At 52.2% G+C, this 51274-nt stretch carries 45 protein-coding genes; 41 read left to right on the forward strand and 4 right to left on the reverse strand.

Annotation, left to right across the window (positions count from 1 at the left end; translation table 11 throughout):
* From WC515_08095 to WC515_08160, 14 genes are all read left to right on the forward strand, one after another.
* Positions 1–2097 (forward strand): hypothetical protein (locus WC515_08095; GenBank protein ID MFA5147321.1); only part of this gene is annotated, 2097 nt, incomplete at its 5' end.
* 127 nt (positions 2098–2224) lie between these two features.
* The gene (locus WC515_08100; protein MFA5147322.1) at positions 2225–3142 is read left to right on the forward strand and encodes a hypothetical protein; all 918 of its coding nucleotides are present in this window, start codon (positions 2225–2227) and stop codon (positions 3140–3142) included.
* Between the two features lie 20 nt (positions 3143–3162).
* Positions 3163–4125, forward strand: coding sequence for a zinc metalloprotease HtpX (locus tag WC515_08105; GenBank protein ID MFA5147323.1), 963 nt, complete (start codon positions 3163–3165; stop codon positions 4123–4125).
* A 22-nt stretch (positions 4126–4147) separates the two neighbouring features.
* A complete protein-coding gene (locus tag WC515_08110) occupies positions 4148–5164 on the forward strand; it encodes a hypothetical protein (GenBank protein MFA5147324.1) in 1017 nt (338 codons plus the stop codon).
* Between the two features lie 6 nt (positions 5165–5170).
* On the forward strand, positions 5171–6088 hold the full coding sequence (gene speB / locus WC515_08115) for an agmatinase (protein MFA5147325.1): 918 nt from the start codon (positions 5171–5173) through the stop codon (positions 6086–6088).
* 13 nt (positions 6089–6101) lie between these two features.
* The gene (locus WC515_08120) at positions 6102–6671 is read left to right on the forward strand and encodes an arginine decarboxylase, pyruvoyl-dependent (GenBank protein MFA5147326.1); all 570 of its coding nucleotides are present in this window, start codon (positions 6102–6104) and stop codon (positions 6669–6671) included.
* 55 nt (positions 6672–6726) lie between these two features.
* Positions 6727–7857 (forward strand): hypothetical protein, encoded by a 1131-nt coding sequence (locus WC515_08125; GenBank protein ID MFA5147327.1) that lies wholly within the window; start codon positions 6727–6729, stop codon positions 7855–7857.
* On the forward strand, positions 7848–8054 hold the full coding sequence (locus WC515_08130; protein MFA5147328.1) for a HypC/HybG/HupF family hydrogenase formation chaperone: 207 nt from the start codon (positions 7848–7850) through the stop codon (positions 8052–8054). Before WC515_08125 ends, WC515_08130 begins: the two co-directional genes overlap by 10 nt.
* A complete protein-coding gene (gene hypD / locus WC515_08135) occupies positions 8051–9130 on the forward strand; it encodes a hydrogenase formation protein HypD (protein ID MFA5147329.1) in 1080 nt (359 codons plus the stop codon). Before WC515_08130 ends, hypD begins: the two co-directional genes overlap by 4 nt.
* Positions 9131–9158: 28 nt before the next feature.
* The gene (hypE, locus tag WC515_08140) at positions 9159–10175 is read left to right on the forward strand and encodes a hydrogenase expression/formation protein HypE (protein ID MFA5147330.1); all 1017 of its coding nucleotides are present in this window, start codon (positions 9159–9161) and stop codon (positions 10173–10175) included.
* Between the two features lies 1 nt (position 10176).
* The gene (locus WC515_08145) at positions 10177–10896 is read left to right on the forward strand and encodes a UPF0280 family protein (GenBank protein MFA5147331.1); all 720 of its coding nucleotides are present in this window, start codon (positions 10177–10179) and stop codon (positions 10894–10896) included.
* A 19-nt stretch (positions 10897–10915) separates the two neighbouring features.
* Complete coding sequence (locus WC515_08150) at positions 10916–11323, forward strand: NIL domain-containing protein (protein ID MFA5147332.1); 408 nt, start codon at positions 10916–10918, stop codon at positions 11321–11323.
* Between the two features lie 15 nt (positions 11324–11338).
* Positions 11339–12667 (forward strand): O-antigen ligase family protein, encoded by a 1329-nt coding sequence (locus WC515_08155; protein ID MFA5147333.1) that lies wholly within the window; start codon positions 11339–11341, stop codon positions 12665–12667.
* 13 nt (positions 12668–12680) lie between these two features.
* Positions 12681–14009, forward strand: coding sequence for an O-antigen ligase family protein (locus WC515_08160; protein MFA5147334.1), 1329 nt, complete (start codon positions 12681–12683; stop codon positions 14007–14009).
* Here WC515_08160 and WC515_08165 read toward each other — a convergent pair.
* The 3 genes from WC515_08165 to WC515_08175 are packed head-to-tail and all read right to left on the reverse strand — an operon-like array spanning position 14004 to position 17224.
* Positions 14004–14795: an FkbM family methyltransferase gene (locus WC515_08165; GenBank protein MFA5147335.1), complete on the reverse strand. Its 792-nt coding sequence runs from the start codon at positions 14793–14795 to the stop codon at positions 14004–14006. The genes WC515_08160 and WC515_08165 overlap by 6 nt on opposite strands.
* Positions 14761–15540, reverse strand: coding sequence for a glycosyltransferase family 2 protein (locus WC515_08170; protein MFA5147336.1), 780 nt, complete (start codon positions 15538–15540; stop codon positions 14761–14763). The genes WC515_08165 and WC515_08170 overlap by 35 nt, the downstream gene beginning before the upstream one ends.
* Before the next feature lie 13 nt (positions 15541–15553).
* Entirely contained in the window at positions 15554–17224 is a 1671-nt protein-coding gene (locus WC515_08175; GenBank protein ID MFA5147337.1) for a glycosyltransferase family 39 protein, read from the reverse strand.
* A 181-nt stretch (positions 17225–17405) separates the two neighbouring features.
* Between WC515_08175 and WC515_08180 the strand changes: the two genes are divergently transcribed.
* The 24 genes from WC515_08180 to WC515_08295 are packed head-to-tail and all read left to right on the forward strand — an operon-like array spanning position 17406 to position 45918.
* On the forward strand, positions 17406–18923 hold the full coding sequence (locus tag WC515_08180; GenBank protein ID MFA5147338.1) for a hypothetical protein: 1518 nt from the start codon (positions 17406–17408) through the stop codon (positions 18921–18923).
* The gene (locus tag WC515_08185; protein ID MFA5147339.1) at positions 18920–20104 is read left to right on the forward strand and encodes an aminotransferase class I/II-fold pyridoxal phosphate-dependent enzyme; all 1185 of its coding nucleotides are present in this window, start codon (positions 18920–18922) and stop codon (positions 20102–20104) included. The genes WC515_08180 and WC515_08185 overlap by 4 nt, the downstream gene beginning before the upstream one ends.
* Positions 20085–21248 carry a 2-isopropylmalate synthase gene (locus tag WC515_08190; GenBank protein ID MFA5147340.1) on the forward strand — a complete coding sequence of 388 codons (1164 nt, stop codon included), beginning with the start codon at positions 20085–20087 and terminating at the stop codon, positions 21246–21248. Before WC515_08185 ends, WC515_08190 begins: the two co-directional genes overlap by 20 nt.
* A 55-nt stretch (positions 21249–21303) precedes the next feature.
* Positions 21304–22116 (forward strand): thiamine pyrophosphate-dependent enzyme, encoded by an 813-nt coding sequence (locus WC515_08195; GenBank protein MFA5147341.1) that lies wholly within the window; start codon positions 21304–21306, stop codon positions 22114–22116.
* Entirely contained in the window at positions 22089–23003 is a 915-nt protein-coding gene (locus tag WC515_08200) for a transketolase C-terminal domain-containing protein (GenBank protein ID MFA5147342.1), read from the forward strand. The genes WC515_08195 and WC515_08200 overlap by 28 nt, the downstream gene beginning before the upstream one ends.
* 4 nt (positions 23004–23007) lie before the next feature.
* Positions 23008–24390, forward strand: a complete 1383-nt coding sequence (locus tag WC515_08205; protein ID MFA5147343.1) for a radical SAM protein — start codon at positions 23008–23010, stop codon at positions 24388–24390.
* Between the two features lie 3 nt (positions 24391–24393).
* Positions 24394–25104 carry a glycosyltransferase family 2 protein gene (locus WC515_08210; protein MFA5147344.1) on the forward strand — a complete coding sequence of 237 codons (711 nt, stop codon included), beginning with the start codon at positions 24394–24396 and terminating at the stop codon, positions 25102–25104.
* A 22-nt stretch (positions 25105–25126) separates the two neighbouring features.
* The gene (locus WC515_08215; protein MFA5147345.1) at positions 25127–26581 is read left to right on the forward strand and encodes a radical SAM protein; all 1455 of its coding nucleotides are present in this window, start codon (positions 25127–25129) and stop codon (positions 26579–26581) included.
* Positions 26569–28041, forward strand: coding sequence for a radical SAM protein (locus WC515_08220; GenBank protein ID MFA5147346.1), 1473 nt, complete (start codon positions 26569–26571; stop codon positions 28039–28041). Before WC515_08215 ends, WC515_08220 begins: the two co-directional genes overlap by 13 nt.
* A gap of 16 nt (positions 28042–28057) precedes the next feature.
* Positions 28058–30301: a methyltransferase domain-containing protein gene (locus WC515_08225; protein MFA5147347.1), complete on the forward strand. Its 2244-nt coding sequence runs from the start codon at positions 28058–28060 to the stop codon at positions 30299–30301.
* Complete coding sequence (locus WC515_08230; GenBank protein ID MFA5147348.1) at positions 30291–31238, forward strand: glycosyltransferase family 2 protein; 948 nt, start codon at positions 30291–30293, stop codon at positions 31236–31238. Before WC515_08225 ends, WC515_08230 begins: the two co-directional genes overlap by 11 nt.
* Positions 31231–32514, forward strand: a complete 1284-nt coding sequence (locus WC515_08235) for a radical SAM protein (protein MFA5147349.1) — start codon at positions 31231–31233, stop codon at positions 32512–32514. Before WC515_08230 ends, WC515_08235 begins: the two co-directional genes overlap by 8 nt.
* A 13-nt stretch (positions 32515–32527) precedes the next feature.
* Positions 32528–33976 carry an oligosaccharide flippase family protein gene (locus WC515_08240; protein MFA5147350.1) on the forward strand — a complete coding sequence of 483 codons (1449 nt, stop codon included), beginning with the start codon at positions 32528–32530 and terminating at the stop codon, positions 33974–33976.
* A gap of 14 nt (positions 33977–33990) precedes the next feature.
* Positions 33991–34683, forward strand: coding sequence for a class I SAM-dependent methyltransferase (locus tag WC515_08245; GenBank protein ID MFA5147351.1), 693 nt, complete (start codon positions 33991–33993; stop codon positions 34681–34683).
* A 13-nt stretch (positions 34684–34696) separates the two neighbouring features.
* A complete protein-coding gene (locus tag WC515_08250; GenBank protein MFA5147352.1) occupies positions 34697–35554 on the forward strand; it encodes a glycosyltransferase in 858 nt (285 codons plus the stop codon).
* Positions 35551–36687, forward strand: a complete 1137-nt coding sequence (locus WC515_08255) for a glycosyltransferase family 4 protein (protein MFA5147353.1) — start codon at positions 35551–35553, stop codon at positions 36685–36687. Before WC515_08250 ends, WC515_08255 begins: the two co-directional genes overlap by 4 nt.
* Positions 36680–38173, forward strand: a complete 1494-nt coding sequence (locus WC515_08260; protein ID MFA5147354.1) for a radical SAM protein — start codon at positions 36680–36682, stop codon at positions 38171–38173. The genes WC515_08255 and WC515_08260 overlap by 8 nt, the downstream gene beginning before the upstream one ends.
* Positions 38174–38184: 11 nt before the next feature.
* Positions 38185–39564, forward strand: coding sequence for a polysaccharide deacetylase family protein (locus tag WC515_08265; protein MFA5147355.1), 1380 nt, complete (start codon positions 38185–38187; stop codon positions 39562–39564).
* Positions 39565–39570: 6 nt separating this feature from the next.
* Positions 39571–40374: a class I SAM-dependent methyltransferase gene (locus tag WC515_08270; GenBank protein ID MFA5147356.1), complete on the forward strand. Its 804-nt coding sequence runs from the start codon at positions 39571–39573 to the stop codon at positions 40372–40374.
* Between the two features lie 31 nt (positions 40375–40405).
* Entirely contained in the window at positions 40406–41548 is a 1143-nt protein-coding gene (locus WC515_08275) for a glycosyltransferase family 1 protein (protein MFA5147357.1), read from the forward strand.
* Complete coding sequence (locus WC515_08280) at positions 41545–42699, forward strand: glycosyltransferase family 4 protein (GenBank protein MFA5147358.1); 1155 nt, start codon at positions 41545–41547, stop codon at positions 42697–42699. Before WC515_08275 ends, WC515_08280 begins: the two co-directional genes overlap by 4 nt.
* Positions 42696–43793: a glycosyltransferase family 9 protein gene (locus WC515_08285; protein MFA5147359.1), complete on the forward strand. Its 1098-nt coding sequence runs from the start codon at positions 42696–42698 to the stop codon at positions 43791–43793. The genes WC515_08280 and WC515_08285 overlap by 4 nt, the downstream gene beginning before the upstream one ends.
* Positions 43790–44926, forward strand: a complete 1137-nt coding sequence (locus WC515_08290) for a glycosyltransferase family 2 protein (GenBank protein ID MFA5147360.1) — start codon at positions 43790–43792, stop codon at positions 44924–44926. The genes WC515_08285 and WC515_08290 overlap by 4 nt, the downstream gene beginning before the upstream one ends.
* A complete protein-coding gene (locus WC515_08295; GenBank protein ID MFA5147361.1) occupies positions 44914–45918 on the forward strand; it encodes a hypothetical protein in 1005 nt (334 codons plus the stop codon). Before WC515_08290 ends, WC515_08295 begins: the two co-directional genes overlap by 13 nt.
* Before the next feature lie 6 nt (positions 45919–45924).
* Here WC515_08295 and WC515_08300 read toward each other — a convergent pair whose 3' ends face one another.
* Positions 45925–47247, reverse strand: coding sequence for a diguanylate cyclase (locus WC515_08300; GenBank protein MFA5147362.1), 1323 nt, complete (start codon positions 47245–47247; stop codon positions 45925–45927).
* Between the two features lie 196 nt (positions 47248–47443).
* Here WC515_08300 and WC515_08305 point away from each other — a divergent pair, with 196 nt between their 5' ends.
* From WC515_08305 to WC515_08315, 3 genes are all read left to right on the forward strand, one after another.
* Entirely contained in the window at positions 47444–49393 is a 1950-nt protein-coding gene (locus tag WC515_08305) for a tetratricopeptide repeat protein (GenBank protein ID MFA5147363.1), read from the forward strand.
* Positions 49393–50118: a hypothetical protein gene (locus WC515_08310; protein ID MFA5147364.1), complete on the forward strand. Its 726-nt coding sequence runs from the start codon at positions 49393–49395 to the stop codon at positions 50116–50118. The genes WC515_08305 and WC515_08310 overlap by 1 nt, the downstream gene beginning before the upstream one ends.
* Before the next feature lie 35 nt (positions 50119–50153).
* A partial coding sequence (locus tag WC515_08315) for a molecular chaperone DnaJ (GenBank protein MFA5147365.1) occupies positions 50154–51274 on the forward strand: 1121 nt, incomplete at its 3' end.

The following is a 51274-nucleotide window of genomic DNA, read 5'->3' on the forward strand; positions in this document are numbered from 1 at the left end:
ATCTATAGCACCATAACCGACCTTGAGGCAGGCACCAACCTCGTAGTCCATATCGTATACACCTATGACGGGGCAGGGAACACCCTGACGAAGACGATCTATGACAACTCCGGCACGACGAAGAACACCAAGTACGAAAAGTACACCTTCAATGCCGCAGGCGTGTTGCAGGAGAAGATATTCTACTTCGACGGTGTAACTATCGCCCCCGGCATCACAGAGACCGGCACCCCTGACTCGAAATGGCATAAGTCGAGTAACTTTAACGGTCTTGGCCAGCCGCAGGACGACCTGATCTATAGCTCGATCACAGACCTCGAGGGTAATCTTAACCTCGTAGCCCACATCGTCTACACCTATGACGGATCGGGTAACATCCTGACGAAGTCGATCTACGATAACTCCGGCACGACCAAGAACAATAAGTACGAAAAGTACACCTTTAACGCCGCAGGGACGCTCCTTGAGAAGATATTCTACTTCGACGGTCTCACCATAGCCCCCGGAGTGACCGAGACCGGCACCTCAGACAATAAGTGGCACAAGTCGAGCTCCTTCATAACCACGACAGGCGGCCTCAAGAACCAGGACGACCTGATCTATAGCACCATAACCGACCTTGAGGCAGGCACCAACCTCGTAGTCCATATCGTATACACCTATGACGGGGCAGGGAACACCCTGACGAAGACGATCTATGACAACTCCGGCACGACGAAGAACACCAAGTACGAAAAGTACACCTTCAATGCCGCAGGCGTGTTGCAGGAGAAGATATTCTACTTCGACGGTGTAACTATCGCCCCCGGCATCACAGAGACCGGCACCCCTGACTCGAAATGGCATAAGTCCAGTAACTTCACTGCCGCATGGCAGCCGCAGGACGACCTGATATATAACACCCTTGCGGACCTTGAGGCCGGCACCAACCTGGTAAACCACATAACGTATACCTACTATGCGTCAGAAATGATGGAATCAAAGACGCTCGCCACGCAGGATTCCGGCGGTAATATCTACTATCACTATCTTAACGAGGATTGGAACTCCCAGGGGTTAGGGAGGACAGACAGGACGAAACGCCAGAGCGCGGATTCGGACGGATGCCTCTCTTATGCTTATACATATTGGGACGATGCGGACGGACGGTTGCAGACCAAATCGGGCTATACCGACAATAACTGGTCTACCCTGAAGGCCGCGTATACATATTACAATAACGGCACGAACCGCATGGCGGAAAAGGAACTCACCTCGGCGGATGGCTCCGGTAATATCGACTACAAATATTACGATGAGGCATACTACGGTACGGATGATCCCGCGACGACCGCTGATGAACGTTACGGCCGGCTGAGGGAGAAGACGCTTAATACGGCGGAGTCGAACGGTACGAAGAAATATGTGTATCTGTCATACTGGTCCGGAAGCGATAGAGCCGCCGTGACAGAGGCCTATAACGCCTCCGACGCGCTCATCGAAAAATACGAGCAGTGGTTCGAGACATCCGGCTCATACCGCATCGAGGGTTTTAAAAAGTATAACAGCAGCGATACACAGGTGCAGACCGTATGGTGGTTCTACCAGTACTTTGATAATGATAACAACCCGGATAACGGCCGCGGCGACGGTATCTATCTGAAGATCGGAGTTAATATATTCCACGTGTACAATCCGCGTATGACTCATGATATAGCCAGCGGGAAATGGTTCGTGAGCCAGCTCGCAGATATTAATAACCCCTGGGGCAGCCCCATCGTTGAATATCAATATACGACCTCAGCGCCGGTCCTGTACCTGGATGCGGCGTGTACCCAGGTGCTGTCGTATTCCGAGACGACGGGGGTCTTCGGGACGCCGCTCCCTGCGGAACTGCCTTATGCAGAGCCGCTTGCCATGACGATGGCATTGACCATGTCAGCGCCGCTTGGGGAGACGGAGACGACGACAATTACGGATCCGGAAGTCGACGCCCGCCTCGGCATAGAGGGCCAGCTGGCGCAGACGTATACGGGATCGCAGGATGCGGGGTATACCATGAGCCCGGCAATGGTCGATACCACCAAGACCAAGGATCTCACGACACAGCTGAATTAAAAAAGAGCTTTGCACGATAGGGTATATTATATGAGCATATAATATACCCTATCTTTTTAATATTTTGACAATCCGTCGATAAAGAGGTATACTTTTTACGACATAACAGAGGGAGGGGTAAATAGTTATGAAAAATCGCAGCATCATGATAGCGGCAACGGCCATATTTATCTCTTTATCGTTCGTCGATAAGGTCTTCGCCGGAGCATGGACGGTCCCTAAACATAAGGTGTGGGGGGAATACTACATGAAATGGGACTACGCGAAACGCGAGTTTACGCATGAAGGGAAGCTGAAGCCCCTCACCGCCAACGCCAGGACGTGGGAGTTCGTTCAGGAACCGAAATTGGAGTTCGGCGTCACCGATTGGCTGACGGCGCTCACTTACATGGAATATAAGGAGTCGCATTATAAACAGGATAGTAAGGACAGGCCATGGGCGGGGCTTACCGATTTCGCCCGGAAGAACCATGGTATAACCAGTATAAAAGTGGGCGGTCGTCTCCGTTTTATAGATAAACCTCTTGTTGTCAGCACGCAGACGAAGGTCTTTATCTACCCGGGGTACGGCAATTATCACGGTGACGATCCGGCATTCACGAACCAGCCCTCGATCGGCCGCGGTGATGATGCGGTGGAACAGCGTATCCTTATAGGGAAGTCGTTCGACCTGCCTTTGCCTCTTCCGTGGAACGCAGAGCCAAAGGTCCCATGCTACCTCGGCGCGGAGACCGGCTACCGCTGGAGGACGCGCCATGTCTGTAACGATATACCGTATTTTGTAGAGGGAGGCCTCCATCCTGTGCAATGGCTTCTTCTGAAGGGGGAAGTGGACGGTTACCAGTGTCATCCCGGCACAGGCAGTATCAAGGAGAGTTACGGCATAGTCAGGGTCGGCGGTGTATGGAAGGTATTCGGCGGTGACAGCATAAAGCGCGAAGGCGGTAAACTCTTCAACATCGAATTCCAGTACGGTATGACGCTCTGGGGCAAGAATACGACCGTCTTCCAGGAGTGGATACTGAAGGTCGACACGCAGTTCTAAAGAGGAGAGGTGTTATTTTTATGTGGACGTTAAAGATAAGGATGTATCTCTTGGTCGCGGTCCTATTCGCAATAGTATACGCCGTCGTGTCGATGGTGGGTTATCACCTGGGTGTTACCAATTTTTACTTCTACCTGGTCCTGTCGCTGGTCATGATGCTGGTCCAGTATATGATAGGGCCGAAGATCGTCGAATGGTCTATGCGCGTGAAGTATGTAAAAGAGAGCGAATACCCGGAACTTCACAGTATGGTGAGGGGGCTCGCCGGCGCGGCCGGTATCCCGGCACCGAGGATCGGCATAGCCCAGATGGCGCTTCCGAACGCATTCGCTTTCGGTAGGTCTCTGAAGGACGGCAGGATATGCGTTACGGAAGGCATAATAGGGCTCCTGAACAAAGAAGAGCTGAGGGCTGTCCTGGGCCACGAGATGAGCCATCTCAAGAACAGGGATGTCCTGACGATAACCATCCTGTCGGTCATCCCGATGATACTGTACAGGATAGCCTGGCAGTTCCTTTTCTACGGCGACAGGCGCGACCGCGGCCAGTCCTCGGCGGCCGTCGTGGGGCTCATAGCGTTCGCGTTCTATTTCCTTACCAATCTTCTGGTGCTATATGCCTCCAGGATACGTGAATATTTCGCGGATAAGGGATCGGTCGACCTGGGGAACAGCCCTTCATGGCTTGCCTCCGCTCTATATAAGCTCGTCTACGGCTCCGCCAGGATGCCGAGAGAGGCGATAAAGGACGCGGAGGGGCTGAAGGCGTTCTTCGCAAACGACCCTTCGCGGGCGCTCAAGGAGTTCAAGGACCTGCGCGAGCTGGACCTGGATAAGAGCGGCACCATATCCGTCAACGAGCTGGAGATGCTGCGGTCAAAGAACGTAAAGATGCACTTCGGCGATACTCTCTTCGAACTCCTGAGCACTCATCCGAATATGCTTAAGAGGATAAAGCGTCTCAGCGAACTCCAGGGCTCTTAGAGCAAAAATACGGGATAGATAATTGAAATTCGATTTTGACGCAACGGGTGCAGGAAGCCTTCCATTCAAAGACGCGCAGGAAGCTTGCCGGGTCGTATTCGATAATTTTAAGACCATCCCTTTCTGGCCGCAGCTCCCAAGGAGGACCTTTCTGGAGCATATGTATGTCCAGTTCTCCGAGCGCCTTCCCGGGGCTGTGGTGGACGAAGCCGCAAAGACGATCCATATAGATACGAACAAGGTCGCGGGGGAGATCGAGCAGGTATATGAGAAGTATCTCGACGGGGATATTGATTTCTTCAGGATATCGGAAGACCGTGCGCAGGGCCTGTACCGTTTCCTGGAATCGTTAGACGGCGGCAAGAACGATATAAAATTCGTAAAGGGACACGTAACCGGCCCCATAAGCTTCGCCCTTTTTTTGACAGACCAGAATAAGAAATCGGTGATATACGATAAGGACCTGTTCGAGGTGCTCTCCAAGCTCCTCGTGATGAAGACGCGGTGGCAGATAAAGAAGCTTAAAGAAAAATTCCCGCGCGTCATCATATTCATTGATGAACCGTATCTGGTCTCCATAGGGTCGAGTTTTGTAAACGTCAATATGGAAGACGCCGGCAGGAAACTCGACGAGCTGATAGGGGCGGTAAAAGAGGCGGGGGCGTTATGCGGCGTACATTGCTGCGGGAATACCGACTGGTCATATCTCCTCAAGAGGGGGATTGACATATTGAATTTCGACACGTATAATTTCATGAAAGAATTTTTATTGTACACCTCCGATATAAAAAATTTCTTAGCGGGCGGAGGGACGATCGCCTGGGGTATAATACCGACTTCGGACGGTATCGACAGGGAGACGAAGAAGAGCCTTGTGGATAGGCTGAAAGATGATATGGCGCTGCTTGCCGCAAAGGGAGTGGAGAGAGACGCCTTAAGCTCTATCGTCACTCCCAGTTGCGGTCTCGGAGTCCTGGATGAAGACCGGGCCAGGAGGATAGTGGAGCTGGTGAGGAAGGTATCGAACGAATTGGGGTGAGCGGTCATGGATGATAAAGATATAATGATGACACCGTCTGAGACAAAGCCGGCCGGGAACTTCGCAGGGATCGACGGAGAGTACGGCAGTTTCAAGAAGGCCAAGGCGGTTATCGTACAGGTGCCGTACGACAGGACGGTTACTTACATCAAGGGCACGAAAGACGGGCCCGCCGCCATAATAAGCGCCTCTCAATATATGGAACTCTTCGACGATGAACTTAATCAGGAGACGTTCAGGATCGGTATAAATACAATGAGCCCGCTGGAGGTGGAGAGCCTTGCCCCGGAGGCCGTGATAGAAAAGGTATATCTGACGACCCAGGAGCTTCTGAAGGCCGGCAAATTTCCGGTGATATTGGGGGGAGAGCATTCGATATCCAGCGGAGCCGTAAAGGCGATGAAAGAGGCATATCCCAATATTTCGGTCCTTCATCTCGACGCGCATTATGATATGAGGGACGAATTAAAAGGCTCTAAGTTCAACCACGGCTGTATCGCACGCAGGATCTCCGAGATATGTCCTATCGTGCAGGCGGGGGTGCGCAGCCTATCCAAGGAAGAGAAGGATTTCCTGACCGGCCAGACGGCCAGCGGCAGGGTGAAGACGTTCGATGTATATGACATACTCGATACGCCGATGTGGAAAGACAGGGTGTCCGGCAGCCTCACCGAGAACGTCTATATCACCATAGACCTGGACGTCTTCGATCCCTCGCTCATGCCGGCCGTGGGGACGCCGGAGCCGGGCGGTATAGGTTGGTATGAGATGCTTGATCTTTTACGCGAGATATCGAAAGACAAGAAGATAGCCGGTTTCGATGTGGTGGAGCTTTGCCCGATAAGCGGTCAGGTCGCGTCCGATTTCCTCGCGGCGAAGCTCATCTACAGGATCCTGGGCTACATATTCTCCAATAAGAAATGAACGAAGGATATATATGATACTCGTCCCGCGAAAAAACCTGCTCGTCCCGAAGAAGATGTTCTTCACAAAAGGGGTGGGTACGCATAAGATGGAGTTGAGGAGTTTCGAGGCGGCGTTGCGCGATGCCGGCATAGAGAAATGTAACCTCGTCCATGTCTCCAGCATATTCCCCCCGGAATGCAGGATGATATCGAAGAACGAGGGGCTGAAGGAACTCTACCCCGGCATGATCACCTTTACGGTATTGTCACGGTGTTCTTCCAATGAGCCGCACCGTCTCATCGCGGCGAGCATCGGGTGCGCCGTCCCGGCCGACGCCCACGCTTACGGATATCTCAGCGAGCATCATGCCTTCGGACAGAACGAAAAAGTGGCCGGGGACTTCGCGGAAGACCTGGCCGTTGAAATGCTCGCGTCCACCCTCGGCCTTGAATTCGACGAAGACAAGTCGTGGGATGAGAACAAGGAGATATACCACCTGAGCGATAAGATAGTCCGCACATCCAACACGACGCAGTCGGCCGTCATAGGGCCGGAAGGGAATTACTCCACCGTCGTCGCCGCCGCCGTCCTCATCTTTTAACCCGTCCTTATTTTACATTTAAAAATAGCCCTATCTCTGTTATAATATCTGTTATATGAGAACGATCCGCCTGCCTTTTGCCGTCGGAAGACCTATCCTTGCCTGCGGCGCTGACCTCAAGGGGGCATTTGCCCTGGCGAAGGGAAGGGAGGCGTTTCTGTATGAGGGTTTCGGCGACCTTGGAGATGCGGACAACCTGGCTCGATACGAAAAGTCGATCAAAAAGGCGGTAAAGGATGCTAAAATAAGACCTGTTATTATAGCATGTGATCTGCATCCGGGTTATTATTCTACCCGTTTTGCTGAGGACTCCCAGCTCCAAGCTCCCAACTCCATGCTCTGTAAGATACAGCACCACGAAGCGCATATCGCAAGCGCCATAGTCGACAACGGAATAAAAGGTAAGGTCATAGGCGTAGCGTTAGACGGCACGGGGTTCGGCACCGACGGGAAGATATGGGGAGGGGAGTTCTTCACCGGCGATCCGGAAAAGTTTGAAAGGGCTGCTCATTTTGCGTATCTACCCATGCCGGGCGGAGAGCTTGCGATACGGGAGCCGTGGCGCATGGCGGCCGTTTATCTGTACCGCGCATTCGGGGATGCCTTTCTGGATATTAAGATCGACCTGGTTGAAAAGATAGATAAGAAGCGATGGGGCGCGCTTGCCGCCGCCGTAAAGAGAGGCATAAACGCGCCTTTGACCTCAAGCGCCGGGCGCCTCTTTGACGCAGCAGCGAGTATAACGCTGGGGAAGAAAGAGGCACATTACGAGGCAGAGCTGCCGGTAAAGTTCGAGATGCTTGCGGATGGGGCCTGCTCCGACCGGTATGATCTTGAGGTCGGTAAAGGAGACGGTATCCCGGAAGTCGATTTTCGCCTTACCATCCGCGGGATCGTAAAGGATCTGGCGAAGAAGAGAGACAGCGGGACGATATCGGCAAAATTTCATAATACGGTTGCGGCGGCTATAACCGATATATGCGCGAGGTTACGCAAGAAGACAGGTATAAGAGAGGCAGTCCTGAGCGGCGGTGTATTCCAGAATAAGTATCTTATTGGCCGCGTCTCCGCGTCTCTTAAGGGCAAAGGTTTTAAAGTCCATACCCATTCGAATTTTCTTACCAACGATACGGGTATCGCGATAGGGCAACTGGCTATAGCAAATGCGAGAGTACTATGTGTTTAGGCATCCCGATGAAAGTGGTCAGGATAGACGGCGATGACGGTGTGGTCGAAACCGGCGGGCTCAGGCGTAAAGCTAATCTCTCCCTGATAAAAGGCCTGAAGGCGGGGGATTACGTCATACTGCATGCCGGTTTTGCGATCGAGAAGCTCAAGACCGGTGAGGCCAAAAAGACGCTCAAGCTGCTCCGGAGCATATGAAATACGTCGATGAGTTCAGGGACGGAAAGCTGATATACGCCATCGCACGGAAGATACGCGGTACGGTGGACCGCAACCGGACATACAGGTTCATGGACGTATGCGGGACGCATACCATGAATATCTTCAGGTTCGGTCTAAGAGAGATCCTGCCCAGTAATATAGAGCTCATATCAGGGCCCGGTTGCCCCGTGTGTGTTACACCTAACTCTTTTTTAGACAGTGCGATCGCTCTTGCGAAGATGAAGGGCGCTGTCGTAACGACGTTCGGTGATATGTTAAGGGTCCCCGGGTCATATTCCACGCTGGAAAAGGAGAGGGCAAAAGGATGCTCTGTCAGGGTGGTCTATTCCAGCACCGATTCCCTCGATATCGCCAGACGGAATCCGGGAAAAGAGATCATCTTTTTAGGAGTGGGTTTTGAGACGACCATCCCGACGGTAGCGGTATCGATACTGGACGCGAAGAGATACGGGGTGAAGAATTACTCCGTCCTTTGCGGGCACAAGACGATGCCGGAGGCCTTACGTGAGCTCGTCAGCGATCCGTCCGTAGCGATAGACGGGTTCATCCTGCCGGGGCATGTGAGCGCCATAATAGGGCCGTCGCCGTACGGTTTTCTGCACCGGAAGTACAAGAAGCGGTGTGTTATAACCGGATTTGAGCCGCTCGATATACTGCAGGCGATACTTATGCTGGTATCGCAAAGGACCCCAGGTTTGGATATACAGTACACCAGGGCCATCGGCAGGGACGGGAACAGGGTCGCCAGAAAAATGATCGCGGAGGTCTTTAAGAAGACAGATTCGGCATGGCGCGGTATCGGGACCGTAAGGAATAGCGGGCTTGCGATACGGGAACGTTTTGCCGGGTGGGATGCGGGGAAAAAGTTCGACATAAAGATAAGGCCGGTAAGAGAGAATAAGGCCTGTTTATGCGGAGATGTCCTTAAAGGAACAAAGACGCCTCACGAGTGTCGATTGTTCGGCAGGGTCTGCACCCCCGAGACGCCGGTAGGCTCTTGCATGGTCTCGAGCGAAGGAACATGCGCGGCGTATTTTAAATACAGGGTATAGGGTTTAGGGTATTGGGTATAGGGAAAAGATGAAAAAAGAAAAAAGCGAAAAGATAATGCTGGCGCATGGGAGCGGGGGAAAACTGATGCATCAGCTGATAGATTCTCTCTTCATCAAAGAGCTCGATAATGATATCCTGCGGGAGAAGATGGATTCCGCGGTAGTTGCTATCGGCGGTAAAGAGATCGCTTTCACCACCGATTCATATGTAGTGGACCCTATCTTCTTTCCCGGAGGAGATATAGGCAGCCTGGCAGTCTACGGCACGGTGAACGACCTCTCCGTATGCGGCGCGCGGCCGCTCTTCATCTCTCTTTCTCTTATTATCGAAGAGGGGTTGGACAGATGCGCGCTGGAAAACGTAACACATTCCATAAAGACCGCTGCCCGGATCGCGGGCGTCCGGATAGTGACGGGAGATACGAAAGTGGTGGAGAGGGGGTCATGTGACAGACTTTTTATCAATACCAGCGGTATAGGAGAAATATATTATAAAGGACTGTCGGCCGGCTCCATAAGGCCCGGAGATCTCGTGCTTGTGACCGGCCCTGTAGGGGATCACGCCATAGCTATCCTGTCGAAGAGGGAAGGGATGGAATTCGGCTCGAGCGTAAAAAGCGACTCGGCCCCGCTGAACGGCCTTATACGAAAATTGTTGAAGGTATCATCAAATGTCAGGTTTATGAGGGATCCCACGCGGGGCGGTCTTGCCACCACGTTGAATGAAATATCAAACGGGCGCCCGTTCGGTATCGTGCTGGATGAAAAGGCCCTGCCTGTACGCGAAGCGACGAGAGAAGCATGCGAACTTCTGGGATTTGACCCCCTGTACCTGGCCTGCGAAGGGCGCGCGGTTTTGGTGATCTCCGGGACCGACGCAGCGGGGGCATTGAGCGTGATCAGGAGAGATACCCTGGGAAGGGGTGCCGCGATCATAGGCAGGATCGTCGGAGAGCATAAAGGCAAGGTTGTCCTGAAGACCGCCGCCGGCGGGACCCGTATAGTCGGCATGCTTTCCGGCGAACAGCTGCCGAGGATCTGTTGAAATGTATAAACCGAGAGCATACAGAAAGTGGGTTAAGAGCGATGACCTCGTATCTTTTGAGGTGATAGAGAAAGAGACGGACCTCCTGATCTCTGCCGACAGGGACCTGGCATCCCAGGCTCGGGAGTCGGTGCTTAACTATCGAGGCGATATCGAAGAGTATATAGAAAGCGATCCGTCGTTTTACGCTTCACTGGAACCGGTCGATGTAAAGAACGGCGCGTGCGGGATAATCAGGACGATGGCCGATGCGGCCCGCAGGGCGGGCGTCGGCCCCATGGCAGCGATAGCAGGCGCCATAGCTGAATTTGTCGGAAAGGACTTGCTTAGATATTCGGGACAGGTTATAGTAGAGAACGGCGGCGATATATTTATCAGGACAGACAGGCCGCGAATAGCGGGCATATATGCCGGCGAAGATTCGCCGTTTACCGGGAAGCTGGCAGTCGAGATACGGACCGGTGAAAAAGGGCTGGGTGTCTGCACGTCAAGCGGGACCGTAAGCCATTCCTTAAGCTTCGGCAGGGCCGATGCCGCGCTTATAATATCGGAGAATACCGCGCTTGCCGACGCGGTAGCTACGGCCGCGGGCAACGCGGTGAAGAGCGAAGAGGATATCGGAAGAGGGGTAGAATTGGCCAGGTCGATAGAAGGGGTGCGCGGTGTCCTGATCCTGGCAGGAAGCAAAATGGGAAGCTGGGGAGAGATAAAACTCGTATAATATTGCGGGGAGGTATATCATGGTATCGAAGAGAATAGTCCTGACGTTTCCTCATGATCTCTTGGATAAACCTATAGTGTACAAGCTGGTCAAGGAATATGACCTGGTCTTCAATATACTCCAGGCCAGGATAACCCCCAAGGAAGAGGGGCTCATGGTCCTTGAACTTACCGGCAAGAAAGAGAATTACGCCGAAGGTGTGAAGTATCTTACCGGGCTCGGCGTGAAGATCCAGCCGCTGAGCCAGGATGTGACGAGGAATGACTCTAGGTGCACACATTGCGGCGCATGTATCACCGTATGTCCTACAGCCGCTCTATACGTTGACAAGAAGACGATGAAGGTCATCTTTGACAGCGAGAAGTGCATCGCCTGCGAATTGTGCGTGAGGGCGTGCCCCCCGCGCGCAATGACCGTAAAATTTTGACCATGGGCTGACGGGATGGCAGAGACCAGATTAGACATTGTTTTTCTGTCGCTTTTTTTCATAGCAGGGATCGTATTCCTGTCGAAGCCGCTCTTCTCCGTCGTCTCTATACTCATACTGGTATTCCTCGCACCGCGGGCAGGTTTCCTCGTCTCCACCAACTGGAAGTATCCTCTCCCCCTGGGGTACATATTCGTCGTATTCCTGATGGCCAAATGGTTCCTGCATCTCCTCTTTGTAAAGAAGAAAAGATCGGAAGGAAGCCCTATAGATAAGGTATTCCCTTTCTATGTGATAGTATCGGTCGTTGCTATAATCGTCGGCGTGATCAATAACGGCGATATCAACACAATGGTCCTCGAGACATTCATATATTTCCTGGCATTCTTCATCTTCTTCATGGTCCTGGATCTATTCGACAATGAACGGTGCGTAAAGGTATTCATCACAGGCAGCCTGATATGCGGTGCGATGATCTCCCTGTACGGGATACTCTTATTGATATTCGGCCAGTCCATCCTTATAGAGTATCTGACTTATACGTCGAGCAACTACAAGGCGCTCCTGGGGCAATTTATCATGAACAGGCGGACCATATCGAGCTACGGAGACCCCAATACCCTGAGCGCGCAGCTCATGGTCTTCGCAAGCATATTCGCCAGCCTGCTCCTCATGGGTAAATACAGGTCAACGGGTAAGATCCTCCTCTTCGCAGGGCTCATCCTGACGGTCCTCTGCATCTATTTTGCCAGTTCCAGGGCATCGCTCATGGGGTTGTTCGTCCTCTCTATGATACTGGCCATGACGAGGGTGAAGAAGCTGTGGTTCTATGTCCCCATACTCACCATAAGCTACTTCATATTCCTGGAACCGATACGGAAATATTACGAGCACCGCATATATACGACCGGCATAACGTCGGATATGCGTATCACCTATTTAAAGCTTTTTCTGGACCTCTTCGTGCGTTATCCTTTCGGCGTGGGCTTCGGATGCAACATAGACGAGAAGTGGAACATAATCCCGGCCGGTAACGTATGGCTGGGCTTCAATAGCTTCTATATACACATATTTTCGAGGATAGGGATACAGGGGGTGGTCCTCTTCTGCCTGATGCTGTTTCTTATCATAAAATATCTCTTCACCGGCCTCAGGTACATAAAAGATGTCAATACGAGATACTACGTCTTCGGCGCCGCGTGCGGCATCATAGTGCAGCAGTTCAACTTCATCGCCAATAATGTCTATCACGTGCCGGGCGGTATGCTCAATTTCTGGATAATGTGCGGCATGCTGACGATCATCATAAACAGGTCTAGATCCCGGGACAATACGGCATCGTAAAGAGATATACGATATGGCAGAGACCAGGCTCGATATAGTTTTGCTCGCCTTTTTTCTCGTAGGCGGGATCGTCTTTTTTACGAAGCCGTGGTTTTCGATGATATTTTTGCTCATCTTTGTATTCCTAGCACCGCGGGCAGGTTTCCTCGTATCCATGAACTGGAAATACCCTCTTCCCCTGGGGTACATGTTCGTCTTATTCCTTATGGCCAGATGGTCGTTGTCTTTGTTATTTGTAAAGAGAAGACGATCGGCCGGAAGCCCCATCGGCGGCGTATTTCCCTTTTATATCATCGCATCGGTCCTGGCAATAGCGATAGGCGTAATAAACGGCGGCGATCTGAATACGATGGCTCTCGAGACATTCATATATTTCCTGGCATTCTTCATCTTCTTCATGGTCCTGGACCTGTTTGACAATGAACGGTGCGTAAAGGTATTCATCACAGGCAGCCTGATATGCGGGGCCCTCATCTCCCTGTACGGGATACTGTTACTGGTATTCGGGCAGTCCATCCTGGTAGAGTATGTGACGTATAATTCAAGCAGCTATAAAGCGTTATTGGGGCAGTTTATAGCTAACAGGCGGACCATATCGAGCTACGGAGACCCCAATACCCTGGGCGCGCAGCTCATGGTCTTCGCAAGCATATTCGCCAGCCTGCTCCTGATGGGTAAATACCGGCCCGCCAGCAGGATACTCATATTCATAGGGCTGGTCCTGACGGTCCTCTGCATCTATTTTGCCAGTTCCAGGGCATCGCTTCTGGGGCTCTTCGTGCTTTCGGTCATACTGGCCATGACGAGGGTAAAAAAATTATGGTTCTACGTTCCCATATTTGCGGTAAGCTACTTCATATTCCTGGAACCGATACGGAAATATTACGAACACCGTATATATACGACCGGCATAACGTCGGATATGCGTATCACCTATTTAAAGCTTTTTCTGGACCTCTTCGTGCGTTATCCTTTCGGCGTGGGCTTCGGATGCAACATAGACCCGGAGTGGAGAATAATCCCGGCAAATAACATATGGGTGGGTTTCAACAGCTTCTACATCCATCTATTGTCCAGGGTGGGGATACAGGGCCTGGCCATATTCTGCTTTATGCTGTTCCTTATCATAAAATATCTCTTCACCGGCCTCAGGTACATAGAAGATAACAATACCAGGTACTACGTCTTCGGCGCCGCGTGCGGCATCATAGTGCAGCAGTTCAACTTCCTCGCAAATAACGTCTATCACGTGCCGGGCGGTATGCTCAATTTCTGGATAATGTGCGGCATGCTGACGGTTATGGTCAACAGGTGCAGGTATAAAGAGGAGCGTATATCATGATCTGCGCGGCGGCATATCCTTATGCGCGTGCAGTAATGCGGTCTCTGCCCGTCTGGGGCCGATGATAAACCCGTTACGTTCCAGGAATTTTATAAGATCTCCGATATCTCCGTTGTCGTGGTATTCCATGGATATGGCCCCTATCCTGTCAAGATATTCTCCCGGCGTGTTGTAGAGCGTTTCGTACTCCGCCCCTTCACAGTCCATCTTTAAAAAGTCGCACCGCTCAATGCCGTTCTCATCGAATATATCTTTCAGGGAGACCGTATCTATGATGACAGAGAGATCCTTCCTTTCAATGATGGAATGCGCACCGTCGTTGACCGGATCGAGAAAAAGTTCCCTCCGTCCTCCCGTGCCGCTCAGGCCCGCGTTGAATACCCTGATGCTGTCACACAACCCGTTCAACCGCACGTTCTTCTCGAGCAGGTCGAAATTTTCACGGCACGGTTCGTAGCTGTAAACTGTGACGCCTTTAGCCGATCTCTCTATGAAGACAGAGAAGACCCCGATATGCGCCCCGATATCTATCACCACTCCGCGGTCCCGGACATATTTCAGGCACTCACTATATTCTTTTTCTATATATATGGAATTTATCTTCCCGGTGTCGTCTTTTTTTGCTTTGGTGAGGTAACGTGTGCCGTCCCTCAGCGTGTGCGTGATGATACCGTTCAGGCAGTTGAATCTATCCAGGATGACAAGGTGCCAGGTCCTGTACAGGGCCATGATATTGGCCAGCGTCGCTATCTTATGCAGGATCTTTATCACCGTCAGATGCCTCATATGCCTCCCAGAGCTTGGCGTATTTGAGAAAATTTTCAAGCGCCCTCAGGGCACACCATACAAAACCGGGGAAACCGTCCCGGAACCCCTGCCTGATCAGGAAATTCCCGAAAAGACTCCTGGCGGCAGCGTACATGGCAGTATATGCCGACGGCGGGCGCGTTTTCCATTCCGCCCTCTCCTCGGCCCAGAACGTCGACCACCTGTCGGTCTTGACAACGCGTTCCGCTATCGTGTTTGCCGTATAATGGCGTATCCTGCCTTTCAGGAAACCTGTCCTGCCGTGCACCAGATATCCCTCATGGCCGCGCCTCCCCGGCTTATTCAGTACGAAACCCGCCTCTCTCCTGAAGAGGCGCAGGACAGCGTGCGGCAGTTGAGCATAGTAGAGAGGCCTCCCCATGAAATAGATGAAACTTGTGAGATAGTAACCCTCGAGTGTATCCCGGGAGTTTATTATCCTCTTCACCTCATTGCACGCTTCGGGGTCAAGCGTCTCGTCGGCATCTATGATGAGGACGAATTCACATGTTGCCTTGAGCAGCGAGAAGACACGCTGGTCATAAAATCCTTTCCAGGGCCGCGAGATGACCTTGTCGGTGTAGCGCCCGGCTATCTCCGGCGTCCTGTCTTTGCTCAGCGCGTCGACCACTATGATCTCATCGACCCATCGCACCGACTCCAGGCACGCCTCTATGGTAGATTCGTTATTCTGGGTGATAAGTAATGCCGATACCTTTGCCATAGTATTCCCGGGGTTATCGTTTTCTCCTGTATACCCTTATCTCCGACTCATCGTTCGAGTAAGGGAACGTCTTTGCAAGATAATAGTTGTCACGTATGTATTTTTCCGCCTCCGGCCCTATCCCCGAAGACGACGGTCCGACAGGCGGGGCGCCGTAGACATACTTTTTCATGACGAAATCCAGGGCAAAGAGCGGCTTATCTCTTTCCATCCTTTCGAGTATAAGCCCTCCGACGCTCAGCGCAGGCCCTTCGTAATGAGGCATCCGCGCAGGATCGATCATCACGCGATATGGCGTCAGCCCCATGTACACATCCTCCGGGAATAAAGGAGGCCTCTCCGACAATACACAATAAGCAGGGTCATAGAACATGACGAAGACCTTGTCATCCGGCGCGGAGCTGTTTTTAATGTATTCGGAAGGCAATATATATCTGTTGTAATGGTCCCCGTTGAACATGATGCCCTTTACGAACGGCGCCCGCATGGTGTACCATCTTTTCAGGAAGAAATTCGATATCCGGTAACCGTGATACAGGACGGCAAAAGACAATCCCGCGATGATGCAAGACGATATTATTACAGTACGAATGGTTTTATTCTGTTTTATATTCTCATCTGAAAGGAGAGAGCGGACCAGGAATACCAGGAGTATGACAGCGGGATAGAGATAGTACCTGCCGAGAAAGGTGAGGTAAGGCCCGCTGTATAAAAAATATATGACTTTTGACAGGGCCAGGATGGAAAGGAAGAATATGCCGCAGGCGATGATGCGGCGGGACCCGTCCCTAAGCCACTTGAATGACAGGACCAGCGCTATAGAAGAAGTTATTATGGCCAACAGATAAAAGAGCGAAGGGTTTGCTATGTCCCTGAACAGGATATAGCGAAAGGACCGCAGGGCGTATAAGATGTCCCAGGGCATGTCGGGGCGTGGGAGGCTGATCTGGATAAGCGGTAGTCCGGCAAATTTGCGCTCATGGGACCAGTAGAGTTCGAAGACCCTCTCGAAAGGCGCCCGGCTTAATATGGATAAGTATACCGGCAGCGCCGCAAGTGATACCCCGCACAGATATATGAATACGTCCCTGAAAAAGGGTCTATTCCACTGCCTTTCCGCAAACCCGATAAAACCAAGCAGCGCTATGATGCTGAAAGATATCTCTATACCGAATGTCAGGGGATTTACCAGATATGATACCCCTGAAAAGATACCCGCAATGAACAGATCGCCCCTTTTTGAAGATTCGATGAAGCGGAATACCATCAAGGAAGCTGCCAGATTTGACAGCATCCCCAGGTAGTGGTTATATGTATGGGCAGGGAAGGTAAAGAAGGCGGATATGGCCAGAAAACCGGCAAAGGCCGCCGTCTTACGGGGCAGGAGAAATTTACTTATAGAGTATGCCAGTAATATGCCGAGGCAGCCGAAGATCACGGCCGTTATGCGCAATACTAAAAGTTCCGATCCGAATACCCGGAAGATCAGGGCGTAAAAGAAAGGTCCTATGGGCCCGTACACCCATCGGTAATCCACATAAGGCAGTTTCCCATGCAGTATGGAATGGTATGCCTCGTAGTCGCGGAATTCTTCAAAACACGGTTCGTAATTGAGGCCGATAAGCTGTATCAGTATGAAGAGCAGTATATACCAGAATATTATATGTTTGGATGGAGGCATCATCACTCTATATTTTAATATTTGCCTAAAATAATATAGTACATTATCATATAGAAATCTTCAATATAAATGTATAGAAAAGGTAGTAATATAACTTATTGAATATAGTGATATTTAGTGTTATAATGCTAACCGCGAAGTTGTCTCTGGCAGGAGGAGATGCATAGAAAGGGAATTTTTAATAATGAGTAACGGCCGTATCGATTTGCATATCTCCGGAGCCCTGGCATTTTTTATGATAGTAACCGGGATCACCGTCATAGCTTATCACTATTCGTTCTATTCGTTCTTCGTAGGCCCGAAAGGCGATATATCCAGGTATTTCCTCCAGACGCAGAATTGCGGTATCATCGATCTTATAAAGGGCCAGTACTCCCAGAATATAATATTGCTGGGCGATACCCTTCTTTACAGGCCCCTTACTATCGCGATATTGGGATTACAGAAATGGTCCTTCGGAGCCAACTATACCCTTTGGGTGGTGACAGGGGTGGCCCTTCACATAGGCGTGGCCTTATCGATGTATCGGTTCCTCACGGCCGCAGGGGGCGGTATCTTTGCATGGCTTCTGCCGGTCCTCTTTGCCGTAAACCGCATGTATGCCCTTCTCGTATTGTGGACGCACGTCAACGGTTACCCTATATTTATGATCCTTGTCATCACCTCTCTCTTTTCGCTATATGATTTTACGGTACGCGGAAGGCGGGACAGGCGTAATCTATTGGCGGCCGGTCTGGCCATGTGCTTTGCCTCCTTCTTTTATGAAAGCGGTGTCGTATTCTCTGCGCTATTTTTCATCTATCTCCTGGTCATGGAAGGCCGTGCCGCGGGGAGACCTTTTAAATTCAGGGCAGATCATCTTATATTGCTCGTTCCCGTATTGCTGTATCTGTCGGCTTACTGCGCGCATATATTCTGCAACTATGACTGGGTCATGCAGTTTGAGTCGGAAAAGACGCTGGGGATCGCCAATATATCGGAATCGGTCGTCGCCATACCGCGGATATTCTTCCTGTGGTCATTGAGAAGTTTTTTCGGTACGTTGACCCCGCTCACCGGAACTATCCTCTTCGTCTCCGCGCTATACCTTGGCGCCGTGTCTTTGATGACGGCGCGCGATAACAGGGAGAACCTGCCGTTTGCCGCACTGATAGCTTTTATGATGCTCGGCCACGTTTCCATAAACTGCCTCGGGAGGGGAGGGACTCACGGGATAGCGTATCTTTACTCCGGCCTCGGAGGGCCTTATCTTTTCGGCTCACTCCTGATGATATTTATTTATATGGCATCCGGTCTTGGGGTATTCGAAAAGACCGGCAGAATATTCCGCCGGGCCGGCATACTGGCCCTTGCTCTCTTTTTGATATTCAATGTATACGGTACGGTAAAGGTCAACAAAAAGGCGCTGGAAGAACGCAGGCCGGCGCGGCTGTACTTCGATGCCATGCAGGACTTCGTAAAGAGGCACATCCATGAGAAGGACTTCTCCTTTGCCGTCACGACGCCTACCCCGTGGCTTTTAACGGTCACAGAAGGATACTATCATCCGAAAGATTACTTCATGAAAGACGAAGCGGCGAAGACGCGCGCAAGCAAAGACGTCAATTTCGCCGAGATCTTTTTCGGCGAATATTACGATAAGGCGCATCCCAAGTATTCGATCGCTTATGACGAAGAACGGGATAAATTCATAATATCATGAAACGATTATCGAAGATAACGGGCGGTCTGACAGGGCAGCCGATGTTCAAGCTTCTGGCAAGGCTGGCTGCTATGGAGAAGGCCGGCAGGGAGATATTCCATTTCGAGATAGGCGATTCCGATTTCCGGGCCCACGCTCATATAGTCGAGGCGACGAAGTCCGCCCTGGACCGTGACAGGACCCACTATGTGGACTCTTCCGGCATCATGGAATTGCGGAATGCCGTGTGCGATTACACCGGGGAACGCCTGGGGTTCAGGCCGATGCCGGAACAGGTGCTCATCATGCCGGCAAATGCGATCATCGATTTTGTGATGCGCTGCGTGGCGGATCCCGGAGAGGAGGTCATCTATCCGGACCCGGGTTTTCCGACCTATATCGCCGTGACCAATTATACCGGGATAAGAAAGGTCGGCATCCTTCTCAAAGAGGAGAGAGCATTCCATATCGAACCGGGAGAGATCCGGGAAAGGATAACCGACAGGTCCCGTCTCATCGTCATCAATTCGCCGCAGAACCCCACGGGGGCCGTCCTCGATAAGAAAGAGATCGATGAGATAGCGTCGATAGCCGAAAGGGAGGGCCTGTATCTCCTGAGCGACGAGATATATTCACGGGTCATCTACGGCAAGAAGCACCATTCGGCGGGGTTGGCCGACAGGTGCCGCGAGAGGACCGTCATACTTGACGGCTTCGCCAAGAATTTTTCGATGCCGGGATGGCGGCTCGGATATGCGATAGGGCCGGTCGAGCTCATAAAGAGGATGGGCCTTCTCTTTGAGACGACATATTCATGCACACCGCCCTTCATACAGTACGGCGGGATAGCCGCCCTGACAGGAGACCAGGGTGTAATAGATAAAAGGATCGGTGAATACAGACGCCTGAGGGACCTGATCGTAACGAAACTGAATGAGATACCGGGCATATCCTGTATACTGCCCGACGGGGCCTGTTATGTATTCGCGAACATAAACGGGACGGGCATGACGAGCGCCCAATTTGCCGATTTCGTCCTGGAAAAGGCAGGCGTGGCCCTTCTGCCCGGCACATGTTTCGGCGCCGGAGGAGAAGGTTACGTGCGGCTCTGTTACACAAGAAGCCGGGAGACCATAGAAGAAGGTTGCGCGAAGATGAAGGATGCCCTAAAGGATAAGGTATATGCAGCGTCTCCTGATTAACGACATAACGCTCAGGGACGGAGAGCAGGCAGCCGGGGTAAATTTTTTCCCCGAAGAGAAGGTGCGCCTCGCCGGACAGCTTGTAAAGCTCGGCCTCCCGATAATAGAGGCAGGTTTTCCGGCCGCATCGGAAGCCGATGCCAGGGGAGTTAAGCTTGTGGCGGAAGAGTTCGGTAAGCAGATAGTGGTGAGCGCGATGTGCAGGGCACACCGCAGGGATATAGAGATCGCCGCCGACTCTCTGGGCAACGCCCCCAGGCGTCGTATACAGGTCGTCATGGGCACCTCCGATATCCATTTAAAGCATAAATTCAATATGGGCCGTAATGAGGCGCTCGACCTATCCGTGGATATGGTGAAGTATGCGAGGACTTTTGCGGACGATGTAGAATTCGCCGCGGAGGATTCTACAAGAAGCGAGCGAAAATATCTTCTGAAGGTATGCAGGGCCTGCGTAGAGGCGGGTGCCCGTACGGTAGAGTTGCCCGATACCGTTGGGTATGCTACCCCCGAAGGTTATGCTTCACTTGTGAAGGACGCAGTGGACGGGCTTCCCGGAGATGCCGTCGTCTCCACCCATTGTCACAATGACCTCGGCCTCGCGGTCGCCAATACTCTGGCAGGGATAAAGGCAGGGGCGCGGCAGGCAGAGGTCACGGTCAACGGTATAGGAGAGCGTGTCGGGAACGCCTCTGCCGAAGAGGTGATAATGGCGCTTATGGTCAGGAACGACGAGTTCGGCGTAGATATAGGGTATATAAAGACCAGGGAGATAATGAAGACCAGCCTGCTCGTTGAAGAGCTTTCGAAGATAAGGGTGGCTTTCAATAAAGCCATCGTCGGACGTAACGCATTCCTGCATGAGTCGGGTATACACCAGGACGGCATGCTGAAGTCGCCGCAGACGTACCAGCTGATAGACCCCAGAGAGATAGGCCTGGACGGCTACCGGCTCGTCCTCGGCAAACTCTCCGGAGCGCATGCCCTCAGGGAGAAATTGAAGGCGCTGGGTCTCGATGCCGGTACGGAGGAACTGAAAAGGTTTGCCGGATATTTCAAGGATAATTCAGCAAAGAAAAAGTTCATAACGGATGATGATGTCATCAATCTCTTCAAAAGGTTCAGATCCGAAAAGGTCGCCTGATCTGGGACTGATCCGGGGCTTAAGCGCGTCTTTCGACGCCGGGGGGTCTCTGGAGATGTTCCGGCGCATATGCCTGATACGGTATTTCGAGATCGAGGCCGCCAGGGCCTGGAAAGACGGGTTTATCAAGAGCCCGCTATATCTGTCGGCAGGGCAGGAGGCGATAGCCGCAGCCGTATCCGTTATGATCCCCGGTTACAATATATTCGGGCAACACAGGGCCCATTCCGTATATCTGGCGTTCGGCGGCGATCCGGTGAAGTTGATAGATGAGCTGCTGGGCCGCCCCACCGGATGCACCGGCGGGAAGGGCGGATCCGCGATGATACATGACCCGGCGATCAATATGGCGGGCCACCATGGGCTGATCGGGGAGAATGTGCCTCTCGCGGCAGGGTTTGCCCTGGGGAGCGGGCGCAAGACCGTCGCTTTCTTCGGGGATGCCGCGGCCGAAGAGGATTATGCGCTGGCCGCTATCGGGTTTTCGTCTACTCATAAACTGCCGGTCCTCTTCATATGCGAAGACAACGACCTTTCTATACTTACGCCTGTAAAGGTCAGGCGTAACTGGAATATGGTCGATACGGTGCGGGCTTTAAAGGTGCCGGCAGTAGATATCGCCGATGACCCCTGGCTGATCGCCCACCACACAAAAGAACTTATCAAAGATCTTCCCGCCTTCATCAACTGCCGGACATGCCGGCACTTCTGGCACGTGGGCGCAGGCGTAGACGGTCCCCCGGAATGGGACAGGTTTGCGCTGGTCAAAAAAGAGCTCGATGGATTGAAGATAGATCACGGAGATATAGAGGCAGACACGGAACGCCTGGTGAAAGGACTATGGCAAGAACGGTTGCGGAGACTATAAAAGAGATAACGCGCGGGCATCTCACAAAGAATAACGGGCTCCTGCTCGGCCAGGCGATAACCGCCGTAGGATGGGTGAATAATACCGTCCCGGACTGTAAAGGTATAATCGAACTCTCCATGGCCGACGTCTCAGGGAGCGGCATAGCCGTGGGGGCGGCGCTCGCAGGACGGCGACCCATATTCGTGATACGTTTTCAGGATTTTTTGATCCTGAACGGGAGCCCTCTGATATATTATGCGGCAAAGACGAAAGAGTTCTTCGGTAAAGGGACGCCCATATTCGTGCGCGCCATAGCGTCGGAGGGTAAAGGCGCCGGGCCGGTACACTCCGGGAAATTGCACAGTATATTCATGCACTTTCCCGGGTTCAGGGTCTCGGCTCCGGTCACCCCTAAAGAGTACGAGACGGCCTGGAAAGATTTTCTTGAGCATGACGACCCCGCGATCGTATGCGAACACCGCGCAAGCTTTGATAATAAAGACGAGATAGCGGACAGGGTGACGGGAAGGTCCGATGTCACGATCTACGCGATATCCATAGCCAGGTTCAATGCGGTAAGGGCGGCGGAACTGCTGGAGAGAGACGGCATAAAGTGCGATGTTGTCAATATAGTGCGGTTGAAACCGTTCTTATTGAATGACAGGTTGCTCGGTCCCCTTAAGTCGAGCAAGATGGGGATCGTGGTAGATACGGGCTTTGAGCCGGCAGGCGCTTCACAGTCGATAGCTTACGAGCTGATGTTCGCCGCGGGGGTCCCGGTGAAGGCCCTGGGGCTGGCCGACAGGTCCGTGGGCGTCACCCCGGGAACGGAGAACTCTACGCCGGATGCCCGAAGGATAGCCGAGGCAGTAAGAACGGAATACGGGAAGAGGCGCGGAAGGTAGACGGATGAAGATAGTCCTGACGAGACCGAATTTTAAAGCCGATATGGTGATGCCTGTTATAGGGCTTGGTTACCTTTCGAGTTTTTTAAAACTTAACGGCATCGAGACCAGGGTGATAGACGGTCTGGCAGAGAGATGCGATATTCAGGAGCTGGTTGAGAGGATAGTTGCCGAAAGACCGGATGCGGTCGGGATACATTGCTTCACCTGTTTTTATAAAGAGGTCATAGCGTTATCAAAGGCGTTGAAGGGCCGGGGGATCCCCTGCATCATAGGCGGCCCGCATCCGACGTTCCTTCCTTACAGGACACTTATCGACTCCGGGGCCGACTACGTGGTGTGCGGCGAAGGCGAAAAGGCGCTTACGGCGCTCCTTAAGAACGGGCTCATCAACAACGGGATAAGGGGGGTCTATTCGCCGGGTGATCTGAAGAGCGAAGCCGATCCTTTCATGAAGGCAGAGGTCATAGAGAACCTGGATGATATCCCGTTCCCGGACTGGGAGGAGCTCGATCCGTGCCGTTATCCCCGGGTGCCGCACGGTTTCCTTACCAGAGATCATCCGGTAGGCCGGATAATGACGACCAGAGGATGTCCTTATCACTGCGTATTCTGCGGGAGCCCTAAATTTTATGACAGCCGCCTCAGATACAGGAGCGCCGAAAACGTCATCGGGGAGATCAGATATCTCATGGAGAGGTTCAAGGCGCGCGAGATACACTTCTTTGACGATAACCTCACCTTCGATAAAGAGCACATCATGGAGATATGCCGCCTTATCATAAAAAACGGTATAAAGATACGGTGGTGCGTACCAGACGGCATAAGGGCGGATAGGGTCGATGAAGAGATGCTGCGCGCGATGAAAGAGAGCGGTTGTTATTATGTGCTCCTGGGTATAGAGTCGGCAGACCCTGAAATGCTGAAGGATATGAAGAAGGGAGAGACGATCGAGCAGATGCGAAGAGCGATAAGGCTGTGCGACAAGGCGGGAATAAACGTAGGAGGCACATTCATATTCGGCCTCCCGGGAGAGACGAAGAACAGCATCGATATGACGATAAGGTTCGCCCGATCCGAGCCATTAATAAAAGCGGATTTTCTTATCCTCGACGTGCTCCCCGGCTCGGAGCTGTGGGACAGGTTTTCCGGCAAATTCGAACCGGACTGGGATAAAGGATCTTACAGGGAGCCGGAATTGATACCGGAGGGATTGTCACGCGAAGAATTATTGCGGGCAAGGAGCGAGGCCTTCAGGAGGTTCTACTTCAGGATAAGGCCCAGGATCTTCATCAAGATCCTCAGGATGTTGCGCCCGTATCATATAAAGTTCATATTTAAAAAAATCCTGGAGTATAGACCGGTCAGGGATCTAAAGAATGGATAACGGATGAAGACCTCGCTTATCATACCTACCCTGAACGAGATAGACGGTGTCAGGGCCATCATGCCCGGGATAAAAAGGGAATGGGTCGACGAGACGATCTTTATAGACGGCCATTCCGATGACGGGACTATAGAGTATATAAAAGAACACGGTTATACGCTCGTCCTGGAGCCGTCTAAAGGCGGCGGCGTGCGGAGCGTACTGACAGGCCTGGCAGATAAGATAGAGGGCGATATTATAATAACCTTCAGCCCTGACGGCAACTGTAAACCGGAGTTGATACCTGCGTTGATAGAAAAGATGAAGGAAGGGTATGATATGGTGATCGTATCCCGTTATACCGGAGGTGCCAGGAGTTACGATGATAATCATCTTACGGCATTCGGGAACTGGTTATTCACCACGTTGGTGAACATGCTGCATGGGGGCAGATATACCGATGTGATGAATATCTACAGGGCTTATAAGAAAGGCCTTATAAAGGACCTGGACCTGGATAAGGATATAAGCTACACGCTTCCCGAGAGGATCTTCTCGACAAAGATATCTTTAGAGCCGCTCCTCTCTGTGCGGGCGGCCAAGCGTAAGTTGAAGATAACGGAGATACCGGGTGATGAGCCGCCGCGCATAGGAGGCAAGGCGAAGCTGAAGGTCTTCAGATGGGGGGCGGCATACCTCTTTCAGGTTATAAGGGAGATATTTGTGTGGCGCTGAATATCAGAAAGGGTCGGGATATATGAAACGGCCGGATCTATTGCTGGTCAACCCGGCTAACAGGATCTCGCAGTTCGGCGGCATCTCGGAATACGCTACCGTCGCTCCGCCGCTCGGCATTGCCATGGTGGCTGCCTTTGCCAGGAGGGAAGGATATTCCGTCGACATCCTGGACGCGGAAGCCGAGGAATGGTCTGTGGAGAAGACGGTCGAAGAGATATGCAGGCGCGGACCTATGCTTGTGGGACTGACGGCGTTCACCACAAAGATGACCGCCGCAGGGGATATATTGAAAGCGCTGAAAAGAGAGGCCCCGTATATGAAGACGATGATCGGCGGCCATCACCCCTCGGCCCTCCCAGAGAGGACGTTGAGAGAAGAAGGCGCCGATTTCGTGATAGAGGGGGAAGGGTATCGGCCCGTTACGGGATTGTTGCGTGCCATGAAAGACGGCAAAAGGGCATTCCCGATAAACGGGGTATGGACGCGGGACGGAGGAAGGATAGTGTCCCGTCCGGCGGCGCCTCTGGCAGATATAGATGAATTACCTCTGCCCGCATGGGATCTCCTGCCTATGGGCAAATACAGGGCGCATCACTGGCAGTGCTGGGGCATGGGAAGACAGAGCTCGTTCGCGCTCGTCTTCACGAGCCTGGGATGCCCGTTCCAGTGCAGTTTCTGCAGCGTGAACGTTGTGTACGGCAGAAGACGCGTGCGTTATAAAACGGTGTCCCGCGTTATGGAGGATTTTGAGGTGCTGGCGGATAAGTTCCGTATAAAACACATCGAGATCATAGACGATACATTTACGCTCGACAGGGACAGGGTCATCGCCATCTGCGATTCCCTGATCGAACGCAGATATGATCTAAATATGTGGTGCTTTGCCAGGACGGATACTGTCGATCCCGGGATGCTCGAGAGGATGAAGAGGGCGGGGATCAACTGGGTCTTCCTCGGTATCGAGGCCGGCAATGAGAAGATACTGAACGGGGTCTTCAAAAAACAGAATCTGGCGCAGATAAAAGATGCCGTGGACGCGATACACGGGGCCGGTATATCCATAGGAGGCAATTATGTCTTCGGGTTGCCGGATGACGATCATGACACCATGAAAGAGACGCTTGACCTGGCACAGGAGCTGAACCTTGAATGGGCCAATTTTTTCATATCGATGGCCTATCCGGGTACGGCCATATATGAAGATGCGGTCAGGAATTCCTGTGTGCCGGAGAGGTGGGAGCAGTACGGTTTCTTCGCGCCGAACGCCAGGCCCACTCCCACAAAGCACCTGAGCGGCGAAGAGATCCTGCGTTTCAGGGATGAAGCATTCGAAAAGTATTTCAGCAATGCCCGGTACCTGGATATGATACGCGGTAAATTCGGTCCGGAGACCGCCGATTACGTAACGGATATGTTGAAGAGGAAGATAAAGAGGGACTATAAAAAGAGCGATTTGCCCGTATGTCGAAGATAGATCTGGTATTGATAAAACCCGGCAATCAGAAGAAGCTCTACGGCGATCTGAGCCGTTCGCTCTCCGGGATAGAGCCGCCGTTATGGGCCGCCCTGATAGGGGCATTTGTCAGAGATAACGGTCATTCCGTCAGGGTGATCGACTCCGAGGCCGAAAATTTCACCCCCGACGAAACGGCGGAGGCGGCCGTGATCGATGATCCGCGTCTCATCGCTATAGTAGCTTCGGGGGCGAACCCGTCCGCCTCCACGCCGGCAATGGCCGGGGCGAGATCGGTGCTGGAATCGCTCAGGAAGAGAGGTGCCAGGGCAAAGACGATATTGACCGGGCTCCATCCGTCAGCGCTGCCGGAACGTACGATGCGCGAGGAACCCGTAGATTTTGTATGCGAGGGCGAAGGATTTTACACGATCTCGGAGTTACTGGAAGCTATTATATATAATAAGGGTTATTCCGGGATCAGGGGATTATGGTATCGGCGAGGCTACGCCATACTTTCGAATCCGCGCGCCCCGCTCGTTAAGGACCTTGATATTCTCCCCGTGGCGGCATGGGATCTACTACCGATGGATAAGTACAGGGCCCACAACTGGCATTGCTTCGGGTCTCTCGACAGGAGACAGCCGTACGCGGTCATATATACAAGTTTAGGGTGTCCCTTTCAGTGCAGTTTTTGCTGTATCCACGCCCTCTTCGGGAAGAGGGGTATCCGTTACCGCAGCCCTGAAAAGGTCGTCGAGGAGATCGATCTCCTTGTCACAAAATACGGGATCAGGAACCTAAAAATACTGGACGAATGCTTCGTGCTTGACAGGAAACATGTCATGGCGATCTGTGATCTCCTGATCGAACGCGGCCACGATCTTAATATATGGGCGTACGCGCGTGTAGATACGATCGATAGCCGCATGTTGAAGAAGATGAGACTGGCAGGGATACGGTGGCTCGGATTCGGGATCGAATCGGCCAATAGCAGGATACGCGGTGAGGTCACAAAAGGTGCGTTCACCAGGGCGCGCATAAAGAGAGCGGTGAATATGGTGCGCGACGCCGGCATCTACGCAGGCGCGAACTATATTTTCGGGCTGCCCGGGGATACTCTTGAGACGATGAAAGAGACGCTCGATTTTGCCGGGGAGCTTAATACGGAGTACGCCAATTTTTACGTAGCCATGGCATATCCCGGCTCCGTTCTTTACCGGGAGTCGGTGCGAAGAGGCATAAAATTACCCGATAATTGGCTGGCTTACGCGCAGTTCGGTTATGAAACACATCCTCTCTCTGTAAGATATCTGGCCCCGGAGGAGATCCTGCGGTTCAGGGACCGCGCGTTCACGGACTATTTCGGGAACGGACGGTACCAGCGTATGATACGGCGCGAGTTTGGGGAGGATACGCTGAAGCACATAAAGAGAGAGATGCTTGCCCATACGTTAAAACGCAGATTATTGGGCGATTGAGGGAACGGAAGGAAAGATGAAAGTACTCTTCATACAGCGTAACGGCCTTGAGGAATCCCTGGGGGTGGCATCTCTGGCCGCCTCTCTGGAAAGGGCAGGGCATGATACGGACCTTATACTGCTCTCCCATTGCAGGGACCTCATGTCGGAACTCGAAAAGATGCGGCCTGGCCTGATAGGGTTTTCCGTGATCACGGGCGCGCATGCCGAGATAACGGAAGTGGCAAGATCCGTCAAAAGATATACCGGTATACCTACGGTAATGGGAGGACCGCACGCGACATATTACGCTAAAGAGATAAGCGACGATAATAGCGTGGACTACATATGCCGCGGAGAGAGCGAGGGCGCTCTGGTAGAGCTGGCGGACCGCCTGTCGAAAGAGGAAGATACAACGCATATAGAGAATATATGGAGCAATACACCCGGCGGATGGGTAAAGAACGAACTGAGGCCCATAATACATGACCTCGATTCGCTCCCCATGCCGAAACGGGACCTATATTATAAATACCGCTTCCTGCGGGACATGCCCATGAAACGGTTCATTGCCGGTATGTGGTGTCCCCATATCTGTACCTACTGCCACAATACTATGCTGATGCGGGAATACAGGGGAAAGGGGAGGTTCGTCCGTCTCAAATCAGTAAGCCGCGTGATAGATGAGGTCCTGAGCGTGAAGAAACGATCCGTCCTTAAAAGGATACACTTCTCCGACGACCTCTTCGCCTCCGATATCTCATGGCTGAGGGAATTCTCCGAAAGATTTCCTGAAGAGGCAAAGATCCCATTTTCATGCAACCTGTGCCTGGATTGTCCTCCGGAAGCGGTAGAGCTTCTGGCAAGATCGGGTTGTGTAGGCGTGGCTTTCGGATTTGAGGCCGGGAGCGAACGCATCCGAAAAGAGTATCTAAAAAAATTCTGGACCAACGAACAGGCGAGATCGACCGTAGAGCTCTTCAGGCGCCACCGTATAAAGACCGCCGCAAACACCATGTTCGCCCTGCCCGGAGAGACGCTCGAAGACGCTTTCTCTTCTGTAGAATGGAACGCGAGGATCGGATTCGACTTCTCGCGCGTAGGCGTCTTCCAGCCGTTCCCCAACCTCGAATTGACCGGGATCGCAAAGAGGGAAGGCCTATTGCCGGCGGATTTCTCGCTCAAGGATTTTAAGCCCCATACAGCCAGGCCTGCCTTTAACAAGGAGCACGGGGACGAGATCATAAACATCATAAACCTCATCTACCCCGCGATGAAGATACCGTTCTTCCGTAAATCCATGCTCAGGCGCCTCGTGAAGATAAGACCCAACGTGCTCTTCGACCTTGTGGGCGGTTTCTCGACCATGCTTCAGAATTATCTTTTCTTCGACATGCGCCCGTTGGCATCATGGAGGTATTTCAGGAACGCGATGGGGTCCGTGCGTGTCTTCTTCTTTTCGTACTGGAGCAACCATGAGAGGCCGGTCATCAGGGTATACCGCAGAGAGAAGCTCCCGGAGTCCGGCAGGTTAGAGGGCAGAGGCCCTGCATGCTGGTCGATCTCGCGCCAGATGACGCGGCGGCGGCGCCTCAACAGGTTTTACGAACGCACGATCCTGGATGCCGCCGGGATCCGCGGCAGGCTGCTCGATATCGGGTGCAGTTACGGCAACTTCGTCCTGTACGCCCGAGAGAAGGGATGGGAGATCGCCGGCGTGGATATAGACAGAGATGCGGTAAAGCAGATCCCGGATGAAGTCAGATCGAGCATAAAGGTCCTGGATAACGGCCGGCTTGAGGAGGCGGCCTTTAAAGAGGATTCGTTCGACGTCGTGACCCTGTGGCACGTCCTGGAGCACATAAGCGATTCATCCGGTCTCCTGGATGCTATAAAAAAGATATTAAAAACGGACGGGGTGCTGGCATTGCAGGTGCCGAACGGCGACAGTATCGAAGCGGGCATATTCGGACCGGCCTGGGTCCACCTGGACCCGCCCAGGCATATGCACCTTTTTTCGCCCGGCACGCTCATACCGCTTTTGAAGAATAAGGGTTTTGCCGTCAGGAGGGTGTCGCATTTTGCGCCGCTCGACAAATCTTACAGAGGCAGCCTCGCCAGATTTTTGAACAGGAAGACGCGCATACCGGAAGATTCATACCTCTTCAATAATATACTTTATAAGATGCTGGCGGATGCCGTCTTCTCTCCGCTCTCCCTCCTGGGGAGCATATGCGGGAAAGGCACGTTCATAACCGTCGTGTGCACCAATGAGAAATAGCGTAAGCATAATAATAGTCAATTATAACGGAGTGGAATTGTTGAGGGAGTGCATCCCGACAGTCATAGAATCGGCTGTATTCAATGGCGCCGAATATGAAGTGATCGTCATAGATAATGCGAGCAGTGACGGGTCGCCGGATTTTCTCAAGCGCCATTATCCGGATGTGATAACGCTGTCTATGAAGACGAATGAATTCTGGTTCTCCGTGAACAGCGGGATAGGACGGAGCTCATATGATAAACTGCTCCTCCTGAATAACGACGTAAAGCTGGATAAGGGATGTGTGAGGGGCCTGGCAGAGCTCCTGGAGAGAGACGACAGGACATTCGCCGTCGTCCCCAGGGAGATGAACTGGGACGGGACGGCCGATACCTCCGGCGCTCAGTGGATAGAAGAGGTGAATGAGAACCTGTCGCAAAGCCGCGTGAGCTATTATCCGGCGGAGGAACATATCACGTGTAATGCCGGGAACGCAATGTACGCGAAGGATAAGATAATGAAACTGGGACTTTTTGACCCGTTGTTCAAGCCGTTCTACTATGAGGATTTCGACCTCTCTTACCGCGCCTGGAAGGCGGGCTTCAGGATATTGTATGAACCCGGGGCCGTGATCTACCATAAAGGCGCGGCGAGCGTGAATAAGTACGCTACCGTGGATACACAGGTACAATATCTCTTCAAGAACGGCCTTCTCTTCGTATGGAAGAATATAACCGATCGTCGTATCCTTATCCGCCATTTTTTTATGCTCTTCCTGAAGCTTGTAAAAGTCCTCTGCCTCTTCAGGACAAGGCGGCCTATGCTGACAGGATTTTTTCTTGCCACCAGATCCGTAAAAGAGCTCCGCGCCGCACGCTCCATGGCGATGAAGACGGCCGCTCTTAAAGACAGCGATGTCCTGGAGGCGCTGAGCGCGAAAAATTTTCATGACTAAATTGAGATTCTGCCTTATAAATCCTCCGCAGGCAAACAGCCTAGACGACCGGCTGGATGCCCCGCTCGGCCTTTTATATGTAGCCGCGTCTGTCCGCGAGATGGGTATCCCCGTAAGGATAGCCGACCTCAGTTCCGAGAGGAGGGAAAGGTGGGAGGGGATCATAGGTGATGCCGATATCTACGGGATAGGGATATACACCTGTAACTATTATATCTCCAGGGAGATAAGGGATATATGCAGGAAGATAAACCCCGGGGCGCCGGTAATCGCAGGCGGCGCACACCCTACCGCTATGCCCGAAGAGACCCTGAAGGATTTTGATGTGGTCCTGCGCGGAGAGGCGGACATAAGCATAAAGAAGTTCATAGGCGATCTCGGGCGCGGCATTCACAGGAAGATGTACGATTTCGAGCCGCCGCCGGACCTCGATGAGCTGCCGCTCCCGGCAAGGGACCTGGTAGATATAAAGAGTTATCACAGGATAGTGGGAGGGGGCCTCGCAACATCCATCATAACCTCCAGGGGATGCCCTTACAGGTGCGCGTTCTGTAACAGCCCCGGCACATTCAGGAGCATAAAATACCGTTCTTCGGATTCGGTCATCGCGGAGATCGAGGGGATAATAAAGGATCACGGGATAAGGAACTTCATATTTTATGACGACGTCTTTACGCTGAACAGGGACCGGCTCTACCCCTTTCTGGAGCGCCTCGAATCCCTCAATATAAAATTCAGGTGCAACGGCCGCGCAGATTACAATAGATTCGAGGACTTTGTGCGCCTGAAACGGGCCGGGTGCACGACCATCGCCTTCGGCGCAGAAACGGGTGATCAGGGGCTTCTTGACAGGATACAGAAAGACTGCACTGTAGAACAGAATCACGCCGTTATAAGAGAAGCGAAGAGGGCGGGCCTGATCGCTAAGATATATCTTATCGTGGGGATACCGGGTGAGACCGAAGATACCATAGAGAGGACAAAACAGTTCATAATGAAAGCGGACCCGGATGAGTATACGCTCTTTACGCTTATACCGCTCCCGGGCAGCGCCCTCTGGAACGAGCGAGAGAGGTTCGGCATACGGTTCATAACTAAAGATTATAACGAATTCTATAATATCGCCGGGCAGGGCGACGGCGGTATGACGATAGAGACGGATTCCTACACCATGGATAAGCTTAAGAGCATGCGTGAAGACCTGAAGGCATTCCTTGCCTCCCGCACATGGAGGGGGGATGTACAGCGCTATTTCCAGAAGATAGAATGGAGATGAGGGTTTATATTACATGAACCTTAAACAGGAGACACAGAGGAACCTTTTGGCGGTATTCGGCCTGCACCTGTTTGAAAAGGCGGTCATATTCTTCGGGCTTATCGTCCTGACGCGGCTTTTGCGGCCGGAAGATTTCGGTATCCTCGCCATTGCCGAGATATTGATAACCGTCATAGGGATATGGAACGAGCATGTCTTCGAGGCGGCCTCCATAGCGACCCCTAAAGACGAGCTCTTCGCGAAGACGGTCGACACGGCCTTCCTGGCCAAATTCTGCACTTCTCTATTTCTTTACATACTCCTCTTCCTGGCCGCAGGGCCATGGGCGGATTTCTATAACGATCACAGCATCGCTGCGGTCATAAGGGTCCTGGGTCTCAGCATAGTGATACCGGACCTCTATTTTGTGCAGTATACGACGCTTGTAAAGGAACGGAAGTTCGATTCCATAGTCATCCCCATGATGCTGAGGGCGGTCGCATTTTACGCGCTGGCCATATTCATGGCAAGGGCGGGTATGGGGCTATGGAGCATAGTCATCTCCAGGGTCGTCAGCCATGTAGTGGCGGCCGTGTCGTTCTTCATCATAAAACCGAGGATGATCCGTTTTACATGGGACAGGGAGATCTTCAATGTCATCTTCCGTTATATCAGGGGGATGTATCTTCTGCTCTTCTTCTATGTGCTGATAACCCAGGTCGACAGGATGGTCATAGGGAAGCTGCTTGGCGTAGGGGTCGTAGGGTACTATGCAGTGGCTTCGAACTTCGGTAATTGGGTGACCAATAATATCCTGGCCGTCTCCGACAGGGTCTCATTCCCGCTATACGCGCAATTCCAGGACAACGGGACCTTGCTGAAATCGATGTACCTTAAATTCCTTAAATACATAATGCTCGTCTCCGTCCCATTCTTTACCTGTCTTTTCGTATTCGCCAGGCCTTTCATACTTGTATTTTTGGGGAGCAGATGGGAAGGGGCCGTTATCCCTCTCAGGATACTGTGTCTGGCCGGTTTCTTCGGTATGATAGGGAGCATCTCTAACAGTTTTTTAAAAGGAGTGAACCGGCTCGATATCGAGATAAAGAGGAACAGCGCCCTCTGTATCCTGTTGATCCTCCTCATCGTTCCGCTCACCTTATTATACGGGCTGACGGGCGGCTGTATCGCGGTACTGCTGTCTTTCGCATTTACGCAGCCGTTATATTTTTATTACTCATCAAGGATAATAGAGATAGATATCAGGGCCGTAATGCGCACATGCGGCATATTCTTCGGGGCCAGCATGGTAGCCGTCCTATTTTACCTGGTCTGCAGGCAGGCCTTCATGGGAGCCGTGAGGCCCGGTCCGTATGACTTCTTCTTATCGGTCTTCACATACGGCTCTGCATACGCGGCGATAGTTCTGTCGTTTATGAGGAAAGAGTTTATGGAGGATATAAGGAGTTTTGTCCTTAAATGAGGCCAGTAAAGACGATGATGTTTTTAAAGCTGACAAAAGATGACATTTACAGGGATTCCAGGACCTGGTACAGGGATGCCGGCAGGGACCTCTTTTCGGACGAGATCATAGGCCTGTGCAAGAAATACGCAGGAAGGAAGGTCCTCGACCTGGGATGCGCCGCCGGCGCGTACTGCCTTGAGCTTAAAAGGTACGGGTTCGAAATTTCCGGCGCGGATATAAACGAGGAATATATCAGGATAGCACGGGAGAAAGGGGTCGATGCCCGCCTTATAGAGGATGCGCTCCCGTTCGGGGACGGGGCATTCGATACGGTCATATTGATCGAAGTGCTGGAGCACCTGCAGGACCCGGAGAGGGTCCTGAAAGAAGCAAAAAGGGTGGCCGGGAAAAATATACTCATAAGCGTGCCCAATTGCGGCGATTTCGAGGCCCTGAAGAGGTGCGGTCTCACGTATGAGCATTTCCTGGAGATGGACCACGTATCTTTTTTTACTAAGGACTCCTTGAGGGCGCTCTTTTCGAACTATTTCAACGATTTCAGGATACTGGAGATATCCCCGGTATATCCGCCCATCTTATCAGGGAACCCCGTTCTCCGTTCAGGGGTCAGGGCGCTTCGCAGGTACGGGATATTAAGGCCTGTTCTCTATTCCAGGTTGTTCGCGGTTTTGAACGTTGATGACCGGTCTTCCGGTCCGAAGTAAAGGGGCCATACAGATGATATCCGTCGTCTCGGTATTCTACGGCGAGAAAGAGTCCTCCGCAAAGTGCTTATTAAAAAGCCTGGAGGCACAGACCGCATCACACGAATTGATATTGATGGATAATACAAAAGATCGGTTCAGGTCTGTGGCCGCGGCGCTTAACGAAGGGGGGCGGAAGGCAAAAGGTAAGTACATAATGTTCGTACATCCGGACGTCGATCTTATATCATCTTCATGGATAGGCGATGCGGAAAAGATACTCGATTCCGCGGTAAACCTGGGAATAGCGGGAGTGGCGGGCATGAGCGAGGAGGGGCGTACGAATAAGGAGAGGGGGAGGAACGTCATCAAGTCCATAGATAAGCCGTGGGAATGGGGCAACCCCATCCACAGGCCGGAGCCCGTGCAGACGCTGGACGAGTGCCTCGTCGTCATACCAAAATGCGTATTCGACAGGTTCAAGTTCGACGAAGAGACATGCGACAGCTGGCATCTGTACGCGGTCGACTATTGCCTGAGCATACGGTCGGAAGGGCTGCATGCTTATGCGATACCGATGTATGTACATCACAGGTCCGAAAATTCTGCCGGTACGAAGTATATGGAGGATTTTTTCGGATATGCAGGATACAGAAGGAGGTATTATCCCACCCTTGTAAAGGTCCTGAAGAAGCACAGGGGACACGCCAAAAGGATCTATACCACCTGCGGGACCTGGAGCACGGCCTGCCCCCTGGCGCTGCAGAGGATATACGAAATGGCCTTCAGGGCCTTCTATCACCTGGGTGTCCTGTTGGGGTTAAGGTTCATATGGCGGGTATCAGGGCTGAAAGATATAGCATCGAAAGGATCGGACAGGTCTTCCGCATGAAATTTCTTTTTGTCGGCAATTTTTTTAAGAACGAAAATTACGGGGCCCCCGGCCACGTGATACAGCCCCTGAACGATATAGGTGAAAAGGGCCACCTTGCCCACGCCATCTTCAGGGACGACCTGCTCGGTTTCTCGCCGAAGAAGAACATCATGCTTAATACCATCCTGTTCATAGTATTTCCGGTAATGGCCGCGTTCAAGATGCTCTTCCTGGATATCAGGAATAGGTACGATTTCGTGGTCGTATCGAGCGGCGACGGTTTTTTCTATGCCATCCTGACGAAGATATTTTTCCTCACAAAACACCCCTTGCTGATCATGCGCTCTCACGGGCATGAGTTTTTATACAAAAAAGAGTATAAGCGGGAACTGTCAATGTCCAAAAGGTCTCATTTCAGGGTCAGGGAGAGGGTCTTCCTCTTCTCATACCGTATCCTGCAGGTCACCATATTTTCGCATCTCTGCGATAATATATTCGTCATGAACAGGGCCGAGGGGGACTATCTTGAGAGATCTTTTATGAAAGATAAAATATCGGTAATACCGACAGGCGTAAAACCCGTTTTTGCCGTTCCTGCGGAAGCGAAACGCGGCAGGGACATATTATTTGTCGGAGGGTGGTGCCACCTGAAAGGGTGTGCTTATTTTGTAGATATCATAAAGATACTTAACGATAGAAAGAGCGACCTCACCGTATCCGTCATAGGGACAGGGCTTAAGGACGGGGATGTGATCGCAGATTTCCCGGAAGAGATGGCGGACAGGATAAGGGTAATAAGGCTGCTTCCGAAGGATATGCTTAAAGAGGAGTATCTGAACCATAAGGTATTTCTCTTCCCCAGCCTGTTCGAGGGGTTCGGCAAGGTGGTCCTGGAAGCCATGGTCCTGGGCATGGCGGTGGTCGTCTCCGAAGGGTTGGGCGTATCAGAGGTCATATCGGACGGCCGGAACGGTTTTCTGGTCCCCAAAAGAGACGTAGAGAGGTTTGCTTCAACCGCCGGGATGCTTCTCGACGATCCGCAATTGAGGGAAAGGGTAGGGGAGAATGCCCGCAGGACGGCAGCGGGCATGAGGTCCGACCGTATAGCCGATATGTTCATCGATAGATGCATGGAGCTCCGTAATGGATAAGCGACCTTTAGTGGCTTTAGTATCGTTGCCCTCGAGGGCCTACTCGTCGGTCCTGCCGATGTCCTATATGTATCTTGCCGCATGGCTTGAGAAGAAGGGTATTGCCTCCGAAATAATAGATATAAAGAAGATACGTTATCCGGGCGATACGGCGGTCGCCGGCACGGATGAGACGGTCGAAAAGATACTGGCGATCATCGAAGAAAAAAGGCCGGAGTATGTCGGCTTCACATGTTATACGGCAGACCTAAATTCTCTCATGCAGATAAGCCGGCTTATCAAGGGAAGAATAAAGACGACGATAATAGCAGGCGGCATCCATCCTACCCTTAAGCCGGAGGATATCCTTTTCGACGGGAGCCCGGTGGACGTGGCGGCCATAGGAGAGGGGGAGAATACCCTGTACGAACTGGTAGAGAACGATACAAAAGGCGGGACTCTCGATGCGGTAGCCGGGATAGCTTATAGAAAAGGGGGCGTCGTAGTGCGCACGGGCGAGAGGCCGTATATGAAGGATCTCGGCGAACTGCCCATGCCTGCCTACGACAAGATAGATATGGATTTTTATTCGACCCCTCAGCAGTCGATGGTCCGGCATCTCTTTCTGTCAGGCGTGCGCATCTTCACGGCAAGGGGATGCCCGTATCTATGCACATTCTGCGCCAACAGGGACCAGAAGGTCAGGTACAGGCCGGTTAAGTCGGTGATCGAAGAGCTTGCCTTTCTTAAGAGAGAGTACGATATCGACGGGTTCTATATTAACGACGACACATTCTGTATGGACAGGAGAAGGACCTTCGAATTTCTCGATAAATTCGAAGAGCGCAAACTGGGCATGGTATGGGGGGTGGAGACGAGGGCAAACCTTCTTGACGAGGAGATGATAGTGCGTCTGAAGAAGGCAGGGTGCATACAGGTCGACATAGGAGTGGAGTCCGGGTCCCAGGAGATGCTCGACAGGGTAAAAAAAGGAATAAAGGTCGAAGATGCCGTAAGGACATTCGATCTATGCAGGCGCCATAAGATAAGGACGTTCGCCTGCTTTATGGTGAATATGCCCGGCGAGACGGAGAGGCACATAGACGCCAGTATCGCGCTCATGAAGAGGATACGATCTACCGTATACGGTATAAATATAACGATCCCGTATATCGGCACCAGGATATATGAGGAGTATGTGAAGCCGCCGCTCCGGCCGGACGAGTACGGTATATTCAGTTTTACCAACTCGTTCAGGCCGCTCAGGGACGGGAGGTTCCGGCTGGTGAGCCATTCGCTGAACGAAAAACGCATATATTATCTAAGGTTCAAGCGTTTCAAATTTTTCAGGTCCATTATGGACATAACTTTCGATCCGTTGTATTGGGGCATGATATTCAGGAGCAGCCGGAAGGTCCTTTATCTGAAACAGTTTTTCAGGGCGACGGTCTATCGCCTTTTTATGTATCCGGTCAAGCTTTTCAGGACCGTGAATTTCAAACCATGAGCGGCAGGCCCATGCAATCACGCGCGGAGAGATATCTCAAGGAGATCTTTTCGATCATAATGAGGATACTTTTTGTTCCCGTCTTCATAAGAGAATTTATCGCCCGGGACAAAGTCACCATAATCTCCTACCATGACCCCGACAAGGACGTTTTCCGCGCACATATGAGATACATCACACGCCATTATAGGATCATAGGCCTGGACGATCTGGTGGCGGCGCTTCGTGACAAAGAAGCATGGAGAGAGTTGCCCCGGAAGGCCCTCGTGATCACTATGGATGACGGCTTCTGCGGTAACCACGGCCTGATACCGGTCCTCGACGAATTTAAGGCCCCGGTCATGATATTTACCCGGCCGGATGAGATCGGATCCATCGGCGGCGTCCCCGGAAGGGAGGGACGATATCTGAATAAAAGCCAGATGCGGGACCTCATTGAACACGGGGCGTCATTCGGCGCACATTCCATGGAGCATCTCCCTCTTACACAACTGAGCCATGAAGAATCGGCATATGAAATGGCCGGTTCGAAAGACCTTCTGGAGGGGGCGCTCTCCGTAAAGGTGGACCATTTTTCATATCCATACGGAGATTACGGCGCCAGGGAGCTCGGTATATTGAGGAACGGCTCACGATACAGATCGGCGCGCACGGTCAAACCCGGCTGGGTCGGCCCCGGGACCGATCCGTATGAGCTGCCCAGTATGGGCGTAGGAAATAAGACGAGCGTCAATAAGATGGTGCTCGATATAACGGGTATCTTCCCTTTCCTGAGGGTCATAAGGAGCAGATTTTTCGAGCGCCATTTCAATAATTACAAGTCATGTATGAGTTATGTAACAGGTATATTCAATCTCAGGGGACCGATAAGACAACATACTCAGGCCCAGGCCGGGCTCATAAAGAGATATGCCGGGGGAAGGAAGCGCCTTGTGGAGATAGGGGTTTCGGAGGGCGGATCCGCCCTGGAGGCGCTTAAGGTAATGGACCCGAAAGGCACCATCTGGCTTATAGACCCGTACAGGTCGATCCTCTACCCTTATTTCAGCCTCAGCATGAAGATCGCAAAACACGCGCTCGGAAAATTCAACGACAGAGATATCGTCTTTATAAGGGATCACAGCTATAATGCCGTTAAGTCCTGGAGCGAAAAGATAGATTACCTCCTTATAGACGCAAACCATTTCGAAGAGGGTTTTATGAAAGATTGGAACGCATGGAGCCGGTTTGTGGCCGATGACGGTGTAGTGCTGGTGCAATCGACAAAGTCACCGTCCGGCCTCATGACCGGGTCCGGCATAGCCATAAGGCGATTATTGGCCGATCCCGGTTTCGGATGGTATATGGCCGATAAGGCCGACGCTACCGTTGTGCTGAAAAGGAAGCGCTGAACGCATATGAGAGATAGGCCGTTTTTGGATGCAGTCAGGTCCCATTCATCGGTGTGGGAGAAATGGCTTGAAGACAAAGACCTGAATAAAAGGGTCTACGCATCGATACGCGACAGGAGGTATTTTCTGGGCATTTTGAAAAGGGAGCTGTCCCGCCGCTCGGGTATAAAAAAAAGCGGCGCTATACTGGAAGAGGGTTGCGGCACGGCCATCGATTCCTGCCTCCTGAAACGGGAGTTCCCATACGCGGCTTTTTATGCCATAGATCTGAGCAGGGAAGCGGTCCTCCTTGCGTCGAAGATAAGCGGTCTCCTGGGCGCGCCTATCACCGTGACGGAAGATGACGCCACGGCGACAAGGTTCGCCCCCGGACATTTCGACCTCATCTTTTCACAGGGGCTTATGGAGCATTTCAGGGCGCCGGAGCTCTTATTGCTGGAGCAGCGCCGTATCCTGAAAGACGGCGGGATATCGGTCGTAAGCGTGCCTCAGAGGTATTCTTTGTTTACGATATTAAAGAAGTCGAAGATGGCTTTGGGGAGATGGCCGCACGGATGGGAGAGGGAATACTCCTTTTCGGAGATGGCCTCTCTCGGAGAGGCGTCCGGGTTCAGGGTCATCGGCATAGACGGTTATGGTTTCACTCTCGAGGACTTCGTTAAGAACGGGGTGCGCAGATTGGGGGATAATGGCGTATCGAGGGCCCTAATCGATCTTTCGGACGCCGTATTTTCCTTAATCGAATCATCGCTGGGAAAGCCGCTGAGGAAGCGCATCTGCAAACACATAGTCGCTATACTGGAAAAATGATATTTTTCTCATACCGGGAAAGGCGGGCGGTTTGAAGATCCTTTTCAATATAAGCCCGGCGGAGAGATGCGCAACGGGGGCCGGCACATACGCCAGGGAACTCCTGACGCACCTTTTGCAGGTAGATACCCGTAACTCTTATACGATATTCTCCGTGAAGAACCCGTTCGGCAGAACGCGCGGTTTCCCGGTCCAGGGAGAGAATAAAAATATTTCGCATGTATCCATATTCTTCCCGTACAGGTATATGAATATGCTCTGGAACAATTTTGGGTCCTTTCCGATAGAGAGGATGGCGGGCGTCAATGATGTGGCCCATTCCCTTGACAAGATAGCGCCTTTTACGAAGACGATGAAGACCGTCCTGACCGTACATGACATGTTATGGCACGTATCCGAGACCGGGAAGTACCGGAGAAAAGGGTTGGTGTATCAACAGATAATGGAAAGCATCAAGAGGGCCGGCGCCATAATAACCAATTCAGAGTTCTCCAGGGACGAGATATCGAAGTACCTCCCTTTCGCGAGAGAGAAGGTGCACATAATACCGCTGGGTGTATCGGAGCGCTTATTTCCTGTGGATAAGAGCGCCATACCCGGGGCGGTACATGAAAGATATCCATGGGATGACTATATATTGTATCTGGGCACTCTGAGCGATCCGAGAAAGAACGTCGAACTGATAGTGGACGCTTACGCTGATCTGAAAAAACGCAAAAGGGTGCGGGAGAAACTGCTTCTCTGCGGCGCCGTCTCCAGGCGGTATAACGCGGGTCTTTTACACAGCATAAAAAGGGCAGGGCTTCCGGACGACATAATCGTATGTTCCGGGTGGATCCCGGATAGCTACATCTCATACATATATAATAAGGCGCGGATCGTCCTATTCCCGTCCCTCTATGAAGGTTTCGGGCTTCCGGTACTGGAGGCGATGGCATGCGGTAAACCTGTCATAACATCGGATATCCCGCCTATGAATGAGGTGGCCTCCGATGCCGCTATCCTGATAGATCCGAGGGACGGTAAGGCAATGGCCGATTCCATGGAGATGCTCTTATCGGATACGGTTTTATACCGGAAGATGGCAGATAAGGGATTGCGCAGGGCGAAGGACTTCCCGTGGACAAGGACTGCGCGCGAGACCCTCTCCGTATATGAAAAGGTATGCGCATGAATAAGATGAAAGTTACGGTCATATCCGGAAGTTTCCCGCGGATGCGGTGCGGCGTCGGGGATTACACAAAGAAGATGACGGATATCATGCTGCGTAAAGATGTGCGGATGGAAGTTCTGACCAGTTCCGACGGCAGTATCCGGGAGGCCGGATACGTCCACCCCGTAATAAAAAAGTGGAATATATTTTCGTTGTTCAAGATAGCCGCGTTCATAAGGAGGTCCTCTCCCGATATAGTGCATCTTCAGGCGCCGACCCTCAGCTACAGGGCCACCTTAAGCGCCGTCAGCATCCTTCCCGCCGTATTGAAGATGTTCTGCAACCGGGTGCCCGTAATGCTTACGATCCATGATTACGCGATATCAGGCACGCTCAATAAATTTCTGTTCCTCCCTCTTTTCCTGTTTTCGGATATTATAGCGGTGACGAACGAAGAGGACAGGAACGATATCGCAGGGCGCTTTCCTTTTCTGCGCGGCAGGATAAGGAAGGTCCGGATGGGGCCGTTCCTAGAAGTGTCGGAGCCGGATGAAGCCGAGAAGGCCGGCCTTCGCGCGAAGATATTTTACAGGAGCGGCGACCGTTTTATATCTACATTAGGGTTTTTAAAAAGAGACCGCCATTTCGATGTCATAGTAAAGGCATTCCACCGTTTGAGCGTCCGCGACGAACATCTGAAACTGCTCATCCTCGGCGACACGCAGAGGGAGCGCGACAACCCGTATGTAAGATATGTGCTGAGCTTGATCAAGTCGTTCGGGATCGAAGATAAAGTCCATTGGGCAGGCCTTTGCGGCCCGATAGAGGCCTCTTTCTATATACCGCTTTCGGAAGTCGGGATACTCCTCTTTGACCGCGGGGCAAGCTTCCGCAGGTCCAGCATCATAAATTATATGGTCCGAAACGTCCCGGTAGTGACGAACATCGTCCCGGACCACAGCGGGGATACGGAGCTGACGGGATCGGGGGCATGCTCGATAATAAATTCTCTAAGCGAGGACGAAGTCTGCGCAAGGACAGAGGCCGTCCTGTATGACGGGAGTTTGGCGCGATCCCTTAAAGGGAAGATGGCGGCGCAGGCAGATAAATTCAACTGGGATACGATCGCCGGCGACATTCTGCGCATCTATTCCGGGATGCTGAAAAGATGAATAGCCGCAAACCCGACAAGATACTGATAATCAAATTATGGGCCATCGGAGAGGTAGCTCTTGCGACACCATGCATCGCCGGACTTGCTTCCGCCTTTCCCGGGGCAGAGATCTCTTTCCTGGTGGGCCGGCGCGCCATGGATATAGTTTCCGCCAACCGCGCGATAAGCAGGGTCTTCCCGGTAGACGAAGATATTTTTTTAAGACCGTCCCCGGCGCGATTATTATCGCTTATAAAGAGATTGAGGAGAGAGAAGTTCGACCTGGCAGTCACCCTGCACCACGCCGCCCATTTCTCGTTTTTTGCCGTTCTGATAGGCGCCCGGCAGAGGATAGGGCTCAGGAGGCCCGGTTCGTTAAGTTTCAATACCGCCGACATCGTGAGCGACGGCGCTACCGGCCCGAAGATATTCGATTATCTGAACGTGCTGAAGCTGCTGCCCGTCCCGGTCGCTCCTCAGGATGCCAGGATATCCGTAGAGACCGATGAGTCGGATGCGATGCGCGTGGATGCGTTGATGAAAGAGGGCGGACTCCGGGATAAGAGGTTCGTCGTGCTGTCATGCACGGGCGGGGAGAACCCTGCGGCGTCGAGGATGCGATCAAATGTGCCTAATAAGGTATGGCCTCCCGACTATTACAGGAGGTTATGCGACCTGATACTGGATGGTTCGGAATATAAAGTGGCTGTGGTGGGCGGAGAGGGGGAGGTCCGGCGCGCCGCCTCGATAGCCGGCGAAGGCCGTCCCCGGGCAGTCGACCTGACAGGCAGGATGAATCTGCGGGAAGTCAGGATACTGGCAGAGAAGGCGCTCCTGTCGGTGACCAACGATTCGGGCCCATTGCATGTATTGAGCGCAGCACCCTCGCCGGTCATTGCCATATTCGGTCCGACCGACCCCTCGCTTATATGCGCCCCTTCGGGAAATATCCATATCATGCGGGAGGAGATGGAGTGCAGCCCGTGTTATGACGGAAAGACGTTCCCCAACATGGTGCGGGAATGCGGTTACGCTTCCTGCATGCGGGCCGTCACGCCGGAAAAGGTCTTTAAAAAGATCTGCGAGATCGCAGAAAAAGGCGGGAAGTCGTGAAGGCGATTTTTATCGTATCCGTTTTTCTCCTGTTTTATACGTACTTTTTCTACCCGCTCATCCTTGTGATCATCAGCAAGCTCAAGGTCCAACGCCCACAGCCCAAAGCAGAAGTGAGTTGCCCGGGCGTTTCGATGGTCGTAGCGGCATACAATGAGGAGAAGGTGATAAAGGAGAAGATAGAGAATTTTTTATCACTCGACTACCCTCCGGAGAAGATAGAGCTGGTGATCGGTTCGGACGGTTCGACCGATGGTACGGCGGATAGAGTAAGGCCGTTTATGGGTGCCAGGGTAAGATTGTTCGAGTTTTCCAAAAGACGGGGCAAGGCAGCCGTGTTGAACGATATAGTGAAAGAGGCTCAAAACCGGATAATACTATTTTCTGACGCGGATACGATGTATGACAGGGAAGCCGTGTTGAAGCTCGGCAGACATTTTTCGGACGGTAGTACGGGCGGCGTCTGCGGCAGGTTGACGCTCTCCGAAACGGCCGGCTCTCTGGTAGAAGAGGGGCTTTACTGGAGATACGAAAATTTCATAAAGGAGAAAGAGTCGTCCATAAAGACGATAGCGGGGATAAACGGCCAGATATTCGCGGTAAGAAGAGAGCTCTTTGAAGATCTGCCGGAAGATGCCATAGCGGAAGACCAGGTAACGGGTGTGAGGATAATAGGGAAGGGGTACCGGATCCTCTTCGAGACCGGCGCGGCCGCGCATGAGCGCGCCGGGACCATGCGCGAGGAGTTCGAACGGAGGGCGCGTATAAGCGCGGGGAACTTTCAGTCGATAGCATATTCCATGCGCGCATTGAACCCGGCTTCCGGATTTTCCTCTTTTGCCCTATGGTCGCATAAAGTATTGAGATGGTGCGCCCCGTTCCTTCTGATAGCGGCATTCCTTTCCAATATGGCCCTTGTCCGCGATCATCCATTCGCGGTCTTTTTCTACGCGCAGGTAGTTTTTTACTTGATTTCGATATCTCATTGTGCTTTAAATAAGTATTGTATCGACGTACCGCTCTTCCGTGTGGCGGCATATTTTACATTGATGAACGCAGCCATACTGGCGGGGTTCTTCAGGTTTATAACAGGCGCACAGAAAGTGACGTGGAATAGAAAATGCGGTACCTGATATTGTACGTCTTTATCTTTTCGGCAAGTTTTATCGTTACGCTTGCCGGAACGCACGTCCTGATACGCAAACTCCGTTTTTTGCGCGAGGTCGATGCGGAAGATTCTCGCATGTTCTTCGGCCGCGACATGGCAAAGCCGGGCGATGTCTATATACCCACGATGGGAGGGATCGCGATCGCGTTAGGCCTGGTCATCTCGTTGCTCCTGTCATTAAAAGTCATCGACGGCGACAATGCCGCGGATCTCATGGCGGGGTTGATCACTATAATACTCATCGCGCTCATAGGCGTCTTCGACGACATACTTATTGTCAGGAGGATCTGGCGTATCCTGCTTCCTGGCATGGCCGCCCTTCCTCTAATAATGGTAGATTCCGACCCGACGAAGATAGATATTTTCGGTTATGTTCTGGAGATCAGCCGGTTTTATTCATACACCATAATATTGATAGGCGTGATAACCTGCGCAAACCTTGTGAACATACTGGCCGGATTTAACGGTCTCGAGGCGGGTTGCGGCGCTATCGCATGCGCTTCTTTATTTGCGGTTTCAGCGATGCTGATGAAGATGGAACCATATAAGTATTCGGCATCGTCATCGATGATAGCTTTGACCATGTGCGCGGCGTGCCTGGCGTTCCTCGTCTTCAACTGGTACCCGGCGAAGATATTTCCGGGTAATGTCGGGACATATACAATAGGAGCCGCGATAGCTAGCGTCGTCATCATAGGCGATATGGAGAAGGCCGGGGTCATAGCCCTCACGCCGCAGGTAGCGGAGTTCTTTTTGAAGATGAGGGGAGGCTTCAGGGCGGCGAATTTCGGTATGCTTGTGAACGGTACCCTGAAATATGAAGGTAAGGTCTACTCCCTGACCCACCTTTTCATGAAGTACACAAAAGTAAGCGAGAGACGTCTCGTCGGATATATACTCGGGCTTCAGGCGGTCTTCGGGATGGTCGCTATCTGGAGTGTCTTCTGGTACAGATGAAGAGGGTCACGCGGCCCTTCGGTCGAGGACGAAGACGCTTCCTTTCGTCTCTTTCGCTTTCGTCTTCACGCCCACGGCTATATTGGTCAATTCCGCGTAGCTTGATATGTCGCGGATCGCGTTTGATACTCCTGCCATCGATATGCTCATGATAGGGAATTTTACCATCTGGCCCTGCCGGTTCTTTTCCAGGATATAACCCAGGTCTATATCGTCCCTGGTATAGAATCCCCTGATCTTCTTGTCAAAATTTTCTACGATATAATCCGTGACCGCTTCCGACCTGTCCGGGGACGTCACTATGAAGAAGTCGTCCCCTCCTTCATGGCCGAGAAAGTCGTCTGGGTTACCCTTTTCGGCAATGGCGTCCTGGAGCGTCTTCGCGGTGAACTTTATCACGTCATCGCCTTTGGATATCCCGTACTTGTCATTGTAGGCCTTGAAATTATCCAGGTCCGAATGGATGGCGACGAATTTCTCGTTGAGTCGGATCCTCTTCTCTACCTCTTCGCGGATCACGTTATTCCCGGGAAGTTTTGTGAGGGGGTTGGCATTCTCGGCGCGGTCCTTCATCTTCTGCAGCGCTATCGTCATCTCATTGAATGTCTCACCGAGCTCCTGGATCTCATCGCTCGTCTTTATCTTGACGCGCAGGTTGAGGTTGCCGCTTGAGATGTCCTTTGTGGCGAGGTTCAGTATCTTTATGGGACGGATTATCGTCTTCGACAGTATCATCCCCAGTATGAGGTTGGCTATTATTACGGCAATGATAGTGAATGTTACGGGCGTGTAGATCTCCCTCAGGGCCATCTGGAGGTTCCCCAGCTGGTAGGTGACCTCCGCCACGTAGGGGAACTCCTCATCCACGAAGAGGGGGATGAATATGTCGATATGCTGTTTGCGCACATCGACGTATGAACAGAACCATTTTTCCTTGGCTTCCGATTTTGATATGTCGCATGCGCGCCGCAGGTCCTCCGGGACAACGTTCTTCTGTGCCGCGTAAACGGGGTCGTTGGAGGTGACTATATTGCCCTTTTTGTCAAATACCGATATCCTGTCGACGACCCTCTCTTTGGCAAGCGACTCCACCGCTATGCGGAATAGGATAGAGGGGTCCTGCTGTATGGTGGGATCCTTGAGGAGGTTCTCCAGGGTATTCTTGACTATTATCGCGCCGAGCCGGGACCTGTAGGAATTATAGGATGTCATCACGGTCAGCTGGTTCTTCGCCTCTATGGCCGTAAAGACGAATATGAAGAAGATAGAAAAAACGACCATGAGGGTCGTTATCCTTACCTGTAGCGTTGTTTTTGCCAAACCGGCCACAGCATCTCCTTTATTTCTGATTATATTACCATATTTTTCACGATTTGCAATACAAATATTGATTTATTTCTCCCCCTTGCCTTGACAGGCAGGAGAAGATAGGATATACTTAATGAAAGTTTATATTGATATATATTAGGTTATATTATTACATAGATATTGCTATTATAGATAGATTTTACGCGTTGAGAGGAAAGTGGAAAAAACTCCCCTTAAGCAGAGCTGGCAGGTAGCGCGGGTCTTCATCTGGCTTTTTGTCATATTAGCGCTGGTCGTGGCTTTCTTTTTCACTTACAATACCTACCTCATAGATACCTCGCTTGAAAATCTGAAGTTCTCGCTCAGTAAGGTTTCCGCAGCACGGACGATCGAGGAGACGCGCGACCTGAAGATGGTCCTCGGCGAGGCCCTCATAAAAGAGGTCTCCGCCGAAAAACTTGATACTGCGAGCGTCGTGAACCTGGAATTCGGGCAGAATATAATCGCGGAAGCCAAGATAAAGGACCAGTTAAAAGACCTGAGGACTATCCTCACCAGCGTCGTAAAGAGCAAAGAGGCCAAAAGGTCAAAAGTCCTGCTGGCCCTGGACGCCCTTAATGAGAAAGTGCGACGGGCTATGGTGTGGGTCCAGTTCAGGATACGCGGTAAGGCGAAGCCGGGCGTTGAAGTGAAGGATACCGCTCTCCTGGATAAGGCGCGCGAATCGGAGGCGGCCTGGCAGATGGAGGACGCCATCGCAAGCTACAACGCCTTCATATCGCAATACCCCGACTACAAGGACATAGGGTGGGTGAGACTGAGGCTGGGGTATGCGAACCTGAAGATGGGGGAACTGAAAAGGGCTGAAAAGATATTCTCCGAGGTCGCTAATTCTTATTTAGGTTCCGAAGAGACGCTTGTGGCGCGGAGATTTCTCGTCACCATAAATAATATAAAGCGGTCCCTCAAGGAGAAAGATGTGCTGCTTAATAAGCTCGCCGCTGCGAAGACAGAGATCGAGCGCCAGAAGATCTATTACGACATAGGCGTCATAGACACATACAATTATAACCTCGGTTCCGCCCGCGATTTCTTCAGAAAGGCCATAGAGATAGACCCGAAGAGCCTCCTGGCGCAGAAGGCCCAGTTCAATATCGGCTGGTCCCTTAAGTTCCAGAACGACCTTGAAAAGAGCGCGCTTGTCTTCGAGGACGTCATAAACATATATGCCAAAGGCGATATAGTGCTGAACGCCAAATATCAGCTCGCAGACGCTTACCACAAGGGCGGTAAGTACGAAGAGGCGATCAAGATATATAAAAAGATAGCGCAGGATTACAAAGACAAGCCGATAGCACCGCTGGCGCAATTCCAGGCGGGCTACTCTTATCTCTATAATATGAACGACCCTATACAGGCGAGCGACGCGTTCAAAGAATTGAACAGCGAATTCAAATCGAGCGCGCTCGCCAGCTATGCCTCCCTGGACCTTGTTCCCAGTTTGGAATCGCGTTTCAGGGATTTTGCCTTTTCTCTTCTGATGGAGGGCAAATACGATAAGGCGAGAGAGGCGTTCGTCAAGGCGATCGAGGTGAACGCGAAAGACGCATGGGCCCATGGCGGCCTCGGCAGCTCCCATACCAAGCTTGGAAATATAAGAGACGGTGTCCTGGAGACCCGGACGAGCATACAGATCCTCCCCGATGAATATACCTATTCTGCCCTCGGTTTTTGTCTCGAGATGGAAGGGAAGGCGAAGGATGCCATAGAGGCTTACAAAAAAGCGGTCGAGAAGAATAAAAATTTCATGCCTGCCCGCAACAATATGGGACGCCTGTATGAGATGGAGGCGCGGTACGACGAAGCTATCGCAGAGTACAAAGAGGTATTGCGTATAGACCCGAATTATTCCTGCGGATGGAACAATTTAGGCCACGCATACTGGATCAAGGGAGAGGCGCTCCTGGCCATAGAAGCGTTCCGTAAGGCGACGGATCTGAAGCCGAGCTGCGTCGAGGCGCATTATAACCTCGGCCTCGCATTGAATGTGCTGCGTAGAGAAGAAGAGGCAATAATGGAGCTCAAGGCAGCCCTTAAGATAATGCCGGACCTGAAGGAAGCGAGGGACGAACTCGAGAGGATAGCGGGCGGCGCCGCTAGGATATAGTGGATAAAATATATCGCCCGGTTAAGAGAGCGGTTACCGTCTTTGTGGCCTTATCCGTTTTTCTTGCTGCTCCGGCCGGCCTGGCCCAGGAGAAGGAAAGAGAGGCGGTTAAGAAAGGCGCCCCGGCGATAACTCAGGGGGAGGTAGCCCGCCTCATAGGGACGGAGATGGCGATCAAAGAAAATTTTATTGAAAGGCTGAAGGATATGGGGATAACGCCTTTGGGTGAATGGAGCGCAGAGAAACCGTTGACTAAAGAGAGTTTCGATGCGATACTTCTGCGTGTCGCAAGGCGCAGCCCTGTCGCGGAAAATATGGAGCCCGATAAGTTGCTCGAAAAGATGGGGCTCCCGCCGCGGGACGTATCGTCGGAGGGTGTCAAAAAGATCATGGCAAGCGACGCATTCCGGAAGACCGTCATAAATCCGCGGCTCATACTCTGTCCGCCGATACTGCCTTTCCCGCCGGTCTATAAGATAGAGACGACCGTATCGAAGGATATATTGAGCGAAAAGGACATCTCAACGGGGATATTGACGGTCCCTTCGGCGGCGGTGGAGTTGCCGCCGGGTCCGGGACCTGTCGATGATGTCGTGCCCGATGACGACGATGACGACGTGGTCGATGATGACGTAATACCCGATGACGATGATGTGGTCGTTGATGATATCGCGCCGGACGACATTGTGCCCGATGATGTAGTAGATGATGTAAGTAACCCTTAAGTGCGGCATTTCTCTATTGCGAAAATATGATAACGATGAATAACAGGCGATTACTGATAGGTCTACGTTTGTATGGGGCGCTTACCTGCGCGGCGCTCTTCTCTCTTATTCCCTCCGGTTGGGCGGAAGACGGGCATGTAGCCGTTTCGTCAGAATCCCAGACGCTGGTCATAGACAAGACCGATAGGGAAGACGCCGATGCCGGGGCCGAACGGGTAAAGAGTTATCTTGAAAAGGCGAGGGAGGCATATAAGAAAGGGAGCCACAAGCTCGTTGTGCTCGAGAGCTACAAGGTGCTCCTGGAAGACCCGGAGAATGCCGAAGCGAAAGAGTTTATCGCGAAATCGGAACGCAAGGCAAAACTTGTGCAGGAGAGAAGGAAGATCGACGAGCCCAGACAATATGAGCGGGAGACAAAGATAGCGGAGGATAAGCGTAAGAAAGAAGAGGCCGCACAGAAAGAGGCCGATAGAAAGGCCCGCATCGAAGAGGAGAAGGCGAGGGCAGCCGAAGAGAAACGCCTTGCCGACGAAGTCAATAGAGCCAGAGAAGAGGCAAAGCTCAAGGCCGAAGAAGAACGCAAGGCAAAGATAGCCGAGGAAAGGCGCCTGAGAGATGAGGTCAACCGCGCCAAGGAAGAGGTAAGGCGTAAAGACGAGGAAGCCCGCAAGACAAAACTCGCCGAAGAGAGATGGATCGCCGATAAGGCCAGGAAGGCCAAAGAGATCGAGAAGCTCCAGGCAGAAGAGGCCCGTAAGGCCAAACTCGCCGAAGAGAAACGCCTCGCCGATGAAGCCAGGAAAGCCAAAGAGGCAGAGAAACTGCAGGCCGAAGAATCTCGCAAAGCCAAGATCGCCGAAGAGAAACGCCTCGCAGATGAAGCCAGAATAGCCAAGGAAGAAGCGCTCCGTAAAGCCGAAGAGGCCCGTAAGGCAAAGCTCGCCGAAGAGAAACGCCTCGCCGATGAAGCCAGGAAAGCCAAAGAGGCAGAGAAACTGCAGGCCGAAGAATCTCGCAAAGCCAAACTTGCCGAAGAGAAACGCCTCGCAGATGAAGCCAGAATAGCCAAGGAAGAAGCGCTCCGTAAAGCCGAAGAGGCCCGTAAGGCAAAGCTCGTCGAAGAGAAACGCCTCGCAGATGAAGCCAGAATAGCCAA

The organism is Candidatus Omnitrophota bacterium (assembly GCA_041650805.1).
In the GTDB taxonomy this organism is placed as follows: domain Bacteria; phylum Omnitrophota; class Gorgyraeia; order 2-01-FULL-45-10; family 2-01-FULL-45-10; genus JBAZKM01.

Coding starts and splice junctions, on each gene's coding strand:
- WC515_08100 (MFA5147322.1), top strand. CDS start 2,225: ATGAAAAATCGCAGCATCATGATAGCGGCAACGGCCATATTTATCTCT.
- WC515_08105 (MFA5147323.1), top strand. CDS start 3,163: ATGTGGACGTTAAAGATAAGGATGTATCTCTTGGTCGCGGTCCTATTC.
- speB (MFA5147325.1), top strand. CDS start 5,171: ATGGATGATAAAGATATAATGATGACACCGTCTGAGACAAAGCCGGCC.
- WC515_08120 (MFA5147326.1), top strand. CDS start 6,102: ATGATACTCGTCCCGCGAAAAAACCTGCTCGTCCCGAAGAAGATGTTC.
- WC515_08125 (MFA5147327.1), top strand. CDS start 6,727: ATGAGAACGATCCGCCTGCCTTTTGCCGTCGGAAGACCTATCCTTGCC.
- WC515_08130 (MFA5147328.1), top strand. CDS start 7,848: ATGTGTTTAGGCATCCCGATGAAAGTGGTCAGGATAGACGGCGATGAC.
- hypD (MFA5147329.1), top strand. CDS start 8,051: ATGAAATACGTCGATGAGTTCAGGGACGGAAAGCTGATATACGCCATC.
- hypE (MFA5147330.1), top strand. CDS start 9,159: ATGAAAAAAGAAAAAAGCGAAAAGATAATGCTGGCGCATGGGAGCGGG.
- WC515_08145 (MFA5147331.1), top strand. CDS start 10,177: ATGTATAAACCGAGAGCATACAGAAAGTGGGTTAAGAGCGATGACCTC.
- WC515_08150 (MFA5147332.1), top strand. CDS start 10,916: ATGGTATCGAAGAGAATAGTCCTGACGTTTCCTCATGATCTCTTGGAT.
- WC515_08155 (MFA5147333.1), top strand. CDS start 11,339: ATGGCAGAGACCAGATTAGACATTGTTTTTCTGTCGCTTTTTTTCATA.
- WC515_08160 (MFA5147334.1), top strand. CDS start 12,681: ATGGCAGAGACCAGGCTCGATATAGTTTTGCTCGCCTTTTTTCTCGTA.
- WC515_08165 (MFA5147335.1), bottom strand. CDS start 14,795: ATGAGGCATCTGACGGTGATAAAGATCCTGCATAAGATAGCGACGCTG.
- WC515_08170 (MFA5147336.1), bottom strand. CDS start 15,540: ATGGCAAAGGTATCGGCATTACTTATCACCCAGAATAACGAATCTACC.
- WC515_08175 (MFA5147337.1), bottom strand. CDS start 17,224: ATGATGCCTCCATCCAAACATATAATATTCTGGTATATACTGCTCTTC.
- WC515_08180 (MFA5147338.1), top strand. CDS start 17,406: ATGAGTAACGGCCGTATCGATTTGCATATCTCCGGAGCCCTGGCATTT.
- WC515_08185 (MFA5147339.1), top strand. CDS start 18,920: ATGAAACGATTATCGAAGATAACGGGCGGTCTGACAGGGCAGCCGATG.
- WC515_08190 (MFA5147340.1), top strand. CDS start 20,085: ATGCAGCGTCTCCTGATTAACGACATAACGCTCAGGGACGGAGAGCAG.
- WC515_08195 (MFA5147341.1), top strand. CDS start 21,304: ATGTTCCGGCGCATATGCCTGATACGGTATTTCGAGATCGAGGCCGCC.
- WC515_08200 (MFA5147342.1), top strand. CDS start 22,089: ATGGCAAGAACGGTTGCGGAGACTATAAAAGAGATAACGCGCGGGCAT.
- WC515_08205 (MFA5147343.1), top strand. CDS start 23,008: ATGAAGATAGTCCTGACGAGACCGAATTTTAAAGCCGATATGGTGATG.
- WC515_08210 (MFA5147344.1), top strand. CDS start 24,394: ATGAAGACCTCGCTTATCATACCTACCCTGAACGAGATAGACGGTGTC.
- WC515_08215 (MFA5147345.1), top strand. CDS start 25,127: ATGAAACGGCCGGATCTATTGCTGGTCAACCCGGCTAACAGGATCTCG.
- WC515_08220 (MFA5147346.1), top strand. CDS start 26,569: ATGTCGAAGATAGATCTGGTATTGATAAAACCCGGCAATCAGAAGAAG.
- WC515_08225 (MFA5147347.1), top strand. CDS start 28,058: ATGAAAGTACTCTTCATACAGCGTAACGGCCTTGAGGAATCCCTGGGG.
- WC515_08230 (MFA5147348.1), top strand. CDS start 30,291: ATGAGAAATAGCGTAAGCATAATAATAGTCAATTATAACGGAGTGGAA.
- WC515_08235 (MFA5147349.1), top strand. CDS start 31,231: ATGACTAAATTGAGATTCTGCCTTATAAATCCTCCGCAGGCAAACAGC.
- WC515_08240 (MFA5147350.1), top strand. CDS start 32,528: ATGAACCTTAAACAGGAGACACAGAGGAACCTTTTGGCGGTATTCGGC.
- WC515_08245 (MFA5147351.1), top strand. CDS start 33,991: ATGATGTTTTTAAAGCTGACAAAAGATGACATTTACAGGGATTCCAGG.
- WC515_08250 (MFA5147352.1), top strand. CDS start 34,697: ATGATATCCGTCGTCTCGGTATTCTACGGCGAGAAAGAGTCCTCCGCA.
- WC515_08255 (MFA5147353.1), top strand. CDS start 35,551: ATGAAATTTCTTTTTGTCGGCAATTTTTTTAAGAACGAAAATTACGGG.
- WC515_08260 (MFA5147354.1), top strand. CDS start 36,680: ATGGATAAGCGACCTTTAGTGGCTTTAGTATCGTTGCCCTCGAGGGCC.
- WC515_08265 (MFA5147355.1), top strand. CDS start 38,185: ATGCAATCACGCGCGGAGAGATATCTCAAGGAGATCTTTTCGATCATA.
- WC515_08270 (MFA5147356.1), top strand. CDS start 39,571: ATGAGAGATAGGCCGTTTTTGGATGCAGTCAGGTCCCATTCATCGGTG.
- WC515_08280 (MFA5147358.1), top strand. CDS start 41,545: ATGAATAAGATGAAAGTTACGGTCATATCCGGAAGTTTCCCGCGGATG.
- WC515_08285 (MFA5147359.1), top strand. CDS start 42,696: ATGAATAGCCGCAAACCCGACAAGATACTGATAATCAAATTATGGGCC.
- WC515_08295 (MFA5147361.1), top strand. CDS start 44,914: ATGCGGTACCTGATATTGTACGTCTTTATCTTTTCGGCAAGTTTTATC.